This is a genomic window from Desulfoplanes sp. (genome assembly GCF_054921335.1).
This window is the reverse complement of record NZ_JBUDSQ010000024.1, coordinates 1-47,296: the sequence shown is the minus strand read 5'-3', so window position 1 is coordinate 47,296 and position 47,296 is coordinate 1. Positions and strand designations below refer to the sequence as shown.

The 47,296-nt window shown below is 57.6% G+C and carries 41 protein-coding genes and 1 riboswitch; of the genes, 34 read left to right on the top strand and 7 right to left on the bottom strand.

The annotated features are described in order from the left end of the window. The first annotated feature begins 429 nt into the window (after positions 1 to 429). The 4 genes from ACY692_RS07380 to ribB all read left to right on the top strand — a co-directional run bounded on the left by ACY692_RS07380 (position 430) and on the right by ribB (position 7,786). Positions 430 to 1,920, top strand: a complete 1,491-nt coding sequence (locus ACY692_RS07380; RefSeq protein WP_462324710.1) for an efflux transporter outer membrane subunit — start codon at positions 430 to 432, stop codon at positions 1,918 to 1,920. A gap of 152 nt (positions 1,921 to 2,072) precedes the next feature. Next, positions 2,073 to 3,254 carry an efflux RND transporter periplasmic adaptor subunit gene (locus ACY692_RS07375; RefSeq protein WP_462324709.1) on the top strand — a complete coding sequence of 394 codons (1,182 nt, stop codon included), beginning with the start codon at positions 2,073 to 2,075 and terminating at the stop codon, positions 3,252 to 3,254. Between the two features lie 9 nt (positions 3,255 to 3,263). Beyond that, positions 3,264 to 6,425: an efflux RND transporter permease subunit gene (locus ACY692_RS07370; RefSeq protein WP_462324708.1), complete on the top strand. Its 3,162-nt coding sequence runs from the start codon at positions 3,264 to 3,266 to the stop codon at positions 6,423 to 6,425. Between the two features lie 444 nt (positions 6,426 to 6,869). Next, positions 6,870 to 7,016, top strand: a riboswitch (FMN riboswitch). Positions 7,017 to 7,132: 116 nt separating this feature from the next. Beyond that, complete coding sequence (ribB, locus tag ACY692_RS07365) at positions 7,133 to 7,786, top strand: 3,4-dihydroxy-2-butanone-4-phosphate synthase (protein ID WP_462324707.1); 654 nt, start codon at positions 7,133 to 7,135, stop codon at positions 7,784 to 7,786. A 248-nt stretch (positions 7,787 to 8,034) separates the two neighbouring features. Here the strand turns inward: ribB and ACY692_RS07360 are convergent, their stop codons facing one another. After that, entirely contained in the window at positions 8,035 to 8,799 is a 765-nt protein-coding gene (locus ACY692_RS07360) for a DUF4197 domain-containing protein (RefSeq protein ID WP_462324706.1), read from the bottom strand. 285 nt (positions 8,800 to 9,084) lie between these two features. Between ACY692_RS07360 and ACY692_RS07355 the strand changes: the two genes are divergently transcribed. Next, complete coding sequence (locus ACY692_RS07355; protein ID WP_462324705.1) at positions 9,085 to 9,279, top strand: hypothetical protein; 195 nt, start codon at positions 9,085 to 9,087, stop codon at positions 9,277 to 9,279. Positions 9,280 to 9,385: 106 nt separating this feature from the next. Here the strand turns inward: ACY692_RS07355 and ACY692_RS07350 are convergent, their stop codons facing one another. Further along, the gene (locus ACY692_RS07350; RefSeq protein ID WP_462324704.1) at positions 9,386 to 10,075 is read right to left on the bottom strand and encodes a Crp/Fnr family transcriptional regulator; all 690 of its coding nucleotides are present in this window, start codon (positions 10,073 to 10,075) and stop codon (positions 9,386 to 9,388) included. A gap of 203 nt (positions 10,076 to 10,278) precedes the next feature. Here ACY692_RS07350 and ACY692_RS07345 point away from each other — a divergent pair, with 203 nt between their 5' ends. From ACY692_RS07345 to ACY692_RS07330, 4 genes are all read left to right on the top strand, one after another. Next, positions 10,279 to 11,577, top strand: a complete 1,299-nt coding sequence (locus tag ACY692_RS07345; RefSeq protein WP_462324703.1) for a 4Fe-4S binding protein — start codon at positions 10,279 to 10,281, stop codon at positions 11,575 to 11,577. A gap of 487 nt (positions 11,578 to 12,064) precedes the next feature. After that, the gene (gene deoC / locus ACY692_RS07340) at positions 12,065 to 12,775 is read left to right on the top strand and encodes a deoxyribose-phosphate aldolase (protein WP_462324702.1); all 711 of its coding nucleotides are present in this window, start codon (positions 12,065 to 12,067) and stop codon (positions 12,773 to 12,775) included. 181 nt (positions 12,776 to 12,956) lie between these two features. Then, positions 12,957 to 13,706, top strand: a complete 750-nt coding sequence (locus ACY692_RS07335; protein ID WP_462324701.1) for an ATP-binding protein — start codon at positions 12,957 to 12,959, stop codon at positions 13,704 to 13,706. Positions 13,707 to 13,860: 154 nt separating this feature from the next. Then, entirely contained in the window at positions 13,861 to 14,178 is a 318-nt protein-coding gene (locus ACY692_RS07330) for a cupin domain-containing protein (protein ID WP_462324700.1), read from the top strand. 127 nt (positions 14,179 to 14,305) lie between these two features. On the opposite strand, the gene ACY692_RS07325 is transcribed toward ACY692_RS07330, so the two are convergent. The 4 genes from ACY692_RS07325 to ACY692_RS07310 form a co-directional block, all read right to left on the bottom strand. After that, complete coding sequence (locus ACY692_RS07325) at positions 14,306 to 15,646, bottom strand: tetratricopeptide repeat protein (RefSeq protein ID WP_462324699.1); 1,341 nt, start codon at positions 15,644 to 15,646, stop codon at positions 14,306 to 14,308. Between the two features lie 258 nt (positions 15,647 to 15,904). Further along, positions 15,905 to 17,239, bottom strand: coding sequence for a tetratricopeptide repeat protein (locus ACY692_RS07320; RefSeq protein WP_462324698.1), 1,335 nt, complete (start codon positions 17,237 to 17,239; stop codon positions 15,905 to 15,907). 109 nt (positions 17,240 to 17,348) lie between these two features. Beyond that, the gene (locus ACY692_RS07315; protein ID WP_462324712.1) at positions 17,349 to 18,032 is read right to left on the bottom strand and encodes a DUF554 domain-containing protein; all 684 of its coding nucleotides are present in this window, start codon (positions 18,030 to 18,032) and stop codon (positions 17,349 to 17,351) included. A gap of 207 nt (positions 18,033 to 18,239) precedes the next feature. After that, on the bottom strand, positions 18,240 to 19,961 hold the full coding sequence (locus tag ACY692_RS07310) for an N-acetylmuramoyl-L-alanine amidase (RefSeq protein ID WP_462324697.1): 1,722 nt from the start codon (positions 19,959 to 19,961) through the stop codon (positions 18,240 to 18,242). 255 nt (positions 19,962 to 20,216) lie between these two features. On the opposite strand from ACY692_RS07310, the gene ACY692_RS07305 reads away from it, so the two are divergent. Next, on the top strand, positions 20,217 to 20,963 hold the full coding sequence (locus ACY692_RS07305; RefSeq protein ID WP_462324696.1) for a septal ring lytic transglycosylase RlpA family protein: 747 nt from the start codon (positions 20,217 to 20,219) through the stop codon (positions 20,961 to 20,963). Here ACY692_RS07305 and ACY692_RS07300 read toward each other — a convergent pair. Then, positions 20,947 to 21,243, bottom strand: a complete 297-nt coding sequence (locus ACY692_RS07300; RefSeq protein ID WP_462324695.1) for an integration host factor subunit alpha — start codon at positions 21,241 to 21,243, stop codon at positions 20,947 to 20,949. The genes ACY692_RS07305 and ACY692_RS07300 overlap by 17 nt on opposite strands. Positions 21,244 to 21,566: 323 nt before the next feature. Between ACY692_RS07300 and ACY692_RS07295 the strand changes: the two genes are divergently transcribed. The 24 genes from ACY692_RS07295 to ACY692_RS07180 all read left to right on the top strand — a co-directional run bounded on the left by ACY692_RS07295 (position 21,567) and on the right by ACY692_RS07180 (position 46,950). Continuing rightward, positions 21,567 to 22,532: a radical SAM protein gene (locus ACY692_RS07295; protein ID WP_462324694.1), complete on the top strand. Its 966-nt coding sequence runs from the start codon at positions 21,567 to 21,569 to the stop codon at positions 22,530 to 22,532. A gap of 146 nt (positions 22,533 to 22,678) precedes the next feature. Beyond that, positions 22,679 to 23,992: a 30S ribosomal protein S12 methylthiotransferase RimO gene (gene rimO / locus ACY692_RS07290; protein WP_462324693.1), complete on the top strand. Its 1,314-nt coding sequence runs from the start codon at positions 22,679 to 22,681 to the stop codon at positions 23,990 to 23,992. 92 nt (positions 23,993 to 24,084) lie between these two features. Then, positions 24,085 to 24,990, top strand: a complete 906-nt coding sequence (gene sppA, locus ACY692_RS07285; RefSeq protein WP_462324692.1) for a signal peptide peptidase SppA — start codon at positions 24,085 to 24,087, stop codon at positions 24,988 to 24,990. Further along, the gene (mqnE, locus tag ACY692_RS07280) at positions 24,983 to 26,047 is read left to right on the top strand and encodes an aminofutalosine synthase MqnE (RefSeq protein ID WP_462324691.1); all 1,065 of its coding nucleotides are present in this window, start codon (positions 24,983 to 24,985) and stop codon (positions 26,045 to 26,047) included. The genes sppA and mqnE overlap by 8 nt, the downstream gene beginning before the upstream one ends. A 100-nt stretch (positions 26,048 to 26,147) precedes the next feature. Further along, positions 26,148 to 26,300 (top strand): hypothetical protein, encoded by a 153-nt coding sequence (locus ACY692_RS07275; protein WP_462324690.1) that lies wholly within the window; start codon positions 26,148 to 26,150, stop codon positions 26,298 to 26,300. A 111-nt stretch (positions 26,301 to 26,411) separates the two neighbouring features. Continuing rightward, complete coding sequence (serB, locus tag ACY692_RS07270; protein WP_462324689.1) at positions 26,412 to 27,641, top strand: phosphoserine phosphatase SerB; 1,230 nt, start codon at positions 26,412 to 26,414, stop codon at positions 27,639 to 27,641. A gap of 79 nt (positions 27,642 to 27,720) precedes the next feature. Beyond that, positions 27,721 to 27,984 (top strand): DUF493 family protein, encoded by a 264-nt coding sequence (locus ACY692_RS07265; RefSeq protein ID WP_462324688.1) that lies wholly within the window; start codon positions 27,721 to 27,723, stop codon positions 27,982 to 27,984. Positions 27,985 to 28,071: 87 nt separating this feature from the next. Next, the gene (locus ACY692_RS07260; protein WP_462324687.1) at positions 28,072 to 28,473 is read left to right on the top strand and encodes an FxsA family protein; all 402 of its coding nucleotides are present in this window, start codon (positions 28,072 to 28,074) and stop codon (positions 28,471 to 28,473) included. A 48-nt stretch (positions 28,474 to 28,521) separates the two neighbouring features. Next, entirely contained in the window at positions 28,522 to 30,363 is a 1,842-nt protein-coding gene (locus ACY692_RS07255) for a UbiD family decarboxylase (RefSeq protein WP_462324686.1), read from the top strand. A 130-nt stretch (positions 30,364 to 30,493) separates the two neighbouring features. Then, positions 30,494 to 31,657: a pyridoxal-phosphate-dependent aminotransferase family protein gene (locus ACY692_RS07250; protein ID WP_462324685.1), complete on the top strand. Its 1,164-nt coding sequence runs from the start codon at positions 30,494 to 30,496 to the stop codon at positions 31,655 to 31,657. A 305-nt stretch (positions 31,658 to 31,962) separates the two neighbouring features. Next, entirely contained in the window at positions 31,963 to 32,334 is a 372-nt protein-coding gene (locus ACY692_RS07245; protein WP_462324684.1) for a DUF1844 domain-containing protein, read from the top strand. A 241-nt stretch (positions 32,335 to 32,575) separates the two neighbouring features. Next, entirely contained in the window at positions 32,576 to 33,472 is an 897-nt protein-coding gene (gene rfbD, locus ACY692_RS07240) for a dTDP-4-dehydrorhamnose reductase (RefSeq protein WP_462324683.1), read from the top strand. A gap of 154 nt (positions 33,473 to 33,626) precedes the next feature. After that, positions 33,627 to 34,658, top strand: coding sequence for a heat-inducible transcriptional repressor HrcA (gene hrcA / locus ACY692_RS07235; protein ID WP_462324682.1), 1,032 nt, complete (start codon positions 33,627 to 33,629; stop codon positions 34,656 to 34,658). A 155-nt stretch (positions 34,659 to 34,813) separates the two neighbouring features. Beyond that, positions 34,814 to 35,368, top strand: coding sequence for a nucleotide exchange factor GrpE (grpE, locus tag ACY692_RS07230; protein WP_462324681.1), 555 nt, complete (start codon positions 34,814 to 34,816; stop codon positions 35,366 to 35,368). Between the two features lie 217 nt (positions 35,369 to 35,585). After that, positions 35,586 to 37,499, top strand: a complete 1,914-nt coding sequence (gene dnaK, locus ACY692_RS07225; RefSeq protein WP_462324680.1) for a molecular chaperone DnaK — start codon at positions 35,586 to 35,588, stop codon at positions 37,497 to 37,499. A 104-nt stretch (positions 37,500 to 37,603) separates the two neighbouring features. Continuing rightward, complete coding sequence (locus tag ACY692_RS07220; protein WP_462324679.1) at positions 37,604 to 39,688, top strand: penicillin-binding protein activator; 2,085 nt, start codon at positions 37,604 to 37,606, stop codon at positions 39,686 to 39,688. A 43-nt stretch (positions 39,689 to 39,731) separates the two neighbouring features. Beyond that, a complete protein-coding gene (gene gatC / locus ACY692_RS07215) occupies positions 39,732 to 40,016 on the top strand; it encodes an Asp-tRNA(Asn)/Glu-tRNA(Gln) amidotransferase subunit GatC (RefSeq protein WP_462324678.1) in 285 nt (94 codons plus the stop codon). A gap of 102 nt (positions 40,017 to 40,118) precedes the next feature. Next, entirely contained in the window at positions 40,119 to 41,600 is a 1,482-nt protein-coding gene (gene gatA / locus ACY692_RS07210) for an Asp-tRNA(Asn)/Glu-tRNA(Gln) amidotransferase subunit GatA (protein ID WP_462324677.1), read from the top strand. 65 nt (positions 41,601 to 41,665) lie between these two features. After that, on the top strand, positions 41,666 to 42,703 hold the full coding sequence (gene mnmA, locus ACY692_RS07205; RefSeq protein WP_462324676.1) for a tRNA 2-thiouridine(34) synthase MnmA: 1,038 nt from the start codon (positions 41,666 to 41,668) through the stop codon (positions 42,701 to 42,703). A 135-nt stretch (positions 42,704 to 42,838) separates the two neighbouring features. After that, complete coding sequence (locus ACY692_RS07200; RefSeq protein ID WP_462324675.1) at positions 42,839 to 43,645, top strand: MlaE family ABC transporter permease; 807 nt, start codon at positions 42,839 to 42,841, stop codon at positions 43,643 to 43,645. A 7-nt stretch (positions 43,646 to 43,652) separates the two neighbouring features. Continuing rightward, entirely contained in the window at positions 43,653 to 44,882 is a 1,230-nt protein-coding gene (locus ACY692_RS07195; protein ID WP_462324674.1) for an ATP-binding cassette domain-containing protein, read from the top strand. Positions 44,883 to 44,912: 30 nt separating this feature from the next. Further along, positions 44,913 to 45,359 carry an outer membrane lipid asymmetry maintenance protein MlaD gene (gene mlaD, locus ACY692_RS07190; RefSeq protein WP_462324711.1) on the top strand — a complete coding sequence of 149 codons (447 nt, stop codon included), beginning with the start codon at positions 44,913 to 44,915 and terminating at the stop codon, positions 45,357 to 45,359. A gap of 65 nt (positions 45,360 to 45,424) precedes the next feature. Further along, positions 45,425 to 46,027, top strand: coding sequence for a Tgt2/MlaC family protein (locus ACY692_RS07185; protein ID WP_462324673.1), 603 nt, complete (start codon positions 45,425 to 45,427; stop codon positions 46,025 to 46,027). Then, positions 46,024 to 46,950: an MlaA family lipoprotein gene (locus ACY692_RS07180; RefSeq protein ID WP_462324672.1), complete on the top strand. Its 927-nt coding sequence runs from the start codon at positions 46,024 to 46,026 to the stop codon at positions 46,948 to 46,950. The genes ACY692_RS07185 and ACY692_RS07180 overlap by 4 nt, the downstream gene beginning before the upstream one ends. The last annotated feature ends 346 nt before the right edge of the window (positions 46,951 to 47,296 follow it).

The following is a 47,296-nucleotide window of genomic DNA, read 5'->3' as shown; positions in this document are numbered from 1 at the left end:
CCAGGGGGGAGTGACCTTGCATTGCGAGTAGGCCCCCGAAACGCAATAAGAGCCTAAAAAAAATCGTAACCATTCACGTCTCATTGAAATCCCCCGTAGGGGCGGACCTGTGTGTCCGCCCGTTTTCGGGTACATTGCCCACTTCTACCTGGTATCCACACAATGGGCGGACACACAGGACCGCCCCTACAGGAAATATTGATTGCACCTGAATAGTTTCAAAATTTCCACCACCAACATGCCGGGCGACTAAGCTATAGTTACGTAAAGATTGCAGAATTATGCCGCAATAAGCACTATCCATCGTCACCATTATTTGCTACGGACCACGGAAATACTGAACAAGGCAGAGCGTATGTTACAGTCAGATAGACACACTGCGTAACATCCGCACCGACGTCTTCACCCGCAACCATGGACATCGTGCTTATGGACCGAACCAGCTGTCATCCACACCATTGTCTGACACGCACGGGATGCATCCTGAACTCCCTGCTGCCCGTCCTCGTCCTGCTGCTCGCAGGTTGTGCCGCGGTGGGGCCAACATACACCCCTCCAAAAACTGACATGCCGGAATCCTGGAACACGCCTCTCGATCCGGCCTTAAAGGCACGGGAGAAGCTGGTTCTGGAATGGTGGAAACTGTATGACGATCCATTGCTGACCAAGCTGATCACCGAGGCATCCAAGGGCAACCTGGACCTCAAGGAAGCCGTGGCCAGGGTGGACGAGTCCAGGGCCCAGCTCGGCGTGGCCCTGGGTGAGGAAGTCCCGTCCCTGGACGCCACTGCAAACATCTCCCGCTACCGGACGAGTAAGAACAACTATGGCCTCGGCAAGACCGACAGCCTGTACTCGCCCGGCGTCTCGGCCAGCTGGGAAATCGATCTGTTCGGCCGCATCCGGCGCTCCGTGGAAGCGGCCGGCGCCGACTACCAGGCCACACGGGAAGACCGGACCGACGTGATGATCTCCCTGTACGCCAACGTTGCCCAGACCTATCTGGACATCCGGACCTACCAGGCCAGGCTGTCCGCTGCCGACGCCAACATCGAATCCCAGAAACAGGTTCTGGACCTGACCCGGTCCAAATTCAAGTACGGGCTGGCCACCAGCTTGGAAGTGGCCCAGGCAGAGCGGGTGCTGGCCAGTTCCGAGGCCTCGGTGCCGCCCCTGCGTATCGAACTCTCCAAGTCCATCAACACCATGGCCGTGCTCCTCGGCCGTCAGCCCGGCGCATTGTATGACGAGCTCAGCACCCCCAAGGAGATTCCCCTGCCGCCCCAAAAGGCCACCCTGGGCATGCCCGCCGACCTGCTCCGGCAACGCCCGGACATCCGCAAGGCTGAACGCCAATTGGCCGCCCAGACCGCACGCATCGGCGTGGCCAAGGCGGACCTCTACCCGAGCCTCTCCCTGACGGGATCCTTTGGGTATGAATCCGTGAACACCAACGACCTGTTCGAACCGGCCAGCAACGTGTTCGCTTTCGGACCATCCCTGCGGTGGAACATCTTTTCCGCCAACCGCATCCGCAACCAGGTCAAGGCCCAGGACGCCGTGGCCAGGCAGTATATGCTCCGCTACGAAAGCACGGTCCTGAATGCCCTGAACGAAGTAGAAAACGCCCTGCGCGCCTACATCGAAGACCGGGTGCAGCTCGGGGCCCTGAACCGGGCCGTGGACGCGGCCAGACGGTCGGTGGACCTGTCCACCCAGTTGTACAAACAGGGCCTGGTCAACTTCCAGGACGTCCTGGACGCCCAGCGTGACCAGTTCTCCCTGGAGAACGACCTGGCCTCGGCCCGGGGCAGCAGCGCGGCCAATTTCGTCAACCTCTACGCCGCCCTGGGCGGCGGCTGGAACCCCGACGCCCCCGAGGCCCCCCTGCCCACCCTCGAAGAAACAGTCTTCGAGTAACCCCAAATCCAAAAAGGCCGAAGGCCCAAGCTCAACAAGGTCCCCAAAGTCAACAGAGTCAACAAGGTCACAAAAAAACAGCCACAACCCGTTTCCCCTGCGCACTGCCCGCGGCGCACTGCGCACTTTTTTCCCCAACAAGGAGCCACCCCATGCAACCAACGACCAACCATTCCCCCATATATCTCACCCTCACCCTGAGCCTCCTCGCCCTTCTTTTGGCTACGGGCTGCAAGGAGAAAAAGAACACCTATGTCCCCCCACCCCCGGCAAGCGTCACCGTGAGCAAGCCCCTGGTCAAGACAGTGACCAACTACGCCGATTTCACCGGGACCACCGAGGCCCAGGAGTCCGTGGAGATCCGCCCCCGGGTGGAAGGGTATCTGGAAAAAATCCTCTTCACCCCCAGTTCCTACGTCAAGAAGGGTGATCTGCTCTTTGTCATCGATCCCCGTCCCTATAAAGCCAAGCTCAAGGAGGCCCAGGCGGAAGTGCTCGTGCGCCGGGCGGAGCTGGAGCTGGCCAAGGCAACCCTGACCCGCAAGGAAAATGCCTTCAAGGACAGAGCGGTCAGTGAAGTGGACGTGATCGAGGCCAGGGCCAAAAAAGAACAGGCCGACGCCCAGGTGGAGAGCGCCAAGGCCAGCGTGGAGACTGCACAACTAAATCTCAACTACACCCATATCAAGGCGCCCATCAGTGGACGCATCGACCGCAGCCTGGTCGACCAGGGCAACCTGGTGGGTGCGGGCACTCCCACCCTGTTAGCTACCATCGTGGATGACAACCCCATGTTCGCCTATTTCACGGTCAGCGAACGGGATCTCCTGTATTACCAGGAACATTGCAAAACCGAAAAATTTTCCCTCAATACCAAGCAAAAGGCCTTCCTCGGGCTTTCCAATCAGCCCGGCTATCCCACAGAAGGCAACATCGACTATATCGACAACCGGCTGCAGTCGACATCCGGGACCATGCAGGTCAGAGCGGTCTTCGATAATGAAGACCACTGGCTGCTCCCGGGCCTCTTCGCCCGCATCCGGGTGCCATTGGGCCAGGAAGAAGGCGCACTCCTGGTGCCCGACCTGGCTCTGGGTGTGGACCAGCAGGGTGAGTACGTCCTGGTGGTGGGTACGGACAACAAGGTGGAATATCGCTCCGTGACCCAGGGAGCCCTGGTCGACGGCATGCGGGTGATCACCAAGGGACTCGGACCCGACGACCGGGTCATCGTCAAAGGCCTTCAAAAGGCCCGGCCAGGTGCCGTGGTCGCTCCCACGGAAGTGAAGCCCGAGAGCCTGGTCAAGACATCCGCCCCCTCTGAAGCCGCATAAGGAGTCCCCATGTTCAGCCGTTTCTTCATCAACCGCCCCATCTTCGCGGCCGTGGTCTCCATCGTGATCATCATCGCCGGTCTGGTCACCCTCCAAAGTCTTCCCGTGGCCCAGTACCCGGAGATCTCCCCGCCGACCATCTCGGTGACCACCAACTATCCCGGTGCCAACGCCCAGGTTCTGGCGGACACCGTGGCCCAGCCCATCGAGGAACAGGTCAACGGGGTCGAAGACATGATCTACATGTCCTCCACCTGCGCCAACAACGGGGACTATTCCCTGACCGTGTCCTTTGACATCGGGACCGATCTGGACATGGCCCAGGTCCTTGTCCAGAACCGGGTCAGCCAGGCCACGGCATCGCTCCCCGAAGCCGTTCAGAGCATCGGCGTGACCACGTCGAAACAGTCCACCAACATTCTTCTCTTCGCCACCCTGACATCGCCGAACAACACCTTCGATCCCCTGTACCTGAGCAACTATGCCACCCTCAACATCAAGGATGAACTCTCCAGGATCGACGGGGTGGGCTCGGTTTCCGTGTTCGGAGCGGGTGACTACAGCATGCGTATCTGGCTCGATCCCAACAAGCTCAAGGCCCGCGGGCTGACCACCACCGACGTGCTCAACGCCATCAATGAGCAGAACGTCCAGGTGGCTGCAGGGCAGATCGGCCAGCCACCGGCGCCCCAGGAGCAGGACTTCCAGTATTCCATCACGGTCAAGGGCCGGCTGACCGACGCCAAGCAGTTCGAGTCCATCATCGTCAAGGCCCTGCCCGGCGGGGCCATGGTCCGCCTTCGGGACATCGCCAGGGTGGAACTCGGTGCCCAGAGCTACGACATGACCAGCCAGGCCAACGGCATCCCCACGTCCGCCATAGCCGTGTACCAGCAGCCCGGGGCCAACGCCCTGGACGTGGCCAAGGAGGTCAAATCCCGCCTGGCAGAGCTCAAACAGGGGTTCCCCACCGACCTCGACTATTCCATTCCCTTTGATACCACGGAATTCGTGAACGCGTCCATCGACGAGGTGGTGGAGACCCTCTTCATCGCCATTGTCCTGGTGTTCATCGTCATCCTGGTCTTTCTGCAGGACTGGCGGGCCACCCTGATCCCGGCGGCCACCATCCCGGTCTCCCTCATCGGGACCTTTGCGGTCATGGCCGGACTGGGGGTGAGCATCAACATGCTCTCCCTGTTCGGCATCGTCCTGGTCATCGGGATCGTGGTGGATGACGCCATCGTGGTGGTGGAAAACGCCACCAGAAACATGGACGATCTCCGTCTTCCTCCCAAGGAAGCAACCATCAGGGCCATGGACGAGGTCACCGGGCCAGTCGTGGCGACCACCCTGGTCCTTCTGGCCGTGTTCGTACCCACCGCCTTTCTGGGTGGGATCACCGGGGCCCTGTACCGGCAGTTCGCCCTGACCATTGCCACGGCCACGGTGTTCAGCGCCCTGAACGCCCTGACGCTCTCCCCGGCTCTGTGCGCCATCATCCTCAGACCCACGTCCTCGCACCACAACATCTTCGCCCGTGCCTTCAACTGGACCTTTGACAAGTTCCAGAAGGGCTACGGTGCTATTGTTGGCGGCATGGTCAGGCGCGGCTTTATCTGCATGGTCCTCTTTGTGGCACTGGCCGCAGCCGCAGGATGGGGAATGCTCCAGCTTCCCACGGGGTTCGTTCCCTCGGAAGACCAGGGATACGCCATGGTCAGCGTCCAGCTGCCGGACGCGGCCTCCCAGGAGCGGACCCTTGCCGTCATCGATACCCTGAACAAGAAAATCGCCCAACTCCCCGGGGTTAGCAGCTGGATCTCGGTGCCCGGCTATTCTCTGCTGGACGGCGCAGCCGCCTCCAACGCCGCGACCATCTGGGTGGTCTTTGACTCCTGGGACGAACGTCTCCCCAAGGGGCTGGACGTCAAGGCCATGATCGGTCAGCTCTACCGGATCGCCGGAAACATTCAGGAAGCCACGGTGTTCGCCTTTGCTCCCCCGGCCATCACGGGACTGGGCCAGGCGGGCGGATTCGAAATGAAAATCCAGGACAAGGGAGATGTCGGCCTGACCGCCCTGCAGCAGATGACCCAGGACATCGCCATGGCCGCCAACGGCCAGTCCACCCTTTCCCAGGTCTATTCCACCTTCAGGGCGAACACCCCCCAGTTGTTCACCGATGTGGACCGAACCCAGACCAAAAGCCTGGGCATCCCCCTGTCCGATGTCTTCAACACCCTGCAGGCCAATCTCGGCTCGAAATATGTCAACGACTTCAACATATTCGGCAGATCCTACCAGGTCAGGGTCCAGGCGGACGCCAAGTACCGCAGTCGGGTCGAGGACATCAAGAAACTCGAGGTCCGCAATAATGACGGCGACATGATCCCCCTGGGCACCATCGTCACGGTGAGCAAGACCCTCGGCCCCCAGCTGATCACACGGTACAACATGTACCCCACAGCCACCCTGAACGGACAGGGCGCAGCCGGGGTCAGTTCGGGCCAGGCCATGACCATGATGGAGAATATCGCCCAGGCCAAACTGCCCACCTCCATGGGATACGCCTGGTCGGGCATGTCCTATCAGGAAAAGATGGCAGGATCGGCCACGGCCATCATCTTCGCCCTGGCCATCATCTTCGTCTATCTGGTCCTGTGCGCCCAGTACGAGAGCTGGACACTCCCGCTGACCATCATCTTCGCCGTTCCCCTGGCCCTCGTCGGCACGGGCATCGCCGTGTACATCCGGCACATGGACGTGAACGTGTACACGCAGATAGGAATGGTCCTGCTCATAGCCCTGGCCTGTAAAACGGCCATCCTCATCTCGGAATTCGCCAAGGAAGGACACGAGGCAGGGCAGGGCATCAGGGAAGCCGCCCTCGAGGCGGCCAGGCTACGATTTAGACCCATCCTGATGACGGCCTTCGCCTTCATCCTGGGCGTCTTCCCCCTGGTCATTGCCACCGGCGCCGGAGCCGCCAGCCGCCAGGCCCTGGGCACGGCCGTGTTCGCCGGCATGATCTCGGCCACCTTCCTGATGATCTTCTTCGTTCCGGTGTTCTACGTGGTCATCCAGGGCATGAGCGAACACTTCTGGAAAAAGAAGAAAAACCCGGTCATGGAACACAACAAGCCCAAGCCCGGGGTGGAAGAACTGTGAAAGATATAGGAGCGCTTCGCTTCAGGATATAGGATGCAAGATACAGGATACAAAACATAGTACCTTACTCGTGAAATTCTGCCATAGAAAACAAGAAAATCGAAAGGCGTAAACCAGCATTCACCGCCCGGCATATTCCATATGCCTCGAGCGAGTTTGCGAGCGGGCGGTGAGAGCCTTTCTTGGGTTGCGGGCATATGCCTGCATAGGGATATAGGATGCATGGGAAGTCGGGGATTGCCACAACAAGGCAGTCCCCGACTTTTTTTGGCACTGTGGAGTCCTGAAAAATAGCCCATCCCCCGAAGATCCCGGATCACGTCCAGGATGACGGGGATTTTTATCCTATATCATATATCCTATATCTTATATCCCCATATCCCCATACCCTCCAATCTTTTCTTCCATTGACAATAGCCTTCCACCCGGCGTAGCAATTCTTCCACTTATTCTCAGGGCGGGGTGCAATTCCCCACCGGCGGTATCCCGGCTTTCCGGGAAGCCCGCGAGCGCTTCCTGACGGCAGGAAGGTCAGCAGACCCGGTGAGAGGCCGGGGCCGACGGTGACAGTCCGGATGAAAGAGGATGAGACAGCTCCCAAACGCCACGCCCCTTTGCACGGCGTTTCCTTTCCGATGCCCGTTGCGGGCTCCTGTCTTTTCTTTCGCCCTGATTCTGGTACCCCATCATACCCAAGGAGACCTACCATGAATCAGTCCCTTCTCGACAACTTCGGTTCACCCATCCGGCGTGTGGAAACGGCCCTCGAGGCCCTGCGTTCCGCCAAGGGTGTGCTCGTTACAGACGACGCGGACCGCGAAAACGAGGGCGACCTCATCTTTTCGGCCGAGTCCCTGACCCCCCCCCAGATGGCCATGCTCATCCGCGAGTGCAGCGGGATCGTCTGCCTGTGCATGCCCGAGGAAAAAATCCGCCGTCTGGACCTGCCCATGATGGTCGACAAAAACGAAAGTGCCTACAAGACCGCCTTCACCGTCTCCATCGAGGCGGCCCAGGGGGTGACCACCGGTGTTTCCGCAGCCGACCGGATCACCACCATCCAGGCGGCCATTGCCGAGGACGCCACCCGAGAATCCATCCACTCCCCGGGGCATGTTTTTCCCCTCAAGGCCTGCCCCGGCGGCGTGCTCGAACGCCGCGGCCACACGGAGGCCACCGTGGACCTGATGCGCTTGGCCGGTCTCAAGCCTTACGGCGTCCTCTGCGAAGTGACCAACCCCGACGGAACCATGGCCCGGCTCCCGGAAATCATAGCCATCGGTCAGAAACATAGTTTACCCGTCCTCACGGTGGAAGATATTGTCGTCTACCGTCAGAAAATCCAGGAAGGGGCGGCGTAGACAATATGGGCAGCAGAACCTGCAGCCGTCGGTACGCAGCAGAAGATACCATACTCCCGGAATCAAGTTGAGATATTATTGCGCGGTGCCCATATCCAGTATAGGGGAGGTATGGGACCTTCAGGCCCCATACTGGGACTTCCTCAAAAAAAGGGTGCGGTCCATATTGAACCGCACCCTTTCCGTTGTTCACTGCAACCGATCGTTCCTTGCGTACTGTGCACTGCGCACGTCTTCCCTCGTCCCCCCTATTTCCCGAAACCAAAGACCTTTTGCAGCAATTTCGATCCCTGCCCCATGGGATCCTTGCGGAGCGCGGCCTCGTTCTCGGCCATGACCGCGAACAGGCCGTCCAGGGCCTTTTCGGTGACATACTCGTCAATGTCACCCATGCTCATCCCGCCCATGCCGACCATGGACTTGGCCCTGTCCTGCATGGCCTTGAGATATTTGGTCACGTTGACGCTGTCCGTGGCCTCCTTGACCAGCGGAGCAAATTCTTTGGTCAGCTCTTTTGCGGTGTGGTCCTTGAAATACACGGTTGCTGCGTCATTCTTGCCGTTCAAAATCTTGCGGGCGTCTTCCAGGCTCATTGACTTGACGGCGTCCAGAAAGATGGGGGTGGCCTTGGGAACGGCCTTTTCAGCAGCCCTGTTCATGCTGACCACAAAATCCTCCACCAGCTGCTCCTGCCCCATCTTTTCGAGTCCCGTGGCCACCATGGACAGATGACCGGGCACGGGAATGGACACCTCGGGATTTTTCAAAAAACCATCCTCGGTCCCCAGGGCTTTCACCGATTTTTGCGCGGCCGAAACCAAGGCCTCCTTGAGCCCCTTGATGACCTCGCTGTCCGAGGCCTTGGCCCCCCGCTTCGATCCGTCCTTACCGGAATCCGAGCCGGTCAGGGATTCTGCAACACCTCCGACCACATCCCCCCAGCCGGCATAGCCCGGTGCTGTACCCATTAGAACGAGCATGATACCCAGAACAACCGTACAAGATGTCTTCATGGTCCCCCTCCCCTGTTTTTCTTCCCGTATTGGTATTTACACGCAATCACATGGATCAATCGTCCATATTTCCGAAAACGCCGAGCCTCTGGACCCGAGAATGCTCACAGCGCGCTCCCTTGCCACAAAATCTCGCCCTGCCGTTGTCGTCAAGAAATTGTATTGGGACCAAGCTTTTTTTTTCACAATCATTGCAATCAATCACATAAGGCGTACAGATTGGTTCTTTGGGGGCCAAAATATCTCTGGCCCGTTTTCCATCAACCATCACCCGAGGGAGGTAACATGCTCTTTGTCAGCGCCATCACCAAAGCCATGGACCGCTACTACAACCACCTTGCAACCTTCGGCTGCAACACCTGCAGCGCAGGGACATGGACCATCAACAACGCACGGCATGACTGTAAACACCCCCATGGACCGAATGTCCGTTCCGTCCTCGATTTCTTCCGCCATCTGCCCCATGGAACCAGACATTAGGCAGGTTCTTCCCGGCCATTCCTGACAGCGGATCTCTCTCCCCTCCACCGGAAATCCGAGACGGGCACCTCCACTGCCCGCCCCGGCTCTTCCCGTCCGCATATTTTCACAACCGGACCAATCCCCCTGCCACCTCCTCGAGCGCCGGCCGATCGACGATTTCGATGTATGCCCCGTTCCCGCTGATGATTTTCTGCCTCTCCAGCTTCTTCAGGGTCCGTGAGAGGGTTTCCGGGATGGTCCCCAGATATTTGGACAGTTCGGTCTTGGAGAGATCGAGTTCAAAAGAATCGCCCCTGCCCGCCGCAGCCAGAAGGAGAAAGTGGCCCGCCAGCCGGGCAGGAACCTCCTTGAGACTGAGTTCGTCGACCTTATTCACAAAGGCCCTCAACCGCCTGGACAGCAGGGCCAGCATCTGCAGGGCCAGCTCCGGCTCCCTGGCCAGGAGTTTGCGGAACGCATCCCTGGGGAAAAACAACAATTCCGAAGGCTCCAGGGTCACGGCCGAGGCGGGAAACCTGTCCCCGGCAAACACGGCCACCTCGCCAAAGGCCTCCCCGAATCCGAACACATGCAGAATCTGCTCCTTGCCCGCGAAGGAGGTTCTGAAAATCTTGACCCTGCCCGACCGGACCAGATAAAAGCCCTTGCCCGCATCCCCGGCCCAGAAGATGGTCCGGCCCTTGTCCATGCGCACGTTCCTGGCGATCCCGGCCAGGATGGACAGATACTCGGCATCCAGCCCGTCAAACAGGTCCACCCTCTCCAAAATATCCACGATCTTTTCAGTTTGCATGCCTTCTTTCACCGTATGGATTGACCCAGGTCAAGTAGTTCGGGAGATGGAGGATATAGGATAGAGGATCGGAGACGGGAGGCGGGAGACCGGAGACAGTCAATGGTCCTGCCGGAATGCAAGACGTATCGGGTCCTACATCCTATACCGTATATCCTATATCCTTCTGCACCCTCTCTCTTCCACCCGCTACGCAACCAACCATGCCCACAATCATCCTGACCTCTCTGAGTATTCTCCTTCTGGCCGCCCATGCCCTTCGATTCGGTGGGACCGGCATGGCCATGGCCCTTGTTCTCTTTACCGCCCTTGTATGGACCAAGCGGTCATGGGTCAGGCAGGCATGCATTCCACTCCTCGCCTGGGGACTGGTCATATGGTCGCAAACCCTGGTCACGCTGATCCAGTTCCGGGTGGCGGCTGACCTTCCCTGGATCCGCTTGGCGGTGATCATGGTGGCGGTCATGGGCGTGGCCGGCTATTGCATACTCGCTCTGGCCAGGGGGCCGGGGCGTCGATTCTTTGTCCGGGGCGATTCCCATGATCCGGCTCGGGCCATGGCCTTTGTGCTTGTGGGCGGCCTGCTTCTGGCCATCCGGCAACAATCCCCTATGGTCCTGCTCCTGGCCGATCGGTTCATCCCGGGATCCGGGCCGCTGGAAATCTTTATCCTGGCCCTGTACGCGGCCTGGGTATGCGGCCGGCTGCTCGATCCCCAAACCCAGGCCACAACCCGGCGCACAGTCTGGCTTCTCTTCTCCCTGGTCTTTTTTGGCCAGTTCCTCCTCGGCATGCTCGGTATCGACCAATGTCTGATGACCGGCAAGCTCCACCTACCGGTTCCAGCCCTCATTCTGGCAGGACCGTTATTCAGGGGAGAAGGTTTTTTCATGCCCATACTGCTTGGATCTACTCTGCTCCTGGTCGGCCCGGCCTGGTGCAGCCATCTGTGCTACATCGGAGCCTGGGACAACCTCATGGCCGCGCGGTACAAGCCCCGCTCGCTTCCGGGGTGGACACGGGCTCTTCGCTGGACCATCCTCATCCTGGTCGTGATCTTAGCGCTTGGGCTGCGCTACCTGCAGGTTCCCATGGTCATTGCCGTCCTTATGGCTGCCATGTTCGGCCTGCTCGGGATCGGGGTCATGGTTCTTGTTTCCGGAAAGAGCGGAACCATGGTCCATTGCACGACCTTCTGCCCCATGGGCATCCTGATCAACTACCTGGGAAAACTGGCTCCATGGCGCATCCGCATTGATTCCTCCTGCACCCGCTGCAGGGCCTGCCTTCCCGCCTGCCGATACAACGCTTTGGACCTGCATGCTCTGGAACAGGGCAGGCCGCACATCACCTGCACCCTGTGCGGGGATTGCGTGAGCGCATGCAAGCACGGCGCACTGACCTTTTCCGCGCCCATGCTGATTCCGGGCAAGGCCAGGATGGTTTTCACGATTGTAGTGACCACCCTGCATACCATCTTCCTCGGAGTTGCCCGGATTTGAGCCCATGCCGGGATACACGATCTCGTTCAACGCAAAAAAACACCGGACAAGGAACAATAAGGGAACATGGAACGAACAATGGCCTCCACCGGCAAGCTAGGATCAACCGGGGTTTCCACTATTACGAACAATTGGGACAAAATCTGTGGAAAACAGGAGACAACAACCATCCATCGCCCCCAAAAGAAGGAACAAAACATGAAATCCCAAAGTGTTACCCTGTTGAAATACGATCAGCACTTTGATACCCAGGCTGCACGAACACGTGCTGGACGCCACGGATTGCTCAAACGTTCGGTCCCATAAAGGCCCGTGTCCCGGCAAAAGCGCTAGCCGTCCTTCCTGCCCCCGGGATTCGAGCAAATAAGGGCGGACACATAGGTCCGCCCCCACGATTTTTCCAGCAATCAGGAACATCACCTGCCCAGAAACGAACAACCATTTCGTGGATACGAACAGAACAACGAACATACAAGGAACAATCGACATGCCTGCCGCCCCTTATACAATCACCCTTGCCGAACTTACGAACAGTATCGACCACACCCTGTTGAAACCGGATGCCACGCGGGAGGATATTCTTGCAGCTTGCGAACAAGCCAAACAATATCAATTTGTTAGTCTGTGCATAAATCCTTGTTATGTCCCATTGGCGCACGGAGCGGTATCCGGTTCACAGGTCGGGGTGGCCTCGGTCGTAGGATTTCCCCTGGGAGCGCAAACACCCCGCACAAAGGCTTTTGGGGCCCAGGAAGCATTGGAAAATGGGGCCCGGGAAATCGACCTGGTCATCCACATGGGGGCCCTTAAAAACAAAGAGTACAAGGTGGTTGAAAAAGATATCCGGACTATTGCCGATCTTTGCCATCAATCCAAAAATAGGAACCGGGAAAAAAGGCTGCTCAAGGTGATCATCGAGACCTGCCTGCTGACCACAGAAGAAAAACGCACCGCCTGCGAACTCTGCGTGGCCGGGGGTGCGGACATGGTCAAAACCTCCACCGGATTCGGCGCGGCCGGGGCAACCATCGGAGATGTCCGCCTGCTGCATGGCCTGGTTGCCCCCCACGGCCTCGGGGTCAAGGCATCCGGCGGAATCAGAACCCTCGACGACGCCCTGGCCATGCTCAATGCCGGTGCCACCCGCCTCGGCACGAGCAGCGGCGTAACTATCGTCCGCCAATTCCACACCACGTAGGGGCACGGCGCGCCGTGCCCTTTCCCCCGGTTCATACATGCCGTGCGCGTATTCGTGCATCCGTAGAGTGTCTCCCGCCTCCCTGTATTTTTTGACCTATATCAAGGCATCCGGCCCTCTGCCTCCCTATACCGGACGCACCACCACCGGGACAACAACCCCGATACACAGGAAGTATATTATGAAAAAAATGCGGAAAATCATACACATCGACAGAGAGTTATGCGACGGTTGCGGCCAGTGTGTACCCAGTTGTGCCGAGGGTTCCATCCAGATCATCAATGGTAAGGCCAAGGTTGTATCCGACAATCTTTGCGACGGCCTGGGCGCCTGCCTGGGACATTGCCCCCAGGGAGCCCTCAACATCGTGGAACGCGAGGCCGACGAATTCGACCCCGAGGCGGTGGAACGATTTCTGGCGGAAAAGGCGGCCAAGGAACAAACGGATCGCCCCGGGACCGCGCCCATATGTCCTTCGGCAATGACGCACAGCCTGCAGCCCCAACCCGCCCGGCAGAACAAGGGTCCAAGACACGGCACGGCCCTGTCCCACTGGCCCGTGCAGATACGGCTGGTCCCGCCCACGGCACCGTTTCTCAAAGACGCCGATCTTCTTGTGACAGCGGATTGTGCAGCGGTCTCCAGCCCCAATTTTCATGCGGACTACCTTCAGGGCAGGGTAGTCATGATGGGCTGTCCAAAATTCGACGATACCGCCCCGTATCTGGACAAGTTCGTGGAGATCTTCCGGAGCAACCCGCCCAGATCCATCACGGTTCTACGCATGGAGGTTCCCTGCTGTGGGGGATTGCCCTCACTGATCACAACGGCCCTTGAAACGGCAGGTGCCGACATCCCCGTCAGGATCATCACCCTGTCCACCTCCGGCGACGGAGTCCAACCGTTCTACAACCAGAAGCCCGAGGGATGATGTACTGCCGGAAATGGAAGAATCCTTTCCCGGGACCGTTTCCTTATGCTACCGACCACTTCCGTGGTTGGAAACGCCACGCTCCAAACCGGTCTTGGTTTCCCATTCCTTCCGATGACCACCCGTGCATCCCCCCAAAACCAGGAGGCAAACCGTGAAAACGATCAATCTGTTCGACCAGGGAAGCTTCAACGACATGGCCTTCAAAACCCTGCTGGTCCACGATTCCGAAAACTTCAAAATCCTCAATTTCAACTTCAAGGCCGGCCAGGAACTCCCGGTCCATTCCCATGGCATCGACGGAGAGGTGAGCATAACCGTCATCAAGGGAACAGGCGAATTTCTGGGGGCAAACGATACGGCCCTCCCAGCGAAGCCGGGAGATATTCTCGTCTGCCAGATCAAAACACCACATGGCATTCGAGCGACCACGGACCTGCGGGTTCTCGTGACCATAGCTCCACCCATCTGATCGACAAGGCGCACATTGGTACGTGGTCATTTGGGGGATTGGAGTGCGTACCACCATGGCCGATCCGTTCCAGGATCCATCGCGGCCAGGTACATGGAAAGGGTGGGCGCCCAGAATGGGCCCAAGATCAAACCCCGTTTTTCTGTAACCGCTTCTGCAGCCCCATGGCCCCCTGGTGGTCAGGGTCCTTTTGCAGAACCATGCGGATGTACTTATTCGACTGTGCGTATCTTTCGGTATGGAAACAGATCCGGGCAAGGCTGTAGGGGACGCCGACATTGGCTCCAAGCAGGTCGGGGTCCCTGTCCAGCGCCTTGTTGGCATATTCCAACGCCTTGAAATAACTCTTCCCCTGTAAGTAGGCCATGGCCAGGTTGTAATACAGTCCACCATTGTCCGGCGCAATGCCCAGTGCGGTGGTATAATAGGAGACCGCCTCCTCCCATTTGCCCTGCTTGCGAAGGTTCCTTCCTATCTCATTGAACATCCACATGTCCTGCATGGTAAAATCATCTGATTTCATCTCCATGGCCTCGTTCATGTAGCTGAGTCCCTGTTCCGGATCGGCATCCATGACCTTTTGGCCCACCTCCATGAGCGATACCACGACCTGGTCCCTGGCGTGTTTGCGCACGACGCTCACGGCGCCGTTATAGAACTCACGGGCCTTGGAGACGTCTCCCTGACCGGTATAGGCGTCACCGATGACGATCTTTCGCTTATGGTTCAGGGGAGAAAGCTTGTCCAGCTTTTCGAGCATGGCAATGCGGGCCCCAACATTTCCGGTCTCGTTGTACAACTCCACCAACCGCTCCATGGGCTCGAGATACATTCTGGCCTTGCTCGAGGCACTTTTATACCGGGCTTCGGCCTCGTCGTACTCCTTGTTTATCCGGTGGATATCCCCCAAAAGGATATTGGCGATGGAGCTTTCCGCATTGATTTCAAGAAGTTCATCAATGGCCTTGCGGGCGGTATCGAATTCCCCTTTTTCGATGGCCTCCTTGGCCCCGCCGACCAGATTGCGCATATTGTTCGGCTTGATGGTGTACGCGATCTTCTCGATGATCGAGTTGATGGAAACCGGTTTGACAATGATATTGTCCGCTCCCAATTCGTGAAAGAGGCAGAGAACGTCACGGTCCATCTCCGTACTCAGACAAATGATGACCACCCTGTCATCCAGGGCATCCTTGATCTGCCGGAAATGCGAAGTGATATTCACATCCCCGATGGACGCCTCCGCAAACAGGATCAACCGACCGTACTGCTTGAGCATCTTGTGGATCCGGCGGATATACTTGTCGGCAGCGATCTCGTACTGCAAACACTCCTGCGTGATACCCAGGGCGCGGGTTAGTCCCCGGAATGTCCTCACAAACGTCATGTCATCACTGACAACGAGAAATCCGCCGTTATTGGACACAAAATAGCGGACAATCTGATCAAGAACTTCGCGCTTCGCCAAGAAAATCTCCTTCTGTTGCTGTTACCAAATAACGCGTAAAGACAATACCGGATACCGTGCACAGTGGCATCTTGAGCTGCCAAAACGACTGAGCACGTTGGTCGATGCCGGGGCGACGATATAAAACGGGGGTATCACAAAAAGATGAGGAAGGAAAAGGGGACGACCAGAAAAGACGCCCCAAACACATCATTCACGGACTTGGCCCAGGATGTTCCATGGGTTTGGGCGTTGGCGCTTGGTGCACGTTTTTGGGGCTCAGAAGTCAGCCAGTTTACCAAGGAGTTCTTGGGCCGGAGCATGGCCCGGTTCGTTGTTGCAGGCGATCTTGGCGTATTGCTGCGCTTCTGGATAGGCCTCCAGTCGATAGTAGATCCGGGCGATGTTGTAAGGAATGTTGGCATCGACATTGAGCATTTCCGGGTACCACTCCATGGCCTGCTCGGCGTGTTCCTTGGCCCTGCGGTAATGCTTGCCCTGGAAATAGGCCATGGCCATGTTGTAGGATATCCCCCAATCTCCATTCGAGACACGCGAGCCCTTTTCGTAGTAGTCTATAGCCTCCTGCCACTGCCCCTGTTTGCGCAGGTGCAAGCCGATCTCGTTGAACATCCACAGATCCTTTTCGGTCAAATCCTCGGATTTGAGTTCCAGGGCCTCGGACATATATTTGAAGCTGCGGTCAGGATCGATCTGCATGAGCTTTTTGCCCACCTCCATGCGCGAATAGCTTTTCATCTCGTTGGCCTGCCGGGCAACGAGATCCAGGGCCTCTTCATAGTACCGGACACTGCGCCTCCTTTCCCCCAGCCGGGCATAGGTGTCGCCGATGGCCATTTTGCGCTCATGATTGAGTGGTGAAAGCCTGTCCATCACCTTGAGAACCCGGAGCTTCTCCGTGAGCTGGTCCGTATCGGTGTACAGGTCAACGAGCCGTTCCAGGGGCTTGAGATGCATACGGGCGGTCCTGGAAGCCTTTTTGTAATACGACTCGGCTTGGGAATACTCACTTTTGCGCCGGTGGATGTCGCCCATGAGCACATGGGCGATAGTGCTTTCCGGATTGGTCTTGAAAATCTCCTCGGCAATGACCCGGGCCGTCTTGAGGTTGTTCTGGGAGATGGCCTTCTTGGCCTTACTGACCAGGACACGCAGGTTGTTCGGCTTGATGGAAAAAGCGATCTTCTTGACGATGGTGTCTATGGAGGCGGGCTTGACGATAGTGTTGTCCGCCCCCATCTCCAAAAAAAGCCCCATGGCTTCCCGACCGGTTTCGCTACATATGCAGATGATGGTCACCTGGTCTTCGAGGATATCCTTTATCTGCCTGAAATACGGCGCGTTGTTCTTGCCATCGTTACATGACTCGATAAAGACAATCAGTCTCGAATAGGTCCCGAGCAGTGACCTGATCTCCTTGAGATAGTGCGTTCCCAGCTGGTCACAGTGGAGACAATCCGCCGGTATTTTCAGGGCCTTCATAAACCCCTGGAATATCCTGACAAACAGAGCATCCTTGCTGACGACCAGAAACCCGCCATTATTGTTGACAAAATAACGTACGATCTGATTGAGCGATTCACGCTTGTTCAAGGGGTACTCCCGGTGTCCAAAGGAACCAATAAATTACAAGACGATTTCCTGCCCAACTATTTCCCTCTCCCTTGATTGTCCTCTTATCACCCACCGATTTCCCGACAGCCTATACCAACCACATCGTCATGCCGACGACGATCACCAGGGAAGGGAGCATGCTTGAAATGCGGATCTGTTTGATCTCGAGAATATTGATGCCGATTCCCAGGATCAACACCCCCCCGGTCGCGGTGAGCTGACTGATGATCTCCGGAGAGAACACCGTTTGGAACGAGGAGGCAAAGAGCGTCAGACTCCCCTGGTAAACGAGAATGGGGACTGCGGAAAAAAGGACCCCGACCCCATACGTCGTGGCCAGAATGACCGAGGTGAATCCATCGAGGACGGCCTTGGTGAACAGGAGTGAATGGTCCCCCCTGATCCCTTCGTCAAAGGAGCCGACAATGGCCAGAGCACCGATACAAAAAATCAACGAGGCGGAAACGAGCCCGTCAGTGAACAAGGGATTCGATGAGCGGATCACTCTCTTGAGTTTCAGGGCCAACCTTTCGAAAAGTTTTTCAAGCTGGAGGAGTTCGCCCGCAATACCCCCGAGCAGTACACTAACGACAACGATGAGCACATTATCGCTCTTGAAGGCCATCTGCATCCCGATGACCAGGACACACAGCCCTACGCCCTGGAACGCGACAACCCGAATGCGCTCGGGAAAACGCTCCCGAAGCAGCAAACCAGCCACGCTGCCGAGAATTACGGCCATGGCATTGACCAGGGTACCCACAGGGATAATCATCCGTGTTTCCTCTCTTGTGGCGCGTCACCATCCCGAGAGCCCCCCGCAGTCCGCCGGTCCGGATAGGATCCACGGAGGATTGGAAGGGGACCAAAAACCGAGGACGGGAAGGCAGATATCTCTGCAATACATTGTCCTTCTTGCCCATGTACGTGTCTTTTGTATGACATTTGGCCGACAATCTCCATGGTAACTCCACCGGCCCTATTGCAGTTTGGCGATCCCCTCGATGCGTTGCTGGTAGGCCAAAACCCCCTGGACCATACCGTCGGCCAGCCGCTCAAGATAGGCGGTGGAACGCAGACGCTTCGCCTCGGTATAGTTGGTGATGTACCCCAATTCCGCCAAGACCGCCGGCATCTTGGAGCCCATGAGCACATAAAAAGGGGCCCCTTTGACCCCATGGTCATTGACCTTGTACTTGGTTCTGACCCGATGCAGGGACCGGTTCTGGATATCGTTGGCCAGGTCCTTGGATTCGGTGATCTTGGAATTGAGCATCAGATCGGTGAGAATGACCTGGAGATCGCTGATCTTTTTAACGGACACCGCGTTTTCACGTGCCGCAACCCTGACGGCATCCCTTGATTTGGCCAGGTTCAGATAATAGAGTTCAAGTCCGTGGGCCCGCTTATCCCGGCAGGCATTGCAATGGATGGAGATAAAAAGATCCGCGTCCTTGGCATTGGCCATGGCCGTACGTTCTTCAAGGGGAATGAAGACATCCTTCGTCCGTGTGTACAGGACCTTAAATCCCTTGCGGGTCAGTTTCTTGCCCAGGATCTTGGCCATTTTCAGATTGACGTCCTTCTCCAGGATTTTGTTGGCCACCGCACCGGGATCCCTCCCCCCATGCCCGGGGTCGATCATGATCGTCTTGATTTTCAGCCCCAGCTGCTCCACAAGACTCCGGGCGACCTTTTTATCCCGAGCGTTCTTGCCCACGGCGGCCTTGTTCTTGGCCACGGTCGCGGCCATTTTTTGCAGGGGTTTGGGCGGGTTCGTTTTCTGCTTGTCACCATAGACATCGATGACCACACGGAAGGGATTGGAAAGAGAAAAGACCCTGGAATTATCAATTGAATCTATATCCAGGACCACCCGAACCTCGTCCGATGAATGCTGGCTCGTTCGGATGGAGCGCAGGATGCCGTCGGCGATGCGTTCTTCATCGGGGACGCTCTTGTCCAGCCGGGTCTTTTTCAGATCCACGAAAAGCCGATGCGGTGTCTTCAAATGGGGATCGGGCTTGAGCAGTCTGTTGTAAAATCCGGTCTGACCATCCAGATCGAGTACGACCCGGGTGTAATCCTTGCTTGACCAATGGCGGATATGGACGAGATGGGCCCCCTCTTTTGGTGACGCGGGGGGAGTGCTTGCGGATTTTTTTCCGGGAGCGGGATCCGTACATACGGGCGGATCCGGATTTTTTTTCGGGGACACCCGGGCGGGTTTGCGATTATCCCGGTCGATTTTTTCAAGAAGTTTTTTGGCCTTGGGGGCCATATCCCCTTTTGGGTAGGTATGGACAACCGACAACAAGGAGAGGTAGGCCCGGTCCCTGTCCTTGAGCTGGTTCAACTCAACCCCGGCCTGTCGGAACAGGGCGTCGTCGGCCCAGGAGTGTTTGGGGAAACGGAGAACGACCCGGCCATAATAATCCACGGCCTGCAAGGCATCCGAACGCAACATGGAAACCTTGGACATCTCATCATAGACCCGTCCCATATAATACAGGGACTTAGGTGCGTATGATCCCTTGGGCGAACGGGTATATGCCCTTTGGAAGTGGTCCTTGACCGCATACCAGTTGGACCGGTACTTGGCTCTGCGGGGATCCTTGAGCAGTCGTTGGAATCCATGCCACCCCTCCTTGAACTCCTGGGACGGATAGGCACACGGAGCGCAACGGGCTCCCAAGGACATTGACAGCATACACACAAAAAGTATGCAGGACAGTATTCTGGTATGTTGCAACATAGGCCTTTGGTAGAGAGATGTCGTGACGCTGTCAAAGGTTTCCCAAGGACATGCGCGGCTCCTGTCGGTGACAGGCCCGGCTTGTTCCAATTTGTATCCCCATGCCTTTGCCCCAAAAAATCGTCCGCGGATCATCATCCATGGATAGACGTCCGCTTACCGGTCAAATATGTTCTCTTTACATTTCCAAGAGGGTAGCACATGAACACCCCCCTTCCCCCCGGGAGATTTCTCTTGCTGATAGCCATGGCCTGGATGCTCGCTGCCTCGGGATGCGCCCGAAAAACCGTGGTCAGTCAGCCCTCGCCATCCCCAGCCAATATCCCGCCCCGTACAGAAACACATGGGACCCAAAAGAGATACACGGTTCTGGGGCAGACCTACACCCCTGTCTCTTCAGCAAAAAATTACACGGAAACGGGGGTTGCCTCCTGGTATGGAAAAAAATTCCATGGCAGACTGACGGCCAGTGGAGAAATCTATGACATGCACAAACGGACCGCCGCCCACCGGATCCTTCCGATGCATACACGCCTTAAGGTCACCAACCTGGATAGCGGCAAGGAAACCATAGTAATGGTCAACGACCGTGGGCCCTTCGCAAAAAACAGAATCCTTGACCTCTCCTTCCGGGCGGCCAAGGATCTGGGTGTCGTCGGGCCTGGAACAGCCCGGGTCCGCATCTCAACACTGGGAACATCCGGGACGACTATCACCGGCCCGTTCTACGTTCAAGTAGGTGCATTCACTGTGAAAAAAAACGCGTTGGTCCTGCGTGACGGACTGCGGTCGGAAGGATACGACCAGACCAGACTCCATTCGGTCATGGTACGGGGCAAGAAATTCTGGCAGGTCCATGCGGGCCGTTTCCGGACATTGGCCGGAGCCAGGCAGGCCAAAGCCCACCTCGCGGACCGCTCCCCTTCCTGTTTTATTCTTGCGGATTGAGTTCTGATCTAAATTTTCTCGAGATCCGGAAGACCACCACCTTGCGCGGCGGCAGAATGATACTTTCTCCGGTCTGAGGATTCCTTCCCTTGCGCGCTTTTTTTTCATAGGCCTCGAATTTGCCGAATCCACTGCTCAAAAGGGCATAGTCCTTCTTGATGGCCTGCTTCATTATCCCAAGCAGGCTTTCGACCTGTTTTTTCACCTCGGCCCTGTTCCGGTTGGTCTTCTCGTAGATCGCGTTGACGATATCGGCCTTGGTCAATGTCCTTGAACTCATCACTTTTCTCCTGGCATATTTAGAGCGTTGAAAAGGATTGGATAGTTTTATGTTATCACGATGATTATGATCCTTCAAGGAAGGTACAGCGTGTTTATTCATATCCTTACACAAACAGACAATGGTTTTCAAGCGAAATAAACAGTTAAACCGATAAGATGTCAAAAAAGGTTACTGTGCCCCTGGACCCACCGATCAGATTGGACGGATCCGGATTCCAGAGGCTATCGGCCCATAGTTGACACGTACCCACACATCTATATAACTATATGATATCATTCAAACATCCGGAACCTGAACGCAGGCAACCCAAAACAATCCCCGTGTTTTTACCCTTCCAGGGGTGCCCGGGCAGATGCACATATTGCTCCCAGAACCTGCAAACAGGAAAAAAAGGACAACGCCTGGATGACAGTTTCGATGGACTCGCTACCGTCCTCGCCAAACGGCGGGCTGACCATTTGCCCCCCCTGGGACTCGGTTTTTTTGGCGGAACATTCACGGCGATCCCCAAGGAATGGGTGTCCCGGTTCCTCGGATTGGGGAACGAATACAAGCAAAACGGAACGATCTCCCACATCCGTTGCTCGACCAGACCCGATGCCATTACTCCCGACATGCTCAATGAACTCGCCGGACAGGGGCTGGACATGGTCGAGCTGGGCATACAAAGCTTTGACCAACATATCCTTGACCGGGCCAACCGGCAGTATGATCGGGAAACAGCCCTGGCCGCCTGTACCATGGTTCGCAAGGCCGGTCTCGAACTCGGCCTGCAGATGCTCCCGGGTCTGCCGGGACATACCGACCAAACCTGGGATGGGGATATCCGCGAATGCTGCCGGATTCGACCGGAAATCGTCCGTCTCTACCCCTGCCTGGTGCTCGAAGGAACCGTCCTGGCAGCCTGGTTCCGCCAGGGCAGGTACGTGCCCCCGGATATCGAAAAAACCACAGCCCAACTCTCCCGCGCCGTCCGACAACTCTGGGCCGGGGATATCGCTGTCATCCGCATCGGCCTGACCCCCGAGCCCCTGCTCGTGGACAATGTTCTGGCCGGTCCCTGGCACCCCAGCCTGGGGAATATGGTCCGCTCCAGGGCCCTGGCTGCAATCATCGGAGAATATGCCGGTCGTCTAGGCCATCCCCCTGTCTCCCTGACCGTTCCCAGCAAATACAGCGGTGAACTCTGGGGGTTCCGCAGAGCAAACGTGGACCGACTCCAACAATTGGGCATCACCAAAGAGACGGTCCGGTATACCGATGGGATGCAATTCACTCTCGATTAGAGACGATCAGATACAGTGATCATGCGTTGCCCCCCCCGGGTAAAACCACCATTACCAGCAATATCTTTATTTTTCATCGCGAAGGACCGCCCCTACAACCCACGGCAAAACTGCGCCCACTCTCACCCTCCCACCCCAAAACAACCATGACCAATACATCCAACACCACCATCCGTATCCACACGATCAGCCTCGGGTGCCCCAAGAACCGGGTCGACACGGAAGTCATGCTCGGCACAATGCTTACGTCCATCGAGCCCGTGGATACCCCGGAAGAGGCCGATGTCGTGCTCATCAACACCTGCGGGTTCATCGAACCGGCCGTACAGGAATCCGTGCAGACCATTCTGGAAACGTCCGGAACCATCGCTGACCTCGACCCCAAACCATTGCTCGTTGTCACGGGATGTCTGGTCATGCGCTATGAACAGGAACTGCGCCAGGAACTCCCGGAAGTGGACCTGTTCCTGACCATACCCGAACAGAATCAGATTCCAGCCTTCTTGGCCAAGGAACTCCGCCGAAAAATAGCCACTGAAAAGGGCCGGGCCCTATCCACTTCTCCGGGATACGGGTATCTCAAGATCAGCGAAGGCTGCGACAATTCCTGCCGGTTCTGCACCATCCCATCCCTGCGCGGCCCCCTGGTCAGCCAGCCCGTGGACACGGTCGTTGACCAGGCCAAGGATCTTTTGGCCAAGGGCATCAAGGAACTGGTGGTCATTGCCCAGGACGTGACCGCCTACGGCAGGGACCTGGGCATGCAGAACGGGCTGGAGGCCCTGCTCGAACGGATCCTGCCCCTGGACGGGCTTGAATGGCTCCGCCTGATGTACCTCTATCCGGCCGGACTGACCGAAAACCGGCTCGCCTTTCTGGCCGGTTGCGGCCAGCCGTTACTGCCCTATCTGGATATCCCCTTCCAGCACTCCCATCCGGACATATTAAAGACCATGGGCCGGCCGTTCATGCATGATCCCCGGGAGATAGTCTCCAGAATCCGTTCCCACATGCCGGATGCGGCCATCCGCACAACCATGATCGTGGGGTACCCAGGGGAAACGGACGAACATTTCGAACACCTTGTCCAGACGGTTCAAGACATCCGGTTCACCCACATGGGGGTGTTCACCTTCTTTCCCGAAGAAGGGACCCCGGCCGCGGCCATGGACGGACAGGTGGAGCAGGGGGTCAAGGAGATGCGCAGAAATCGGCTCATGGAGATCCAGGCCGCCATCTGCCAGGAGCGTCTGGCCAAATATACCGACACGTTCCAGTCGGTTCTCGTGGACGCCCCCTGCCCGGACTGGGAAGGACTCTTCACCGGACGGACCTGGTTCCAGGCCCCGGAGGTGGACGGGGTGACCTATGTGAGCGGCCCGGATGTCGGACCGGGACGATCCGTCCGGGCCCGTATCGACGAGACCAAGACCTATGACCTGGTCGGCCTGGTCGAATGACGGCCAACCAGTGACAACGTTCTCCTTCTCGCCTATATAGGGTGTTTTAGGAAACCTTCTTGTAGCCAGTACCCCATCCGCCCGAGGTCATCATGCAGCAGTCCGTAAGATTCAGCGCCCGCCACCCCTTCCTGTTCGGGACCATGCTCATCCTTGTAGCCATTGTCCTGCTCATGGGGAGCATGTACGTGTTCGCCACCTTCTTCTTTTCCGAGGACAAGCCGGGGTGGATGTCCGGGGGGGAAAAAATCGGCGTGGTCAATGTCACCGGAATGATCTCCTCGTCGCGGCGGATCACGGCATGGATCGACAAACTGCACAAGGACGATTCGGTCAAAGGGATCATTGTTCGGGTCAACTCGCCCGGCGGCGTGGTCGGTCCCTCCCAGGAGATCTTTCAGGCCGTCAAAAGGATCGCCAGGGACAAACCGACCATTGCCTCCATGGGGGCAGTGGCAGCGTCAGGTGGGTACTATGTCGCGGCCGGGGCCTCGGAAATCTGGGCCAACCCGGGCACCCTGACGGCCAGTATCGGGGTCAAGGTCAAGCTGACGGACATAGGCGGCATGATGCAAAAACTGGGGATCAAGGAACAGACCATCACCAGCGGGTCCCTGAAGAACGCCGGGACCATGTTCAGGCCCATGACCCCCGAAGAAAAAAAATACTTCCAGGGGTTGGCCGACGACCTGTACGGTCAGTTCATCACGGATATCGCCACGGCCCGAAAAATGGATCCGTCCGCCATCAAACCGGTGGCCGACGGCAGGGCCATGACCGGCAAACAGGCCATGGAGGCCGGCCTGGTTGACAAAATGGGCGGATTCGAAGAAGCGGTACGCGGTCTAAAAAAAGGACTGGGTATCACCGAGGAGATCAGACTGCTCGAAGGTCCCCCGGTCAAACGATCATTTCTTTCCAAGATACTGACATCATTCAATATCATACCAGAAAACACAACCCCCTTTGGCCCGCAATGGGTACTCAGCTATGAATAGAACCGCAACGATCATGAGCCATGTCCGGGAAGGCGGGCGGCTCGACCAGGAAGACGGGCTGTACCTGGCCCGCGAGGCTTCCGTCCACGATCTGGGTGAACTCGGCCACATGCGCAGACGGGCCATCCACGGCGACAAGGCCTTTTATGTCTACAACCAGCACCTCAACTACACCAATGTCTGTCAGAACGCTTGCAAATTCTGCGCGTACAGCAAACGGGAAGGCCAGCCCGGCGGCTATGTCTACTCCCTGGAGGAGATCCGGGACCGGCTCATGTCCCGCATCGACGAGCCCATCCGGGAAATCCACATCGTCGGCGGCCTCAACCCGGCCCTGACCTACGACTATTTCCTGTCCATGCTCAGGACGGTCCGCAGGGTAAGACCCAAGGCGACAGTCAAGGCATTCACCGCCGTTGAGATCGCGTTCCTGTCCAAAGAATACGGCAAGCCCGTGGAGCAGGTACTCATCGACCTGCAGGATGCGGGACTTGAATGCATGACCGGAGGCGGGGCCGAAGTATTTGACACGGACCTGCGCCAGAAGATCTGTCCGGAAAAGATCCCCGGAAGACAGTGGCTGGAAATCCACAGGGAAGCCCATTCCCAGGGAATCCCCTCCAACTGCACCATGCTCTTCGGCCATTTGGAGACCTGGGAGGACCGTATCGACCACCTGCACGCCCTGCGGGCCCTGCAGGACTCCACCGGCGGTTTTCTCTGCTTCATCCCCCTGCCCTACCAGCCGGACAACAACCCCCTGGAGGCCAAGGGACCGGACGGTGAGGATTTCTTACGGACCGTTGCCATATCCCGGCTCTATCTGGACAACATTTTGCATATCAAGGCCTATTGGGCCTACGCCGGGGTCAAGGCGGCCCAACTCGCCCTGTGGGCCGGGGCCGATGATTTCGATGGGACCATTGTCGAGGAGAAGATCGGCCACGCCGCGGGTTCGGCCTCTCCCCAAGGATTGGGTGAAGAGCGGTTGCGCGAGTATATTCTTTCCGCCGGATTCACCCCCACCCAACGGGATTCTTTCTTCAACGCGGTATAGATTCTTGCCGTTTCCCTTGACTTTTTTCCTTTCTCAGGGTTTGAAGCAGGGGATTTGTATCTGATGACAACAAGCGAACCCGTTCGAGGAGGACCTGGCCATGGAAGTACTTTCAATGTTGATCGATGGAATGCTGCACAGCTCGATTGCCGGAACTGTTGGAGTGATGGGCATTCTGACCTATCTTGCCGTGATCGTCATCGCAGCCATCTACCGTATCAGAGAAGGCATGAACGAAGCCGAGCACCATTAAAATCTACCTGTTGCCGCGGCGACAGACCCCTTTGCAACCATTGACCACGAAAAAAGGCGCAGCAATCTGCGCCTTTTTTCGTCCAAGCCGTCAAAAACGGAACAATCAGTCATGCGCGAAATCATCCTCATCAGCATTACCGGCCAGGACCGGACCGGGCTCACCCAATCCCTGTCATCGGTGCTCGCCAGGTACAGGGTGAACATTCTGGACATCAGCCAATCCGTCATCCATAAGTCCCTTTCCCTGGGCCTGATGATCGAGGTCCCCAAGGAATCCGAATCCTCGCCCATTCTAAAGGATCTGCTCTATGCAGCCCACAACCTGGACGTCAGCCTGACCTTCACTCCCATCGAACCGGACCAGTACGAGACCTGGGTCCAGGCCCAGGGCAAGAAGCGGTACATCCTCACCCTGCTCGGGAGGGTCATCACGGCCGAGGCCATGGCCACGGTGGCCGGGATCATCCATGACAACGGGCTGAATATCGACTTCATGACCCGGCTCACGGGCAGGACCTCCTTTGTCAGTCCCGATAGCAATCCAAGGGCCTGCATCGAGCTGTCCCTGCGCGGAACCCCTCGAGACCTTTCGGGCATGCATTCCAGGTTTCTCGACATCTCCCGGACCATGGGCGTGGACATTGGCCTGCAGGAAGACGACATGTTCCGCAGAAACCGCCGATTGATCGCCTTTGACATGGACTCCACACTGATCCAGGTGGAGGTCATCGACGAACTGGCCAAGGCCGCGGGGGTCGGGGACCAAGTGGTGGCCATCACGGAATCGGCCATGCGCGGCGAGATCGATTTCAAGGAGAGTCTGACCAGAAGGGTGGCCCTGCTCGAGGGCCTGCAGGCATCGGTTCTGGAAGAGATCGCGCACCGGCTCCCCCTGACCGAAGGGGCCCACCGGCTCATCGCCACGCTGAAAAAATTGGGCTACAAGGTTGCCATTCTCTCGGGCGGATTTACCTATTTCGGCAATCACCTCCAAAAACTGCTCGGCGTGGATTACGTCTTTGCCAATGACCTGGCGATCAGGGACGGCAGACTGACCGGCAAGATCCAAGGTGAAATCGTGGACGGCCCGGGCAAGGCGAACCTGCTCCGTGAAATCGCCAAGCAGGAAGCCCTTGATCTCAACCAGGTCATTGCCGTGGGCGACGGGGCCAACGACCTGCCCATGCTCGACCAGGCCGGCCTGGGCATCGCCTTCCACGCCAAACCCGTGGTCCGCCAGGGAGCGGGCCAGGCCATCTCCAACCTGGGACTGGACGCGATCCTCTACTTCATCGGCATACGGGACAGGGAAGCGGCCCATGCATTGAACGCGCAATAAGGCATGGGCCATCGGGCCACAGCGCACCCCTTTCTGTCGCCATACACCTTCCATCATACATCCTATACCCCCACGAACAATGCCCACCGACTACACAACATTTGCAGAACGCCTGGACGAGGCCCACGACTGGCCGTGCACCTATACCTTCAAATTCATCGTCCCCAAGGCCCAAAAGGAAGAGGTGGTCAGCCTCTTCGGCCCGGAGGCATCCATCCGAAAAACCGCTTCGCGCACGGGCAAGTACATATCCATAACCGTTGAACTCGGCATGGAATCCTCCGCTCAAGTCATTGATATCTATAAACTAACGGCAACCATCCAAGGAATCATCACCCTCTGATCCCGTGTCGGGGCATCCCCCTCCCCGGGAAGGGGTAACGGATCCCGTCGAAAATTTGCCGCCCCATTTACCCGAGAGGTACCCACCATGTTTTCCAAACTGTTTATCGCCTTTGCCGTACTTCCGGTCCTGGAGATCTACGTGCTCATCCACGTGGGATCGGCCATCGGGGCCCTGAATACTATCGTCCTGGTTCTCCTGACCGCATTTGCCGGGGCCTGGCTGGCCCGGGCCGAGGGTATGCAGACCATGCTGCGCGTCCGGGAAAGCATGAACCGGGGCATCATGCCCACCAACGAGCTCGTGGACGCCGCCATCATCCTGGCCGCGGGTCTGGTCCTGCTCACCCCGGGATTCATCACCGACGGGCTGGGCCTGCTCCTGCTCTTCCCCCCGAGCCGAAAGATCTTCAAGGACTGGCTCCTGCGGGCCCTGAAGGACTGGATGAACAACCATCCCCCGACCATCACCTACTACGGCCCGCGGTGAGCTTATCCTGTATCGCTTATCCTTCCATCCTTCATCCTGCTTTTTCCCATGGTCCACAAAAACCTCACCGACTGCCTGAACGATCTCGAAGCCCACAAGAGGATCGTCCGCATCGATCATGAGATCGATCCCCGCCTGGAAATGGGCACCATCCAGCGCCGGGTCTTTCAGGCCGGCGGGCCGGCCCTGCTCTTTACCAGGGTCAAGGGATGCTCCTTTCCCATGGCCGGGAATATCTTCGGGACCATGGACCGCATCCGGTTCATCTTCCGCACAACCCTGCCCCGGGTCCGGCGACTCCTTGCGGCCAAGGCCGATCCGTCCACGGCCATAAAACGCCCATGGGAACTCCCTTCCCTGGGACTGGCCGCGCTCCACGCCCTGCCCAAAGAGGTCTCTCAGGGCCCCATTCTGGACCATGAAACCACCCTCTCAAACCTTCCCCAACTGGTTTCCTGGCCCATGGACGGCGGTCCGTACGTGACCCTGCCCCAGGTGTATACCCACTCCCCGAGCAAACCCGGCATGCGCTTTTCCAACATGGGCATGTACAGGGTTCAGCTGGCGGGCAACGATCTGGTGTCGAACAAAGAGGTCGGCCTGCATTATCAGATATGCCGCGGAATCGGGGTGCACCACGCCGAGGCCATCGGACGGGGGCAGTCCCTTCGGGTGAACATCTTCGTGGGCGGCCCCCCGGCCATGACCCTGGCAGCCATCATGCCCCTTCCCGAAAATCTGCCCGAACTCTTTTTCGCCGGGGTCCTCGGCGGCCACCGCATCCCCATGCTCAAACGGGCCGGTCATTTGCCCATTCCGGCCGAGGCGGATTTTTGCATCCAGGGCATTATCGATCCCCACGCCCAGAAGCCCGAAGGCCCGTTCGGCGACCATCTGGGCTATTACAGCCTGACCCATGATTTTCCCGTGCTCAAGGTGACCTCGGTCCTGCACCGCAACAACGCGGTCTGGCCGTTCACAACCGTGGGCCGCCCGCCCCAGGAGGACACTATCTTCGGGACCTTCATCCACGAACTCACCAAGGAGCTCATACCCACGGTGTTCTCGGGTATCCACGGGGTCCATGCCGTGGATGCGGCCGGTGTCCATCCCCTGCTGCTCGCAGTGGGCAGCGAACGCTATGCGCCCTATGCCCAACCGCGCAAGCCCAGGGAACTCTTGACCAGCGGGCTGTCCCTTCTGGGATCGACCCAGACCTCCCTGGCCAAATATCTGTTCATCGCGGCCCGGGAAGACGATCCATCCCTTTCCTGCCATAGTGTCCCAGCATTCTTCCACCATGTTCTGGAACGGCTGGACCCGACCAGGGACCTACACTTCATCACCAGAACGACCATGGACACCCTGGACTATTCCGGCACGGGACTGAATGAAGGCTCCAAGGTGCTGTGGACCGTTGCCGGACCGCGGATCAACCGTCTTGCAACGGAGATTCCCGCTGCCCTTCGCCTGCCGGAAGGATTCAAAAATCCCGGGATCCTGGCCCCCGGGATCATGGTCATTCAGGGACCAAGACACGATCTTCCCAGAGACACGGCTGACCCGACCATGGACGAGCTGTGTGCCAACCTCTCACCCTCCCACGAGATTTCAGGATTTCCCTTGCTGGTCGTGGCCGATGATTCAGCGTTCACTGCCACAAACTGGGACAACTTCCTCTGGGTCACCTTCACCCGTTCGGACCCGGCAACGGATATTTACGGCGTCGGCGGTTCCACCCATTGCAAACACTGGGGATGCACAGGCTCGGTAGTCATTGACGCCCGGATCAAGCCCTTCCACGCCCCCCCTCTGGATCCCGATCCTGAAATCGAAAAACGGGTCGATGCCCTCGCCGCCCCCGGAGGGCCCCTGCACGGCATCATTTAATATGCAGGAAACAACCTCCGACCACTCCGTTGCATCCCGCAACCCTTTGGGGTAGATGCCGGTTTTATTGTCTCTACTCCAAGCTCATCAATCCCCCCGAACCTGTCCGATCCACGGAGAATCACTGACCATGCTCAATAAACAGCGCCTACTCACCCCCGGCCCCACCCCCCTGCCCGAAGACGTCCGCCTCGCCATGGCCCAGGATATGATCCACCACCGCAAACCCGCGTTCAAGGAGATCATGGGCGACATCCAGCAAGGCCTGCAGCACCTTTTCGGCACATCCCAGCCGGTCATTCCCCTGACCAGTTCAGGCACCGGGGCCATGACCGCGGCCGTGACCAACCTGTTCAAGCCCGGGGACACGGTCCTGGTCATCGAAGGGGGCAAGTTCGGAGAACGCTGGTCGGACATCGCTGATGCGCACGGGCTGGAGATGATCATCCTTCCGGTCACCTGGGGCGAGACCGTCAAGGTCATCGACGTGCTGAACAGCCTGGACCGCTGGCCGGCCATCAAAGGGGTCCTTATTCAGGCCTCGGAAACGTCCACGGGCGTGCTCCACCCCATCCAGAAAATCGGCGAAGAGACCACAAAGCGCGACGTCCTCCTGGTCGTGGACGGGATCTCCGCAGTGGGTGTCTCTCCCTGCCCCATGGACGAGTGGAACATCGACTGTCTGCTGACGGGCTCCCAGAAGGGGCTCATGCTTCCTCCAGGGCTCGCGTTCATTTCCCTGGCCCAGCGTGCCTGGGATCGGGTGGAAACGGTCAAACCAAAAAATTTCTATTTCAATCTCCCCAAGGAACGGGCAAAGATCGAAAACCGACAGACCCTGTTCACTCCGGGCATCGGCCTCCTCGTCGGACTGGCCAAGAGTCTGGAACACTTTGCCGGGGACAGGCTGGAAACGATCTTCCGTAAACAATGGGCCCTGACCAGGATGGCTAGAGCGGGCATTTCGGCCATGGGTCTGGAGCTTCTGGCCCTGGACCGGTTCACCTGGGGACTGACCTCCCTGCTCGTGCCCCCGGGCATCGACGCCTCCAAGGTGCTCGAGACCATGGCCGATGCCTACGGTGTCGTGGCGGCGGGCGGCCAGGGAGACATGAAGGGCAGGATGATCCGCCTCGGCCACATGGGCCATGTGGACTGGAGCGATCTCCTGGCCGGTCTATACGCGTTGCGCCAATCCTACCTGGCCTGTGGCGGCTATTCCGGCTGTCCGGACTATCTGGAACAGGCCATGAATGCCTATGAACAGGGTCTTGAAGACTCGGACCGGGGCTGAACCAAACACCCATCAGTCCTCCCTGTACGGCCTGACGGCATCTCCGGACAACCGCTCCACATGTCGGGCCCTGAAAGGACCCTCACCGTTCCGGCCCGGTTTCCGCCCCTTCCCGTCGTTCACGGCGTAGGCCTGGATCTTGAGGGACCATGACGTGGCCAAGACGCCAAAATAACGCCGATTCCCGGGAGATCCCCGGCCACGTCCGGAATAACTGTCATAGTCTCCTGTTCTCTGTCTTTTCCCCTGTAGGGGCAGGTCCCGTACCCGCCCTTTGGATAAACGATCCACCCCAAGGAGTCCGCATGTCCGAACCCAACGATCCCTGCCGGGACAATGCATCGCCGGCCGAAACCGAACAACGCCGACAGGCCGAGGAGCAGGCCGCCAAGGAATACCGCCAAACGGCCAAGACAACGGAATCGAGTCAGATGCCCAAACTCGACTTTTCCACCTTTGTCATGTCACTGAGCTCCACGGTATTGGTCCATTTGGGCGAAATCCCCGACATCCAGTCGGGACAGGCCTCCGTGAACATTCCCCTGGCCAAACAGACCATCGACATTCTCGGAATGATCCAGGAAAAGACCAAGGGCAATCTGACCTGCGAAGAAGAACGGTTGATCCGGGATCTTTTGTTCGAACTCCGGGTCAAGTTCGTTCAATGCAAAGCGTAGCCGTGGTACGGCCAATCTTACGCCATCCCTTTTGCTCAAAGGGCGTATCCACGATGCAGGCCGGGGACGTGTGGAATACGAGCGGTTCCCATGTATCAAGCCCGTAAGCTCGACCACGGAGATACCGGACCGGGTCCGGAATGACGATGCCCCGATCCGGCATGTTATCCACCGCCCCCATCATGCCGATAGTGCCATCCGACGACCTGCTAAACAATCACTCCAGGACAGAGATATCGCCATGGAACAAGACAAGAGACAACCACCCCCCCAAAAGGCATTGATCCTTGGGGGAAAAACCGGCCTGCTCGGGCAGGCCCTCGCGCGGATTCTCGTGGAGCAGGGCTGGGAGAGTCTCTGCCCCGGCCGGGAGGACCTGGACGTTTTCGATCAGGCCATGCTCGAGGAATATATTGGACGGCACCGGCCGACCCACCTATTCAACACCATCGGTTATACCCAGGTGGACAAGGCCGAAGACGAGCCCAAAGAAGCCATGCGCATGAACAAGAAACTGCCGATACTGCTGGCCCGAACGGCTCAGGCATTGGATCTCCCGTTCATCCATTACAGTACGGATTTTGTGTTCGACGGCAAAAAATGTTTCCCCTACACGCCCGACGATGCAACCAATCCCTTGTCCGTCTATGGCAAAACAAAACGGGAAGGCGAAAAAGGGATAATGGGTCTTGCCTGGGACAAGGCCCTTATCATCCGCACCGCATGGCTCTTTGGCCCCTACAAGACCAATTTCGTGGACAAAATCCTGGACCTGGCAGCAACCCGTTCTTCTCTGGACATCGTCCACGACCAGGTCGGTTGCCCCACATACACCCTGGACCTGGCATGCTACACATTGGCGCTTGTCCAGGCAGGGGCAAAGGGTATCTACCACCTGACCAACACGGGCCACGCCTCCTGGTGTGAACTGGCCGCCGAGGCCATTTCCTGTGGCGACTCTCCCTGTCATGCCAAACCGATCTCCTCGGCGGATTTCCCACAAAAGGCGGTCCGTCCAGAATACTCTGTTCTGGACTGCTCAAAATTCACCGAAAAAACCGGCTTGACCCCACGCCCGTGGATCCAGGCCCTGCGAGCCTATCTTTTCAACCGGGACCATTCCTGTCCCAAGGAGTAGGACGCCCCTCCGCCCCGCAGACGATCGGCCCCCTCCCATCCATGTGCGGGGGCCGATCCAGCCACCCTTCCAGACGTGCGCACCATCTTGACATTCTCAGTTCCGATGCGTATTTTTTGGCACTCCTTTAAAGAGAGTGCCAAGCAGGTGAACCATGGAACTTTGTCCCCGTGAAATCGATGTCCTCACGACGATCGTCGAAGAATACATAGCCACTGCCCGGCCAGTGGGCTCCCGGGTTGTCGCCAAAAAATCGCGGAGCAAACTCAGCCCCGCCTCCATCCGGAACATCATGGCCGACCTCGCGGACCAAGAGCTTCTTGACCAACCGCACACATCGGCCGGCCGGATCCCGACAATCAAAGGGCTGCGTTTTTTTCTGGACAGCGTCCTGCAACCCAACCCCCTCTCCGGCCGGGACAGGGACGTTATCTCCGATGACCTCTACCATGCCGGCTCAGACCCCACGGATATTTTCCGACAAACCTCAAAGGTCCTGTCTTCCATCTCTCAGCAGGCATGCCTTGTCCTTGGCCCCAGCCAGGGAATTGTCCACTGGAAACATATCGATTTTGTGCTCCTGACCCCGGGCAAGATCATGTCCATTCTCGTGCTCCAGGGGGGGATCGTCCAGAACAAGATCATCGATGTGGATACGGAGGTAACCCCGGACGATCTGTTCAAATACGCAAATTTCCTGAACAGCCATTTCCAGGGACAATCCATACACGCCGTCCAGAACAAAATCCGGGCACAGATGAAGGCCGCCCAGAAGGTGTTCGATGTTTTGTACCAGCGGGCCCTGGACCTGGCCGATCAGACCTGTTCCACGGAAATGCACCGTGAAATCTTCGTTGAGGGGGCGAGCAATCTCCTTTCACAGCCCGATTTTACCGATCTCCAAGCTATGCGGGATATATTCAAACTCTTGGAGGAACGCTCCAGGCTCCTGGAACTTGTAGACACCATATTTGACGAGCAGGAATCACGGATCATTCTTGGCCAGGAACGTTCATGGGATGATCTGGAATATTGCTGTCTGGTCTCCTCGCCATACACCATTTCCGACCAAACCGCAGGCATGATAAGCATCATAGGACCCGTACGTATGGACTACGCAAAAATCATCCCCATGGTTGACTTTACCGCCCAAGTACTTAGCAAAATGCTCCAATTGCGGTTCTAGCCCGTTCCAAGGGCAACGGATCACTCCACAACCATAATCCATGACGATCGCATGGCAGAACCCTGCCATGCGATCGTCGCGATCACCACGCTACGGCGGACTGCGTCTGTCCGCTTACATCCCTGTCAGGCTGGGACATCCAAGGAGACGAACAAATGAAAAAAGACAAGCAGAAAACCCCTCCGGGCAAGGAAACACCCCCCGAGAAGGACAAACAGGTCCAAGAGAATGCAGAAACCGGCGAGCCCTCCCTGGAAGAGGAATACGCACGGATCTGCGCCGAACTCGAAGAACAGAAACAGGAATCGTTACGGATTCTCGCGGAGTCGGAAAATCTTAAAAAACGGCTCCAGCGGGAAAAAGAAGATTTCCGCAAATTTGCCACCGGCAATATCATCGAAGAAATCCTTCCGGTCATGGACAATCTCGAACTCGCCCTACAGCACGGGCGGCATGAAAAGGGGTGCGAAAATCTCGTCCAGGGCGTCGAAATGACCCTGAACATCTTCAAGGAAGCCCTGCAAAAAAATGGCCTGACCATCATCGGCCAGGAGCACGTCGGCGTTCCGTTTAATCCGGCCGAACACGAGGCCATGTCCCAGGTAGAGGACCCGAAAATGGACGGAGGATGCGTGCAACAGTTACTGCAGACCGGATACAAACTCCACGACAGACTTTTGCGTCCAGCCAAGGTCATGGTAACTAAATAGTGCTATCCACCATGCGGACACCCAGAGGACCAGTGCCTGTTTTGCCCTTTTTGCATTCCCGCCCCTTTACAAGATTGTTTAGGGCATTATGATTCACTGCGGGTTCGTTCCGCCCCGCGGTTCGGACCAAAAAATGCGGGCCGACCAGCAAACAGGGCCCAGCACAAGGACCAAGCACTTGACACTTTTTGATACCACACTTTTTTAGGAGGACAGTATGGGAAAAATTATCGGAATAGATCTCGGAACAACCAATAGTTGCGTCTACGTCATGGAGGGCAAGGACGCCAAATGCGTCACCAACCCCGAAGGGGGGAGAACCACGCCATCCATTGTCGCGTTCACCGACAAGGAACGGCTGGTGGGTGAAATCGCCAAACGCCAGGCGGTCACCAACCCTGAAAAGACCATCTTTGCAGTCAAACGACTCATGGGCAGAAAGTTCGACGACGCCCAGATCCAGGCATGGGCCAAAAAGAGCCCTTACAAGATCGTTGCCGGCGCCAATGGCGACGCCTATGTCCAGGTCGATGACAAGAAATACAGCCCCGCCGAAATCTCGGCCATCATTCTGCAGAAGCTGAAAAAGGACGCCGAGACCTACCTGGGCGAAACCGTCACCGAGGCGGTCATCACCGTACCGGCCTACTTCAACGATAGCCAGCGCCAGGCCACCAAGGATGCCGGGCGTATCGCCGGACTCGAGGTCAAGCGGATCATCAACGAACCGACAGCGGCCTCACTGGCCTATGGTGCGGACAAGAAGTCCAATGAAAAGATCGCGGTTTTCGACCTGGGCGGGGGTACTTTTGACATCTCCACCCTGGAAGTCGGGGACAACGTCGTCGAGGTCCGCTCCACGAACGGGGACACCTTTCTTGGTGGTGAAGATTTCGATGACACCATCATCTCCTACCTGGTGGATGAATTCAAAAAGGAAAACGGCATCGATCTCGGCCAGGACAAGATGGCCCTGCAGCGTCTCAAGGAGGCCGGAGAAAAGGCCAAGAAGGAGCTCTCCACGTCTATGGAAACGGACGTGAACCTGCCCTTTATCACTGCCGACCAGAACGGTCCCAAACACATGAATCTCAAGCTGAGCCGGGCCAAATTGGAGTCCATGTGCCAGAATCTGGTTGCCAAAGTCGAATCCCCCTGTCGCAAGGCCCTTGCCGATGCCGAGCTCAAGGCCTCGGACATCAACGAGGTTCTGCTTGTCGGGGGACAGACCCGCATGCCCCTGGTCCAGTCCAAGGTCGGCGAAATCTTCTCCAAGGACCCCAACAAGAGCGTCAATCCTGACGAGGTGGTTGCCATGGGTGCGGCCATCCAGGGTGGTATCCTTGCGGGTGACGTCAAAGACGTCCTCCTCCTCGATGTCACTCCGCTCTCTCTCGGTATCGAGACCCTCGGCGGGGTGTTCACCAAACTCATCGAACGGAACACGACCATCCCCACCCGCAAGAGCCAGACCTTTACCACGGCCGCTGACAACCAGCCTTCTGTGTCTATCCACGTGCTCCAGGGGGAACGGCCCATGTGCGCGGACAACATGACCCTGGGACGGTTCGAATTGACCGGTCTGCCTGCGGCCCCCCGCGGCGTTCCCCAGATTGAGGTCACCTTTGACATCGATGCCAACGGTATCGTCAACGTATCGGCCAAGGATCTTGGGACGGGCAAGGAACAGTCCATCCGGATAACCGCCTCCAGCGGGCTTTCCGAGGACGAGATCCAGAACCTGGTCAAGGATGCCGAGGCCCATGCCGACGAGGACAAAAAACGGCAGCAACTCATTGAGGCCCGCAACCATGCCGATACCCTGATCTATACCACGGAAAAATCCATCCGCGATCTCGGTGACCAGCTGGACGCCACCCTCAAGGGTGAGATCGAATCCAAGATCGAGGCCCTGAAAAAGACCATGGAAAACGAAGACGTGGAGGCCATCACCCAGGCTACCGAGGAGCTGGCCCAATCCTCACATAAACTGGCCGAAAAACTCTACGCCCAGAAGTCGACCGAAGGCGAACAGCCTGGTGGGGAACAGCCCGGTGCCGGACAGGCCAGTGACCAGACCAAGTCCGATGACGAAGACGTCGTGGACGCCGACTATACCGAAGTGAAATAGCCTTGACAGGCTAAATCCCCCTTCCTATAGCACAAGGCCTGGACCGAACACGCGCGTCGGTCCAGGCCTTTTTTTGGCCAACCCCTTTCTCCTGCCCGCAGTACATGAAAATACGAATCCTACTCTTCCTGCTGACCCTGTCCCTGCTTGTATGCACGGCATGCGGCAAAAAAACGACCGTCCGGTCCACCCCCCAAGGGCCCGCCGTACCCTCCCAACCCACCGAGCCCGGCCTGTTTAAGCGGGCCGACCGAGCATGGCAATCAAGGGACTACGGGGAAAGCCAGCGGATCTACGGTCTCCTGTCCAAGGACCCAACCCTTTCGGACCGCCGTGCTCCCGTGGTCTGGCAACGACTCACCGAGAGCGCCCTCGCAAACCGGGACACGTCCCAGGCACGGAGGGCCCTGGCATCCTGGGCGGACGTTCCCACCGGCGTGGACAAATCGTGGCCCTGGATCCGGGCCAAGGCTGCCCTTCTGCGGTTGGAACAGGACGACAAGGCCGCAACCCCGTTTCTCACCTCCGTCCTGGACAACGACAATATCCCGAAAGACGTGAGAGCAAAGGCGGCAAAAGCTCTCGTCGCCCAGTACAAACGCGAGAATAACCTGCCCGGCCTGTTGCATGCCTACGGGACCCTGTACCATTTAACGGCATCATCCGAAATCCAAGGAGATCTGGAAGCCGAACTCAACGCCATACTGAGAGAGCATCCCCTTGCGCAACTCTCCAAGGCCCTCGGGACGGTCCGGGAGGATCCCAACAACGCATTCCCCAAAAACATCCTTACCGGCGTCTATGATATCAAGCGATTGGAGGCCGATCCCGAGCTATGGCCCGAGGTGTGGCACGGTCTCCGTTTACTTGGAACACGGGGCCTATGGAACGGTCCGTATCCCTTTGCCGATGATTTAGAAAAATTCACTGCCCGCTTTGGACAACCCCGCAAGCACATTGCCCTGATAATTCCCTTGCAGGGGCCATACGGCACCATAGGCTGGCAAATCGCCCGCGGTGTCGGGGCCGGACAATGGTTGCTCGGAGGCCGCGGGATGGATCTGGACGTGACCATCATCAACTCCTCCGCCCCGGGCTGGGAAAAGGAACTCACCGGCCTCGCCACGACCTGCGACATTGTCGGGGGGCCGCTGCAAAAATCCACGTGGCAAAAAATCCGCGATCTCTCCCTTGTCGACGGACGGACTTTTTTTGTTTTCATGCCCACGGTCGAAGACGAGGGTACGCGGGCTTGGCGCTTTTTCGGCAGCCCCCGCGATCAGGTCAGGGCCATGGTCCAATCCGCCTTTGCCTGCCAGGTCTCGCGTTTTGCCGTCCTCTATCCCAATGAACCCTATGGAAGGCGGATGGCCCAATATTTCTGGGAGGAGGCTACCGCACAGGGTGGCCGAGTTACCGGATTGGCCGACTACCCCCCAAAGCAACCATCCCAATGGGGCAAGACCGTGGCCACCTTGCTCAGGGCCCAGGATCTCAACGAGGACGAGCTCAATCCGGAACCCGACTTCAAGGCGGTCTTTCTCCCAGATTCCCTCAAAGGGGCGCGGCTCATTGTTCCGCAATTTTATTTCTATGACGAAAACAGGCTCATGTTTCTCGGTCCCCAGCTCTGGGGTCAGGGAAAAAATCCGGACAGCCCCCTGGAAGAGAATTATTTTCGTCTGTCCGTGTACCCCGGAGCATGGTGGGCGGACAACCCGGGCAGCGGGGTGCAAACGCTGCAAAATGTTTTGGAACAAAGCGGCCAAAAGGGCGCGGATTTCTGGGTCGCCCTGGGGTTTGACTTCATTCGATTCGCGGCAGGACTGGGATGCACGTCAGGAGTGGCACGGCAAGGACTGAACGAAACCCTGTCCGGCCCCCAATCCCTTGACTGGGCAATGGCCCCTTTGGAGTGGGACAGCCAGGGGCGGGCATCCCAGGACTATTTCATTTTCCAACCAACCCGCGAAGGGCCGCGCATCGCCCTGCAGGAACAGATATCCCACATTATGGATGTCCGTGAAAACCGACGCCAGCAGAGGATCGTCTCCCTCAACGCCACCGCTGAATCGGACACGGGGGAGACAAATGGCACCAATGCGACCCGGACCGAGCCGGTCACCCCTTCCGACTCCGGACAGTCCGGCTACCGTCACAAGGTCATCAGGTCCGGACCATCCGACTGAATCCGATTCCTCGACAACCACACCAACTCCAAGGAACTGCGGTATGCGTATCACACGAGAAGACGTCAACAAGATCGCGTCATTGGCACGGCTCGAAATCGGCGAAGACCAAGCAGCCCTGTTTGCCGGCCAGATGGACACGATCCTGGCCTATATGGACAAACTCAATGGCTTGGATACGACCGGTATCGCCCCCTTGTATTCTCCTGTGGAACACTCCACGGTCCTCCGGGAGGACGAGGTCGTGACGACTTGCTCCAGGGACAGCATTCTGGAAAATGCCCCGGATGAGGACGGTCGCTATTTCATCGTTCCCAAGATTGTCTGACCGTCTCCCGGGATCCAGACCGACGAGGGCGTACCCGCCTCCAAAAAGGGGGGCGGCCCAAAAATCAGGAACAACTATATTCTTGCTACAAGGAACGTACCCATGGACCCATTGTATACCCAATCACTGACCCGTATCCGTGACCTTCTGGCTGCAGGTGACGTCTCGGCCGAAGAGGCCACGTCCTCCTGCCTGGAACGGATCCGGACAACAGAGCCGCATCTTAAGGCCATCCTCCATCTGGACGACGGGGCAGCACGCGCACAGGCCCGGGACATGGATACCAAGGGTGTCCGGAAGGACCAACGATTGTGGGGGGTACCCATCCTGCTCAAGGATATCCTGGCCACCCAAGGGATGCCGACGACCTGCGGCTCAAACATCCTTGAAAATTTCACCCCCTGCTATGACGCACACCTGGTGGCCAAACTCAAGGAACACGGAGCGATCATTCTGGGCAAGAACAACCTGGATGAATTCGCCATGGGATCGTCCACGGAAAACTCCGCCTATGGTCCGAGCCACAATCCCTGGAACCTGGACCATGTTCCGGGTGGTTCCAGTGGAGGATCGGCCGCAAGCATTGCCGGGTGTCAGGCATTCGCCTCCATAGGCACGGACACGGGCGGATCGATCCGACAACCCGCCGCCTTTTGCGGGACCGTCGGCCTTAAACCGACCTACGGCCGGGTTTCCAGATTCGGGCTTATCGCCTACGGGAGCTCACTGGACCAGGCCGGCCCCCTGACCAGAACGGTCGAGGATGCGGCCCTCGTCCTTTCCGTCATCGCCGGTCACGACACCAAGGACTCTACCTCCGTGGACACCCCGGTCCCGGACTACATGGCCAGCCTCGCCCAGTCCAAGGATCTCGCGGGTGTGCGTATCGGCATGCCCAAGGAGTACTGGGGAGAAGGGCTCGCTCCGGAAGTGGCTGCGGCCTGCACCCAGGCCATTGAAAAGGCCCGGGAACTCGGAGCGGAAATAGTCCCGGTCTCCCTGCCCCACACCTCCTACGCCATTGCCGCCTACTACATCATCGCCATGGCCGAGGCGAGCTCAAACCTGGCCCGTTTCGACGGCGTCCGCTACGGGGTCCGCGACCAGAGCGCCCATGACCTCCTCGAGATGTATACAAAATCCCGTTCACAAGGGTTTGGGGACGAGGTCAAGCGACGGATCATGCTCGGTACCTATGTTCTTTCTGCCGGGTACTACGATGCCTATTACAAAAAGGCCGCCCAGGTCCGGCGGATCATCAGAAACGACTTCATGGAGGCCCTTGCGGGCTGCGACGTCTTGGCCGGTCCGGCCTGTCCGACCACAGCCTTTGGCCTGGGACAGAACACGGACGATCCTTTGCAGATGTATCTAACCGATATATTTACCATCTCATTAAATCTGACCGGTCTTCCCGGAATGAGTCTCCCTGTCGGTCTGGGCAAGGATTCCGGTCTTCCCGTCGGCATCCAGCTTTTTGGCCCCCGGTTCGGCGAGGAACGCCTCCTAAACATCGGCCACGTCCTGGAAAAGGGCATGGATCGACTCCCCCGGCCCACGGGCCTGGAAAACCTACTGGCATAGAGCAAGGGACCCGGCAGCGGATGCCGGGTCCCTTTTTTTCATCCCCTACCTGCTTCCCCGACCATATGACCATAGCCCTGGCCCTGAGCGGTGGCGCCGACAGCCTTCTCTCCCTTGCATTGCTCAAAGAACAAGGGTGGGATGTCGTTGGTTTCCATGGATTGTTCCTTCCTCCCTCCCCCGGAGATAATGAACGGACGGAAGAGATGGAAAAGCTCTGTCGCGGTCTCGGGGTCCCCCTAGAAACCGTCGATCTGAGCGGGCCATTCTTCCAACAAATCATCCAGCCCTTCATCGATGGGTATATCCAGGCCAGGACCCCCAATCCCTGCGCCTGGTGCAACCGGGAGATAAAATTTGGGCTGCTCAGGGAAAGAATACGGCGGCACGGACCTACCAAACTGGCCACGGGACATTACGCACGGACACTGCCGACACCACAGGGCACCGGACTCTTCCGGGCCCTGGATCCCGGCAAGGACCAAAGCTATTTTCTCTCCCTCGTTCCCGGCCATATCTGGGAGGGGGTGATCCTCCCCCTTGGGGGATGGCACAAAAGCGAGGTCCCAAAGGCCCTTGAACAACGGAGCCTCGAACCGCCGGTGACCAAAGAGAGTCAGGAGATCTGCTTTATCCCCGATGACTACCGCGCCTTTCTCGCCCGGCAGGGGATTGCGCTTCCCGGCCCCGGACCGGTCACCACGCGCAGTGGCAAGCGGATCGGTACCCACCAAGGACTGTGGAGATATACCCAGGGACAACGCCGGGGCCTTAAAATCGCCTACGCACACCCCCTTTACGTCATCGACAAGGAACCGGCGACCAATACGCTGATCGTCGGCCCCCAGAAAGAACTCTGGGCCACCTCGTGTACTGCGGTCCAGGCCAACCTGCTTGTACCGGCCGTGCACTGGCCCGAAGAAGTTCTCGTCCAAACCCGTTATCGGCAACAGGCCGGCCCGGCCCGGGTCACAGTTGAGGGACAACGGCTTTTGGCCCGATTCATCCTTCCCCAGGAGGTCCCCACCCCCGGTCAGGTCCTCACGGTGTACGCCCCTTCCGGCCAAGTTCTGGCGGGCGGGATCATTTCCCATGGGGGATAGCGGTCAAAATGTTGTGCCCAACCGGAACCCTTGCAACCCAGAAAGCGAGTTGTCTTTTTCCCCAGTTTTGGCTAGAAATGTGGTGTTCTTTTTTACCGCCACCTCTCCTCTGGACCAACACATCACAGGAACCCCATGTCCTCCTTGTTCGGCACCCTAGTCACTCCCTTCGCCCTGTTAGGACGTTTGGTCATCGATATCTCCAACGCATGTGGGGCATATGCCATTTTTTCCATAAAGGGATTTTTGAGGATATTTTCCTTTCCCGTCCAATGTACCAAGATCCTCCAACAGGTCTATTTCATCGGTGCCAGATCCATCTCGATCATCGCCCTCGTCGCCCTGTTCACGGGGATGGTACTCGGGCTGCAGCTCTACTACACACTGACCCAATTCGGCTCGGAAGGGGTTCTGGGATCGGCCGTGGCCCTTTCACTGGTCCGGGAACTCGGCCCAGTCCTCACGGCGATCATGATCACGGCCCGGGCCGGGTCGAGCATGACCGCTGAAATAGGAATCATGCGCATCTCCGAACAGATCGACGCCCTGGACACGATGGCCATCGATCCCATCCGGTTCTTGATCAGCCCCAAAATCGCCGGATCGCTCATTTCCTTCCCTCTACTCACGGCCATCTATGACGTCGTGGGCATAATGGGGGGCTATGTTGCCGGGGTGGTTCTCCTGGGCCTGAACAAGGGGATCTATTTCTACCGGGTCGAGTCCAGCGTGGTCATGCAGGACGTCACGGGCGGATTCATCAAGTCCATCGCCTTCGCCTTTTTGGTTTCGACCATCTGCAGCTTTCAAGGGTATTTCACCCATATCCGACAGGGCGGCTTCGGGGCCAAGGGGGTCGGGATGGCCACGACATCGGCGGTGGTCATCTCCTGTGTCTGGATTCTTATCGCCGATTACGTACTTACCTCTTTCCTCCTGTAGACCATCCATGCCCACTCCACTTGTCACTTTTTCCAACGTCACCAAACGGTTCGGGGACAAAACCATCCTCGACGGCATCAGCCTGTCCATCAATGCGGGCGAAGTAACGACCATCATCGGCAAGAGCGGGGTAGGCAAGAGCGTTTTTCTCAAACACATCATAGGATTGTTGTCACCGGACAGCGGAGAGATATCGTTCATGGGCAGGCCACTCGCGTCCCTGGGCCCGAAAGAACGCCAGCAGATGAAACGTGAATGCAGCTACATGTTCCAGCACAACGCCCTCTTCGATTCCCTGACCGTTTTTGAGAACATCGCACTGCCATTGCGTGAAAAGACCCGCCTTTCCCCCCAGGAAATCCAGGAACGCGTCAAGGCCAGGATGGATGATCTTGAACTGGGCGAGGTCGGGCACAAATATCCGACCCAGCTCTCCGGTGGGATGCAAAAACGCGTCGCCCTCGCCAGGGCGCTCATCAACGATCCAAAGATCGTTCTTTTTGACGAACCGACCACCGGGCTCGATCCCATCCGCAAGAATGCGGTTCTGTCCATGATCGCCCACTACCAGGAACGGTTCAATTTCTCAGCAGTCCTTGTCTCCCATGACATACCAGATGTTTTTTACATCTCCGATCGGGTCGCCATCATCGATAATGCCAAGGTCATTTTTCAGGGCACTCCCCTGGAACTGGAGCACACCCACCAACCGGTAATCAACGGATTCATCAACAGTCTGGACATGCTCAAGGACGATCTTACCGGCCTGTGCACGTTCACCAGGCTCTCTCGAGCATTTGATCGGGCCCAAAAGGATCTCGCCGCAGCGGGGACCCCCTTTTCCGTGGTTGTCCTCCACGTCCGGGGACTCGACGATATCAGCTCCCGCATCGGTTCGATCGCCACCCATACGGTGCTTGAACATTTTGCCCGCAAATGGCAGGCGGTTTTTTCCAAACAAACACCCATGGCAAGGTACCCGTATGGCAAGGTTGTCGGGATCCTTCCCGGGGTCTCCCTGGAAGGGGCCGAGGGCATGGCCACGGCCATTGCCCAAACGCCACGCAACAGCCATACCATGGCCATACCGGGGTACACCGGTGAGGATGTTACCGCGGACCTCATGGCCGGATCCATCCAGGGCTGCCCCGAGACATCTCTTGAAAAACACATAGCCGCGGGTTCGTCCCGCCCAACGGTCATAAGTGCGGTCGCCTGCACCGGGGCCCGCCCCTAGCCTTCCCAGGAGGAACAGACCATGTCGACCATACAACGTTTCAAACACGAATCCGTCGTGGGGATTTTTTTTCTCATCGGCTGCCTTTGCGTTGGCTATCTGACGGTCAAGTTAGGCAAGATGGAAATTATGGGCGGTGACTACTACACGGTGGATGCTCGGTTCACGAATGTCTCCGGTCTAAAGACCGGTGGGTTCGTCCAACTTGCCGGAGTCCCCATCGGCCAGGTCGAAAAAATCACACTGGATATGGATGAACTGGTGGCCATAGTTTCCATGAAGATCCAACAGGATGTCCACATCGACGAAGAGGCCATCGCTTCCGTCAAGACCAGCGGCTTGATCGGCGACAAGTATATCAAGATTTCCCCGGGCGGGGCCGAAGCCCCCATTGCCGACGGGGGGATCATTGTCGACACCGAGTCGACCGTGGATTTTGAAGACTTGATCAGCAAGTACATCTTCGGCAAGGTGTAGCCGGTTGGACGTTCTGCCCACCCGGCCCCATCTAGAATACCGTTTGACAACGAGGTACACGGACCATGTTTCGTATCATCTGGACCATTTTTACGCTTCTGCTTCTACTCCCCTCATCTGTCCATGCGGCCTCGGCCATGGACCACGTCAAAATCAATGTTGACAAGGCCATAGCGATCCTCACCGACCCCCAGTATGCGGATAGGGACGACAAGCAACTCCAGCGGCAACATCTTGTCCAGATCGGGGAGTCCCTGTTTGACTTCAACGAGGTCACCAGACGTTCTGTCGGAAGATATTGGAGGGGATTCACCAAGGCGCAACGCCACGAATTCCGCGATCTTTTTTCACAGCTTTTGCAAGGAATCTACATGGACAAGATCCAATCCTACCATGGTGAAGCGGTCGTTTTCGACAAGGAGATCCAGCTCTCCCCGACCAAGGCCAAGGTGGACACCCATGTTGTCTGGAACGGCAAGGATATCCCCCTGGACTACATGCTCCGGTTCAAACATGACCAGTGGAAAGTCTATGACGTCATTGTCGAAGGGGTCAGCCTCGTAAAAAACTACCGGTCCCAATTCCGATCCATCCTCTCTAAAAACCCCCCAAGTGTCCTTTTGGACCAGGTCAGAAAAAAAATCGACCAGTCCGGTGATGGATCATGAGGTTAGGATCCCACCGGAAATGGTCCATCCACTCCCCGGGCCGCTGTTTTTGGCTCTTCGCTCTTCTCCTCCTGTTCCTTGTTCCAAACATTGGATGTGGTACAAAAACGTCGGCAGTAGATCCCGCCCCAAGCGGTGCGGGGCTGCAACCGCCCTCCCCCGGCGCTCCATCATCCGACACCACCGAAGATCCCGGATCCACTCCAGACGACGTTTACAATGGCACGGATGAAGGATGGGACGAGGATTGGGACGAGGGGTACGAGGAGTTCTATGACGATCCCTATGGGGACGATGACGGGTATGGGGAATCAACACTCCCCCCCGACCCGCTGGAACCCTTCAACCGGATCATGTTCACATTCAACGACAAGCTCTATTTTTGGGTGCTTGAACCCACGGCATCCGTATACTCAGCAGTCCTTCCGGAACAAATGCGCACCGGGATCTACAATGTCTTCCACAACCTGGCCTTTCCCATCCGGTTCGTCAGCTCCATTCTCCAGCTCAAGCTCGATAAGGCGGCCAAGGAAGTCGGTGCGTTTGCCATGAACACCACGTTCGGCATCGGTGGGCTGGTCAAAATTTCCGACCATATCACCCCGCTGCAGGATATATCTCCCGAAGACCTGGGGCAAACCCTGGCCCACTATGGGGTCGGGGAGGGGATATACATTGTCTGGCCGGTTTTTGGTCCCTCCACACTACGGGATACAACGGCCCAGTTTGGTGAATACTTTCTTGATCCCATCAACTACGTTGACGGGTGGAAGATCCGCTGGGCCCTCAAGGGAGAAAAGACCCTCAACTACACCTCCCTGCACCTCGGGGATTATGAGGACCTCAAAAAGGCGGCCTTTGATCCCTACGAAGCCCTCAAGGATTTCTACATCCAACACCATCGTCATCTTGTCAGGGAATGATGCAACACCTATGACCGCACGTAAACAAGGGGCTGCTTCCATATAGGAAACAGCCCCTTGTTATTTTTTGTGTACCCGCAGCCATTCAGATCAAAATGGCACTATCACAACATGATAAAACGCAGCGTCAAATCTGCGTGGCGATCGAGGAATCTGGGGATCTGGAGGATTGCAGCAATTCAAGAAATGGGAGACCTATATGCTAAACCAGAACCATGCTGAAACACGGAGTTTTTACCATGGATTTTGGATGTACTTTCAAGGCAACCCAATCCAGGCAACGTCTCAGATGTGGGTTCACTCACCAAAGGGGCACCCGCAAGGGGTGCCCCTACGGATCGTCGCT

Coding starts and splice junctions, on each gene's coding strand:
- ACY692_RS07245 (WP_462324684.1), top strand. CDS start 31,963: ATGTCCGAACCCAACGATCCCTGCCGGGACAATGCATCGCCGGCCGAA.
- ACY692_RS07250 (WP_462324685.1), top strand. CDS start 30,494: ATGCTCAATAAACAGCGCCTACTCACCCCCGGCCCCACCCCCCTGCCC.
- ACY692_RS07350 (WP_462324704.1), bottom strand. CDS start 10,075: ATGCAAACTGAAAAGATCGTGGATATTTTGGAGAGGGTGGACCTGTTT.
- ACY692_RS07375 (WP_462324709.1), top strand. CDS start 2,073: ATGCAACCAACGACCAACCATTCCCCCATATATCTCACCCTCACCCTG.
- mqnE (WP_462324691.1), top strand. CDS start 24,983: ATGAATAGAACCGCAACGATCATGAGCCATGTCCGGGAAGGCGGGCGG.
- ACY692_RS07345 (WP_462324703.1), top strand. CDS start 10,279: ATGCCCACAATCATCCTGACCTCTCTGAGTATTCTCCTTCTGGCCGCC.
- mnmA (WP_462324676.1), top strand. CDS start 41,666: ATGACCATAGCCCTGGCCCTGAGCGGTGGCGCCGACAGCCTTCTCTCC.
- ACY692_RS07195 (WP_462324674.1), top strand. CDS start 43,653: ATGCCCACTCCACTTGTCACTTTTTCCAACGTCACCAAACGGTTCGGG.
- ACY692_RS07355 (WP_462324705.1), top strand. CDS start 9,085: ATGCTCTTTGTCAGCGCCATCACCAAAGCCATGGACCGCTACTACAAC.
- hrcA (WP_462324682.1), top strand. CDS start 33,627: ATGGAACTTTGTCCCCGTGAAATCGATGTCCTCACGACGATCGTCGAA.
- ACY692_RS07335 (WP_462324701.1), top strand. CDS start 12,957: ATGAAAAAAATGCGGAAAATCATACACATCGACAGAGAGTTATGCGAC.
- ACY692_RS07360 (WP_462324706.1), bottom strand. CDS start 8,799: ATGAAGACATCTTGTACGGTTGTTCTGGGTATCATGCTCGTTCTAATG.
- grpE (WP_462324681.1), top strand. CDS start 34,814: ATGAAAAAAGACAAGCAGAAAACCCCTCCGGGCAAGGAAACACCCCCC.
- sppA (WP_462324692.1), top strand. CDS start 24,085: ATGCAGCAGTCCGTAAGATTCAGCGCCCGCCACCCCTTCCTGTTCGGG.
- deoC (WP_462324702.1), top strand. CDS start 12,065: ATGCCTGCCGCCCCTTATACAATCACCCTTGCCGAACTTACGAACAGT.
- ACY692_RS07200 (WP_462324675.1), top strand. CDS start 42,839: ATGTCCTCCTTGTTCGGCACCCTAGTCACTCCCTTCGCCCTGTTAGGA.
- ACY692_RS07220 (WP_462324679.1), top strand. CDS start 37,604: ATGAAAATACGAATCCTACTCTTCCTGCTGACCCTGTCCCTGCTTGTA.
- ACY692_RS07300 (WP_462324695.1), bottom strand. CDS start 21,243: ATGAGTTCAAGGACATTGACCAAGGCCGATATCGTCAACGCGATCTAC.
- serB (WP_462324689.1), top strand. CDS start 26,412: ATGCGCGAAATCATCCTCATCAGCATTACCGGCCAGGACCGGACCGGG.
- ACY692_RS07255 (WP_462324686.1), top strand. CDS start 28,522: ATGGTCCACAAAAACCTCACCGACTGCCTGAACGATCTCGAAGCCCAC.
- gatA (WP_462324677.1), top strand. CDS start 40,119: ATGGACCCATTGTATACCCAATCACTGACCCGTATCCGTGACCTTCTG.
- ACY692_RS07275 (WP_462324690.1), top strand. CDS start 26,148: ATGGAAGTACTTTCAATGTTGATCGATGGAATGCTGCACAGCTCGATT.
- gatC (WP_462324678.1), top strand. CDS start 39,732: ATGCGTATCACACGAGAAGACGTCAACAAGATCGCGTCATTGGCACGG.
- rimO (WP_462324693.1), top strand. CDS start 22,679: ATGACCAATACATCCAACACCACCATCCGTATCCACACGATCAGCCTC.
- ribB (WP_462324707.1), top strand. CDS start 7,133: ATGAATCAGTCCCTTCTCGACAACTTCGGTTCACCCATCCGGCGTGTG.
- rfbD (WP_462324683.1), top strand. CDS start 32,576: ATGGAACAAGACAAGAGACAACCACCCCCCCAAAAGGCATTGATCCTT.
- ACY692_RS07260 (WP_462324687.1), top strand. CDS start 28,072: ATGTTTTCCAAACTGTTTATCGCCTTTGCCGTACTTCCGGTCCTGGAG.
- ACY692_RS07305 (WP_462324696.1), top strand. CDS start 20,217: ATGAACACCCCCCTTCCCCCCGGGAGATTTCTCTTGCTGATAGCCATG.
- ACY692_RS07380 (WP_462324710.1), top strand. CDS start 430: ATGGACCGAACCAGCTGTCATCCACACCATTGTCTGACACGCACGGGA.
- ACY692_RS07180 (WP_462324672.1), top strand. CDS start 46,024: ATGAGGTTAGGATCCCACCGGAAATGGTCCATCCACTCCCCGGGCCGC.
- ACY692_RS07310 (WP_462324697.1), bottom strand. CDS start 19,961: ATGTCCTTGGGAGCCCGTTGCGCTCCGTGTGCCTATCCGTCCCAGGAG.
- ACY692_RS07370 (WP_462324708.1), top strand. CDS start 3,264: ATGTTCAGCCGTTTCTTCATCAACCGCCCCATCTTCGCGGCCGTGGTC.
- ACY692_RS07185 (WP_462324673.1), top strand. CDS start 45,425: ATGTTTCGTATCATCTGGACCATTTTTACGCTTCTGCTTCTACTCCCC.
- dnaK (WP_462324680.1), top strand. CDS start 35,586: ATGGGAAAAATTATCGGAATAGATCTCGGAACAACCAATAGTTGCGTC.
- ACY692_RS07265 (WP_462324688.1), top strand. CDS start 27,721: ATGCCCACCGACTACACAACATTTGCAGAACGCCTGGACGAGGCCCAC.